General features: G+C 40.9%; 45 protein-coding genes and 1 pseudogene (1 of these 46 running past the window's edge). 21 read left to right on the top strand and 25 right to left on the bottom strand.

Annotation, left to right across the window (positions count from 1 at the left end):
* Together M23134_RS31895 and M23134_RS31890 are read right to left on the bottom strand one after the other, a co-directional pair.
* Positions 1–353: part of a hypothetical protein coding region (locus M23134_RS31895; protein ID WP_002703774.1), annotated on the bottom strand (this coding region is incomplete at its 3' end). The annotated region extends 121 nt beyond the left edge of the window; the window shows 353 of its 474 annotated nt.
* Between the two features lie 237 nt (positions 354–590).
* Positions 591–3,071, bottom strand: a complete 2,481-nt coding sequence (locus M23134_RS31890; RefSeq protein ID WP_002703772.1) for a penicillin acylase family protein — start codon at positions 3,069–3,071, stop codon at positions 591–593.
* 350 nt (positions 3,072–3,421) lie between these two features.
* On the opposite strand from M23134_RS31890, the gene M23134_RS31885 reads away from it, so the two are divergent.
* The gene (locus M23134_RS31885) at positions 3,422–3,661 is read left to right on the top strand and encodes a CDGSH iron-sulfur domain-containing protein (RefSeq protein WP_002703770.1); all 240 of its coding nucleotides are present in this window, start codon (positions 3,422–3,424) and stop codon (positions 3,659–3,661) included.
* Between the two features lie 76 nt (positions 3,662–3,737).
* Here M23134_RS31885 and M23134_RS31880 read toward each other — a convergent pair whose 3' ends face one another.
* The 3 genes from M23134_RS31880 to M23134_RS39245 form a co-directional block, all read right to left on the bottom strand.
* Positions 3,738–4,166, bottom strand: coding sequence for a hypothetical protein (locus M23134_RS31880; protein WP_045114755.1), 429 nt, complete (start codon positions 4,164–4,166; stop codon positions 3,738–3,740).
* A 121-nt stretch (positions 4,167–4,287) separates the two neighbouring features.
* The gene (locus M23134_RS31875; RefSeq protein ID WP_002703768.1) at positions 4,288–4,761 is read right to left on the bottom strand and encodes an ankyrin repeat domain-containing protein; all 474 of its coding nucleotides are present in this window, start codon (positions 4,759–4,761) and stop codon (positions 4,288–4,290) included.
* Positions 4,762–5,728: 967 nt separating this feature from the next.
* Positions 5,729–6,607: a class I SAM-dependent methyltransferase gene (locus M23134_RS39245; protein WP_053337431.1), complete on the bottom strand. Its 879-nt coding sequence runs from the start codon at positions 6,605–6,607 to the stop codon at positions 5,729–5,731.
* Between the two features lie 389 nt (positions 6,608–6,996).
* On the opposite strand from M23134_RS39245, the gene M23134_RS31865 reads away from it, so the two are divergent.
* Both M23134_RS31865 and M23134_RS31860 read left to right on the top strand, forming a co-directional pair.
* The gene (locus M23134_RS31865) at positions 6,997–7,323 is read left to right on the top strand and encodes a DUF721 domain-containing protein (RefSeq protein WP_002703765.1); all 327 of its coding nucleotides are present in this window, start codon (positions 6,997–6,999) and stop codon (positions 7,321–7,323) included.
* A 117-nt stretch (positions 7,324–7,440) separates the two neighbouring features.
* Positions 7,441–7,695 (top strand): 4a-hydroxytetrahydrobiopterin dehydratase, encoded by a 255-nt coding sequence (locus M23134_RS31860; RefSeq protein ID WP_262492928.1) that lies wholly within the window; start codon positions 7,441–7,443, stop codon positions 7,693–7,695.
* Between the two features lie 87 nt (positions 7,696–7,782).
* On the opposite strand, the gene M23134_RS31855 is transcribed toward M23134_RS31860, so the two are convergent.
* Together M23134_RS31855 and M23134_RS31850 are read right to left on the bottom strand one after the other, a co-directional pair.
* The gene (locus tag M23134_RS31855) at positions 7,783–9,774 is read right to left on the bottom strand and encodes a DNA gyrase/topoisomerase IV subunit A (protein ID WP_002703762.1); all 1,992 of its coding nucleotides are present in this window, start codon (positions 9,772–9,774) and stop codon (positions 7,783–7,785) included.
* A gap of 338 nt (positions 9,775–10,112) precedes the next feature.
* On the bottom strand, positions 10,113–12,800 hold the full coding sequence (locus tag M23134_RS31850; protein ID WP_045114754.1) for a triple tyrosine motif-containing protein: 2,688 nt from the start codon (positions 12,798–12,800) through the stop codon (positions 10,113–10,115).
* A 1,355-nt stretch (positions 12,801–14,155) separates the two neighbouring features.
* Here M23134_RS31850 and M23134_RS31845 point away from each other — a divergent pair.
* Both M23134_RS31845 and M23134_RS31840 read left to right on the top strand, forming a co-directional pair.
* A complete protein-coding gene (locus tag M23134_RS31845; protein ID WP_002703758.1) occupies positions 14,156–14,830 on the top strand; it encodes a nitroreductase family protein in 675 nt (224 codons plus the stop codon).
* Positions 14,831–15,277: 447 nt separating this feature from the next.
* Positions 15,278–18,931 carry a lamin tail domain-containing protein gene (locus M23134_RS31840; protein ID WP_198145123.1) on the top strand — a complete coding sequence of 1,218 codons (3,654 nt, stop codon included), beginning with the start codon at positions 15,278–15,280 and terminating at the stop codon, positions 18,929–18,931.
* 106 nt (positions 18,932–19,037) lie between these two features.
* Here M23134_RS31840 and M23134_RS31835 read toward each other — a convergent pair whose 3' ends face one another.
* From M23134_RS31835 to M23134_RS31790, 10 genes are all read right to left on the bottom strand, one after another.
* A complete protein-coding gene (locus M23134_RS31835) occupies positions 19,038–19,544 on the bottom strand; it encodes an ImmA/IrrE family metallo-endopeptidase (RefSeq protein WP_002703754.1) in 507 nt (168 codons plus the stop codon).
* A gap of 130 nt (positions 19,545–19,674) precedes the next feature.
* On the bottom strand, positions 19,675–20,388 hold the full coding sequence (locus M23134_RS31830) for a LytR/AlgR family response regulator transcription factor (protein WP_045114752.1): 714 nt from the start codon (positions 20,386–20,388) through the stop codon (positions 19,675–19,677).
* A gap of 1 nt (position 20,389) precedes the next feature.
* The gene (locus M23134_RS31825; protein ID WP_002703750.1) at positions 20,390–21,457 is read right to left on the bottom strand and encodes a sensor histidine kinase; all 1,068 of its coding nucleotides are present in this window, start codon (positions 21,455–21,457) and stop codon (positions 20,390–20,392) included.
* A 637-nt stretch (positions 21,458–22,094) separates the two neighbouring features.
* Positions 22,095–22,877: a DUF4097 family beta strand repeat-containing protein gene (locus M23134_RS31820; RefSeq protein ID WP_002703748.1), complete on the bottom strand. Its 783-nt coding sequence runs from the start codon at positions 22,875–22,877 to the stop codon at positions 22,095–22,097.
* A 120-nt stretch (positions 22,878–22,997) separates the two neighbouring features.
* The gene (locus M23134_RS31815) at positions 22,998–23,498 is read right to left on the bottom strand and encodes a hypothetical protein (protein ID WP_002703746.1); all 501 of its coding nucleotides are present in this window, start codon (positions 23,496–23,498) and stop codon (positions 22,998–23,000) included.
* Positions 23,499–23,588: 90 nt separating this feature from the next.
* Positions 23,589–24,023, bottom strand: a complete 435-nt coding sequence (locus tag M23134_RS31810) for a hypothetical protein (RefSeq protein ID WP_002703744.1) — start codon at positions 24,021–24,023, stop codon at positions 23,589–23,591.
* A 624-nt stretch (positions 24,024–24,647) separates the two neighbouring features.
* On the bottom strand, positions 24,648–25,997 hold the full coding sequence (argH, locus tag M23134_RS31805; RefSeq protein WP_002703742.1) for an argininosuccinate lyase: 1,350 nt from the start codon (positions 25,995–25,997) through the stop codon (positions 24,648–24,650).
* Positions 25,998–26,540: 543 nt separating this feature from the next.
* Positions 26,541–27,602, bottom strand: a complete 1,062-nt coding sequence (locus M23134_RS31800; protein WP_002703741.1) for a M20 family metallo-hydrolase — start codon at positions 27,600–27,602, stop codon at positions 26,541–26,543.
* 183 nt (positions 27,603–27,785) lie between these two features.
* Positions 27,786–28,562, bottom strand: coding sequence for an acetylglutamate kinase (gene argB, locus M23134_RS31795; protein WP_002703740.1), 777 nt, complete (start codon positions 28,560–28,562; stop codon positions 27,786–27,788).
* A gap of 8 nt (positions 28,563–28,570) precedes the next feature.
* Positions 28,571–29,572 (bottom strand): N-acetylornithine carbamoyltransferase, encoded by a 1,002-nt coding sequence (locus M23134_RS31790; protein WP_002703738.1) that lies wholly within the window; start codon positions 29,570–29,572, stop codon positions 28,571–28,573.
* A gap of 302 nt (positions 29,573–29,874) precedes the next feature.
* Between M23134_RS31790 and M23134_RS39240 the strand changes: the two genes are divergently transcribed.
* The 3 genes from M23134_RS39240 to M23134_RS31770 all read left to right on the top strand — a co-directional run bounded on the left by M23134_RS39240 (position 29,875) and on the right by M23134_RS31770 (position 32,066).
* Positions 29,875–30,747 carry a helix-turn-helix domain-containing protein gene (locus tag M23134_RS39240; protein WP_002703737.1) on the top strand — a complete coding sequence of 291 codons (873 nt, stop codon included), beginning with the start codon at positions 29,875–29,877 and terminating at the stop codon, positions 30,745–30,747.
* A gap of 104 nt (positions 30,748–30,851) precedes the next feature.
* Positions 30,852–31,403 (top strand): YbhB/YbcL family Raf kinase inhibitor-like protein, encoded by a 552-nt coding sequence (locus M23134_RS31775; RefSeq protein WP_002703736.1) that lies wholly within the window; start codon positions 30,852–30,854, stop codon positions 31,401–31,403.
* A 78-nt stretch (positions 31,404–31,481) separates the two neighbouring features.
* Positions 31,482–32,066 carry a DUF1572 family protein gene (locus M23134_RS31770; protein ID WP_002703734.1) on the top strand — a complete coding sequence of 195 codons (585 nt, stop codon included), beginning with the start codon at positions 31,482–31,484 and terminating at the stop codon, positions 32,064–32,066.
* 31 nt (positions 32,067–32,097) lie between these two features.
* Here M23134_RS31770 and M23134_RS31765 read toward each other — a convergent pair whose 3' ends face one another.
* The 3 genes from M23134_RS31765 to M23134_RS31755 are packed head-to-tail and all read right to left on the bottom strand — an operon-like array spanning position 32,098 to position 38,781.
* Positions 32,098–34,308, bottom strand: a complete 2,211-nt coding sequence (locus M23134_RS31765; protein WP_002703730.1) for a tetratricopeptide repeat protein — start codon at positions 34,306–34,308, stop codon at positions 32,098–32,100.
* A gap of 30 nt (positions 34,309–34,338) precedes the next feature.
* The gene (locus M23134_RS31760; RefSeq protein WP_002703728.1) at positions 34,339–36,549 is read right to left on the bottom strand and encodes a tetratricopeptide repeat protein; all 2,211 of its coding nucleotides are present in this window, start codon (positions 36,547–36,549) and stop codon (positions 34,339–34,341) included.
* A gap of 30 nt (positions 36,550–36,579) precedes the next feature.
* On the bottom strand, positions 36,580–38,781 hold the full coding sequence (locus M23134_RS31755) for a tetratricopeptide repeat protein (protein WP_045114750.1): 2,202 nt from the start codon (positions 38,779–38,781) through the stop codon (positions 36,580–36,582).
* Between the two features lie 155 nt (positions 38,782–38,936).
* Here M23134_RS31755 and M23134_RS31750 point away from each other — a divergent pair, with 155 nt between their 5' ends.
* Together M23134_RS31750 and M23134_RS31745 are read left to right on the top strand one after the other, a co-directional pair.
* On the top strand, positions 38,937–39,338 hold the full coding sequence (locus M23134_RS31750) for a hypothetical protein (protein WP_045114749.1): 402 nt from the start codon (positions 38,937–38,939) through the stop codon (positions 39,336–39,338).
* Positions 39,339–39,355: 17 nt separating this feature from the next.
* Positions 39,356–40,177, top strand: a complete 822-nt coding sequence (locus tag M23134_RS31745; RefSeq protein WP_157558751.1) for a helix-turn-helix domain-containing protein — start codon at positions 39,356–39,358, stop codon at positions 40,175–40,177.
* Positions 40,178–40,244: 67 nt separating this feature from the next.
* Here M23134_RS31745 and recF read toward each other — a convergent pair whose 3' ends face one another.
* Positions 40,245–41,363: a DNA replication/repair protein RecF gene (recF, locus tag M23134_RS31740; RefSeq protein WP_002703713.1), complete on the bottom strand. Its 1,119-nt coding sequence runs from the start codon at positions 41,361–41,363 to the stop codon at positions 40,245–40,247.
* A gap of 280 nt (positions 41,364–41,643) precedes the next feature.
* Between recF and pdhA the strand changes: the two genes are divergently transcribed.
* On the top strand, positions 41,644–42,690 hold the full coding sequence (gene pdhA, locus M23134_RS31730; RefSeq protein ID WP_045114747.1) for a pyruvate dehydrogenase (acetyl-transferring) E1 component subunit alpha: 1,047 nt from the start codon (positions 41,644–41,646) through the stop codon (positions 42,688–42,690).
* A 411-nt stretch (positions 42,691–43,101) separates the two neighbouring features.
* Here pdhA and M23134_RS31720 read toward each other — a convergent pair whose 3' ends face one another.
* Together M23134_RS31720 and M23134_RS31715 are read right to left on the bottom strand one after the other, a co-directional pair.
* Positions 43,102–46,512: a two-component regulator propeller domain-containing protein gene (locus M23134_RS31720; RefSeq protein WP_045114745.1), complete on the bottom strand. Its 3,411-nt coding sequence runs from the start codon at positions 46,510–46,512 to the stop codon at positions 43,102–43,104.
* A 637-nt stretch (positions 46,513–47,149) separates the two neighbouring features.
* Positions 47,150–47,812 (bottom strand): tetratricopeptide repeat protein, encoded by a 663-nt coding sequence (locus M23134_RS31715; RefSeq protein ID WP_002703703.1) that lies wholly within the window; start codon positions 47,810–47,812, stop codon positions 47,150–47,152.
* 155 nt (positions 47,813–47,967) lie between these two features.
* On the opposite strand from M23134_RS31715, the gene M23134_RS31710 reads away from it, so the two are divergent.
* The 10 genes and pseudogenes from M23134_RS31710 (at position 47,968) to M23134_RS31670 (ending at position 55,610) form a co-directional block, all read left to right on the top strand.
* Positions 47,968–48,243: a DUF493 domain-containing protein gene (locus M23134_RS31710; RefSeq protein ID WP_002703701.1), complete on the top strand. Its 276-nt coding sequence runs from the start codon at positions 47,968–47,970 to the stop codon at positions 48,241–48,243.
* 402 nt (positions 48,244–48,645) lie between these two features.
* Positions 48,646–49,011, top strand: a complete 366-nt coding sequence (locus tag M23134_RS31705; RefSeq protein WP_002703698.1) for a hypothetical protein — start codon at positions 48,646–48,648, stop codon at positions 49,009–49,011.
* A gap of 510 nt (positions 49,012–49,521) precedes the next feature.
* Positions 49,522–50,475, top strand: a complete 954-nt coding sequence (locus tag M23134_RS31700; RefSeq protein ID WP_045114744.1) for a hypothetical protein — start codon at positions 49,522–49,524, stop codon at positions 50,473–50,475.
* A gap of 99 nt (positions 50,476–50,574) precedes the next feature.
* Positions 50,575–51,429, top strand: coding sequence for a hypothetical protein (locus tag M23134_RS31695; RefSeq protein WP_002703695.1), 855 nt, complete (start codon positions 50,575–50,577; stop codon positions 51,427–51,429).
* 284 nt (positions 51,430–51,713) lie between these two features.
* A pseudogene (infC, locus tag M23134_RS31690) lies at positions 51,714–52,265 on the top strand (translation initiation factor IF-3); the annotation flags it as partial.
* A 386-nt stretch (positions 52,266–52,651) separates the two neighbouring features.
* Complete coding sequence (gene rpmI, locus M23134_RS31685; RefSeq protein ID WP_045114742.1) at positions 52,652–52,846, top strand: 50S ribosomal protein L35; 195 nt, start codon at positions 52,652–52,654, stop codon at positions 52,844–52,846.
* 98 nt (positions 52,847–52,944) lie between these two features.
* Entirely contained in the window at positions 52,945–53,289 is a 345-nt protein-coding gene (rplT, locus tag M23134_RS31680; protein WP_002703689.1) for a 50S ribosomal protein L20, read from the top strand.
* A gap of 212 nt (positions 53,290–53,501) precedes the next feature.
* Entirely contained in the window at positions 53,502–53,624 is a 123-nt protein-coding gene (locus M23134_RS42595; RefSeq protein ID WP_262492927.1) for a hypothetical protein, read from the top strand.
* Between the two features lie 98 nt (positions 53,625–53,722).
* The gene (locus M23134_RS31675) at positions 53,723–54,568 is read left to right on the top strand and encodes an AraC family transcriptional regulator (RefSeq protein WP_002703687.1); all 846 of its coding nucleotides are present in this window, start codon (positions 53,723–53,725) and stop codon (positions 54,566–54,568) included.
* Between the two features lie 163 nt (positions 54,569–54,731).
* Positions 54,732–55,610, top strand: a complete 879-nt coding sequence (locus M23134_RS31670) for a pirin family protein (protein ID WP_002703685.1) — start codon at positions 54,732–54,734, stop codon at positions 55,608–55,610.
* A 125-nt stretch (positions 55,611–55,735) separates the two neighbouring features.
* Here M23134_RS31670 and M23134_RS31665 read toward each other — a convergent pair whose 3' ends face one another.
* On the bottom strand, positions 55,736–56,758 hold the full coding sequence (locus tag M23134_RS31665; protein ID WP_002703678.1) for a lipoate--protein ligase: 1,023 nt from the start codon (positions 56,756–56,758) through the stop codon (positions 55,736–55,738).
* A gap of 85 nt (positions 56,759–56,843) precedes the next feature.
* A partial coding sequence (locus tag M23134_RS31660) for a DNA/RNA non-specific endonuclease (protein WP_002703672.1) occupies positions 56,844–57,671 on the bottom strand: 828 nt, incomplete at its 5' end.

Here is a 57,671-nt window from a genome sequence, read left to right as displayed (position 1 = left end):
TTCTTTATTATGACCAGTTTTTTTCCGGTAATATCTACCAACCCTTTGTTGGTAATTTGCAGGGTCAATTCTTTGCCCGAATACTTAAATGTGTAGGGAGGTTTATCGTCTTGTTTTACCTGAAAAGGTAACTCAAAGACAAGTTCGTTGGCGTATAAAAACTGAAAATACCCCTTAAAATCGGTAAACGTAATGTGATTTCCATTAAAGTCTCTAATGTCTATATTCTGAAGTGCCTTGCCTTTTTTATCTACAATAAAACCTTTTACTGCGACCTGTTTCTGGGCGTGTAACTCAAAACAACTGCAGGATATGAGTATGCTGATGTAAAAAAAAACAAGATACTTTTTCATCTCTTCAAATTTTTTGCTTTGTGAATGCAGGTCTTATATACCACTGTACCAAGGTACAAGCAAACTATATGTTTCTTCAACGCTATTCTTTCGCTTAATATTACTTCAAGACCAAACACCTTATGCCTTCATCTTGCAATTCACTTTTTGGGTCAATCAAATACCCAATTGTTTGCCAGATAAGCCTACCTAAAGATAACTTTATTTTATAGAACTCTCAAGTACTATCGCTCAAAACTATTTATTTAGGGTCATTCTTACTTTCAGTCGTTTGCCACTTTCTTTGTAGCTTTGCATATATATTAAGCGCTTCAGTTTGCCTTTTTGCCAATCTTTGATAAAATTATCATAATAAAAACTTCCGGGGTTACCAGATTGCCCTCCAGGATAAATACCATAAGCTTTAGGTCTTTTGCCTAGAGCTACTACCATGCGCCATGAAGGACCAGTTCTTTCGGTGGTAGCGTTTACAATGCGGGCACCTCCATTGGTGGGCAGGTTCAATACACTAAAAGGTTTCAAACGAGCAAGGTGCAAAAGTGTCGTTGTTTTTTCTTTAGCCCAAGTCCAGTCCGTTACTTTGTTTCCATAGTATTTTTTCAAAGAGTCAACGGCTTGCTTAAAGCTACTGTTTACCAAATCGCCCAGCGTTTCTTTTATCTGAGTAGTTCTTACATTGTCAAACCACCGGGAAGGAATAGAGTCATTGAGCAAAATTAAATCTCCAGTCTTGTCTGCCTTTGGGTAAATCATCATGCTATCAGCAGGAAAATTGTCTTCCCAAATAGCCTGGTACAAATACCTCCACCAATACCTAAACACCGTAGGACCTACCGCCTTGCTTACCTGCTGATAATCCCAAGCCTTGATTTTATCAAAAACATCTTTATACAAGCCTTTTTGTTGGGCTACATCTATATGCTTGAGCATTTCAGGTAATAAGTCTCTTGCTCTCAGGTTCAAATTGTCGTTTTGCAAGGCAATCAGACTATCGGGGGTAGCTTTTTTCATTTGTGCCAATTGCTCATTAATTCGCATGCCTCGCTCATAAGTGGCATAGCTCCAATGCAGGTAATAAGGGTAAAGCGTATCTACCGGAAACTGATTGGCAGAGCTTACAAAACCTCTTTCAGGGTTCTTGATGGTAGGGTTGTACTTATTAGGAATCCAGCCTTGCCATTCGTGGTCGGGGTTTGACCCATCTAAAATAAACTTGCCTTGTTCTTTCCATCTAATCGGAAACTTTCCCTTGGGAGTAATGGCAATATTTTTTTGGTTGTTGGCAAATACAAAGTTTTGGGCAGGGCAAGCATAACCAGCCAATGCTTTGGTGTAATCGCGGTAACTTTTTGCCCGGTTGAGCTGATAAAAAGCCAGCAACTCGTTGGAAGGGTCGTGAGCAAGCCAACGCATGGCCAAGCCAGGGTGGGTAAGCCCTCTGGTACCATAAAAATGTTTTTCACCTGGCTTAAGCACTACTGGTCCATAATGTGTAAAATAGATAGAATCGTAAACTGTTGATTTGTTTTTCACCTTAATTGTATCTATCCTCAGGGTAGTAGTCTTCCATTTATCGTCGTAATAATATTCACGTAAAGTGCTATCCTTAAAATTGATCTGATAAAAATCAATCACATCAGCCGCAGTATTGGTTACTCCCCAGCTTGCCTGCTCGTTAAACCCAATCGCAACACAAGGTGTACCTGGCAAGCTCACCCCATACACATTTACATTGGGGTTTACCAATTGTACCTCAAACCAAATAGAAGGCAAATTGAGTTTTAGGTGAGGGTCGTTGGCAAGTATAGGATAACCAGTGGCCGATCTATCACCACTAATGGCCCAATTGTTACTACCAACTCCTGCCGCTTGTTTTTCAGTCAATCGTTTCTCCATCAATTGTTTATGCAAATCTTCGGGTACATATTTGGTGGGTTGTTTGGGTATTTTCAATTCTTTGAAGTTCCATTTGGTACCTGCCGGAATGATGGGATCATGACGAAGTGGGTAATTGGGAAACAACTCATCTATCACTGCTTTGCCATGTTTTTGCAATGCATTGGTCATTTCCAGTTCATGGCTACGCATGGTCAGTGTTTTAGCCATATATTTTAGCAGCAAAGCAGTTTTAAGTGGGCTCCAGGGTTGGGGTGTATAGCTCAGCAACTTATACTCAAGGGGGAGGTCTTTGGGTTCTAACTGTTGAATGTAGGCATTTACTCCTTTGCTGTAGGCAGTTACTACCACGCGAGAAGTTTCGTTTTCCATCATTTCTTTGACCGCTACTTCGGCGGCATACAACATCCCAATACGACGTTGGTACCGATCGTAGTTGATGTATTTTGCTCCCAGTATTTCAGACAATTTGCCTGCAGCAGCATAAGTTTGAAACTCCATCTGCCATAAACGAAACCGTGCTGTAATGTAGCCTTGCGCCATGTATAAGTCGTGGTTGTTTTGGGCAAAAATATGCGGTACCATCCGATCATCTATCACAACCTCTACCTTGTCGTGCAAACCAGGTATTTGCAAGTCAACTTTCTCGCTTACTTTTTTAGACTCGGCATTTTGCCAAAAACCTTCAAAAGGATTGAAAAATTTCCCCAAGGCAGGCATTTGATTCACTTTTTGCCAAGGAGTATTCTCAAATTTACTATTGAGCACATAAGTAAGTGCCAACGTAAAAGAAAAAAGAATTACAAAGCGAAATATCTTCATTCGTATAGTTTTCAAAAAAGTTGAAAAGTCCTGCTGCAGCAAATCATTCGCTGCACAGGTCATTTGATTTTGCACAGCAAATGCCCAGATAAACCAGGGTAGATGAAGAATAAAAGTGGACTTTTCGTTTCAAATTGGTGTCAAACATCAAAATAACATCTTTATACTATGGTTTGCAAAAATGCACCTGAAAAACAACCCATTAGCAGTATAAAATGGTGGCATTTACCGGTATTGTCTTATTTAGATTTTTTCTAATTCTAAATATCTTTATTCAGTAACTATTTAGCTGGCTTAGGGGTTATCGCTGTAACCAATGTTCAATTAAATTTAAAACAATATCTATTATTATGGCTAATCCAAAAATTGCTCAAAAAACCCCTTATGCTGTAGATGTAGTGGCTGGCAAGAATTACTTCTGGTGTAGTTGTGGAGAGAGCGCCAATCAACCCTTTTGTGACGGAAAACACAAAGGTTCTGAGTTTACCCCACACAAACAATCATTTGACGAAGACAAAACGGTCTATTTTTGTGGTTGCAAACACACCAATGGGCAGCCTTTGTGTGACGGATCTCACTCCAAACTATAAGTAACCCTATTTATTTCTGAGTCTGCTCCAGGAGCTTGTTTTTTTCGTTTCGCCTAAACGCAGACTCAAACTTTTTTTAGCGGTCTTTTACCCGGTACATCAACTTAATTGCCGACCATACCTCGTTTACAGCTGCCACCTTTACGTCTACCAACCCACACTCAAGCCCGTATGTACGCACCAAGTGGCTATCGAGATCAGTCACTACCTTAGAGGCTTTCTTAGGCCACGATACCCATACCATGCCATTCTTTTTTATTTTGGTTTTCACCAAAGGCAGTATTTCTTCGAGTGTTTTTTTTTCTGTGACGAACGCATGCACGAAATCCAGCGATTCAGCCAGTATATCTTCAAATGGTTCTTCGGGCAAAAGGTGGAGGTCTTCGGGCAGGCTGTCAAACCAATGAAAATAATCTTGTGGCAACTGATAGCCATACATTCGAAACCCAGACTTAATGCCGAGCTTTTTTACCAATGGAGTTCCCGAATATCCTTGATTTGTCATAGTCATCATGTAGTCTCATGAAAGATACAAAGGATTTGGCACATTTACAGGCATTCTATTACAAAAAAACCGCTTTATAAATAAAGCGGCTTCTCTTACTTGTCGACAAATCATTCGCTATTCAGACCTGTAGTAGTTCTTCTCCCCACTTTAGCCCTTTGGCTTTGGCATGGTCAAGGGCAGTTTTGCCTTGGGTATCTTTGATAGAAGCATCTGCTCCTTGTTCCAGCAGTAACTGGGCAATGGCTTGCTTATCAAACATACACGCATATATCAAAGCAGTTGCTCCTTGTACATTGCGCACGTTTACATCAGCTCCCAAGGCAATAAGCTGGCTCACCAGTTGCTCATAGCCTTTAAAACAAGCCCCCATCAATGCGGTATTGCCAGAGGCATCTACATCCGAAATGTCAGCGCCTTGCTCAATCAAATAAGCTACTACAGGCAATTGATCATAATAAGCCGCCAAAATCAAAGGAGTAAAACCTTGAGCGTTTTTTTGATTGACAGCATTGGGGTACTTACTCAGGTGTTGCTTAACTGTGCTCAGGTTACCACTGCGTACTGCTTCTATAAATAAGTGATTGTTGTCCATCGTGATATTTGGTGTATATTTAATGATGACTCAGTAATTGCAATAGTCCATAGCACCGACAGGAGCAAGCTTTAAGCAACAAGCTTCAAGTTGCCTCCTGTTCCAGAGACAGCTAACAAAATCATAGTATACTTATTTTCAGTGGTTTATGAATTTGTTAGTTAAAAGCCCCGACAGGGGGCAAGCTAGACCCTGTTCCACAAGTAACTACACTTTTATATCACGTTGATTTTCAGTGACTTATGAAAAGCGTAGTTAAAAGCCCCGACAGGGGGCAAGCTTCAAGCGACAAGTCGCAAGCTAGACCCTGTTCCACAGGTAACTACACTTTTGTATCACGTTGATTTTCAGCAGCTTACAAAAAGCGTAGTTAAAAGCCCCGACAGGGGGCAAGCTTCAAGCGACAAGTCGCAAGCTAGACCCTGTTCCACAGGTAACTACACTTTTGTATCACATTGATTTTCAATAACTTACAAAAAGCGTAGTTAAAAGCCCCGACAGGGGGCAAGCTAGACCCTGTTCCACAAGTAACTACACTTTTATATCACGTTGATTTTCAGTGATTTATGAAAAGCGTAGTTAAAAGTATTTAGTCGATAGTCCATAGCTGATTCGAGTAAATGTTCACCTTATTAAATGCTGTAAACCGAACTTGTGAGCTCAATGAAGTCAATCAGTGTTTTATATTAAGATTGCGTACTCACTTTATTTTCAAAAGTGTTTCGGTTTTATGCCTAAACACCCAGTTAAATAGTTTTTAAATTCATAAATAACTGATAACCGAGCCTCTGGCGAACTCAACAAAGTTAATCAGCAACCAACTTTGACTAAAATCACTGCGGAGTATTGTAATTGAGTAAAACTATAAAAATAACCTTGCCTATTCAGATTTGTTTACCAATGTTGGACTTAGGCAGACAAAATTCAAATAAAAAAAGCAAGTCTGTTAAAAACCTGCCCTCCATAACTATTTCTTTTGGCACAAATAGTATCTTCGCCCTTTGTTGTAGGCGCCTCTTTTCAAGTCATCTTGCCCGTCGTATACTTTAATTACAGTAAAACCTACTTTTTCAAGCGCATCTATAATCTTAAGGTGCGAGTAACAGTATTGGGTTACCCTCCACGACACGCGCCCCCATACCTGCGCCGCTTTTTCTTCTGGAGTTTTAGCAGGTTGTTTTGCCAAAAACATCACAAAATCTATAGCCCCCAAACGCTCTTGAGGATTGTAATTAAAGTTATACAAACAAGAAAAATTGTCGCGCTCTACCCAATTGCGTTGCTTAGAGAATGAATTTTTGTAGTGCTCCTCCAGGCTCATATCAAACACAAAGTAACCTCCTTTTTTGAGCGATGCATACACCTTGCTATACGCCATTACCAACTCTTTCCATTGCAAGATATGGTTCAACCCGTTATTCATACAGATGACAGCGTCAAACTCATCTTTTATATCAAAAAGACGGGCATCGTCTAACATAAAAGGTACTCCGGGAGCGTTTACTCTGGCAAAATTGAGCATGCCTTCTGAAGCATCTAACCCTGTCATTTTGTAACCTCGTTTTTTCAAGGCGTTGGTCACACGTCCACTGCCACACATTAAGTCAAGTATTTTGGCATTGGAATTAATCCGTGGAAAAAGCACCGTATGAAGGCTTTGTATTGCAGTAGTAGCAAATGGCTGTGCCCAATATTCGTTATAAAACCACGAAATGGGTGTATACCTCTGGTAAAGTTCTATTTTGTCTTTATCCTTCTCTTTTTTGTCTTGTGCCTGCACGTTTGTCACAGTAAAAAAAACACCGCTCAACACCAGCAATAATGAGAAAATATATTTCCTATCCATTAGCATCCTATTTGTTTAAGTTTTGGGGTTTGTAAGTAAATATTGAATAACTACCTCAGGGTGCTGCCTAATCAAATACCTTACAAGCGAGGGGTAAATTTACAAAGGTTTTTGAATAGTCGTCAGAAAGTGTTTAGTTTTTTGGCTTGTGCCATACTTCTTAATCCCTTAGCTTTGCGCACTTTTTGGCGCTTGTTCAAAACCTCCTGTAAACGAACGCTTTAAACAAGCGCTGATTCATCTCTAAAAGAGGTGATTTTTAGCGTTGAAATACTGCTCATTTAATTAGCAATATGAGCGTTGTTTTTGTATTTTTGTTATCTATTTTAGCAAAAAGGTCAAATTATTGAGTGTAACCCTATTTCCTCGAAAATTTTTAATTTAAATATATGTCAGATTACTTATTTCGCAATCATAAAAACCAACCCCGAAAAGCCTCTACCACTACCATGAAAGATGCAGTATATGAGCTGTTAAATAATTATAAGATCAAAAACAAGTATGATGAAGCCCACATTATACAAGTATGGGGCGACCTAATGGGCGAAGAGGTAGCCTGCCGAACTGAGTGGGTTTATATAAAAAACCATACAATTTTTATCAAGATTTCTTCTCCACCGCTTCGTACCGAGCTATTGATGCGCAAAACCAATATTTTAGACCGTATTAACCACAACCTAGGCGAAGAAAAACTCCAGGAAATTGTTTTTAGGTAAGCCTTCTTGCCACAAGGCTATTTTAACTTGGTACACTGTACAATTTCCCCCTACAAAATAACCAATAGAGTAAAGCTTTATTTTTAATGATTCCTTACATTTGAACTTTCTCAAATTATTCACTCAATCACCCAAATTATTATGTGGAAGGAAGAAAACAATAAACTGAAAAGAACTTTTGAATTTAAAAACTTTGTAGAAGCTTTTGGCTTTATGTCGAGTGTTGCCTTGATTGCCGAAAAAATGGATCATCACCCTAACTGGTCTAATGTGTATAATAAAGTGGAAATTGAACTTACTACACACGACGCGGGTAATACTGTCACCGATAAAGATAAAAAACTGGCGGCTTTGATTGATGAGTTGGTGTAAAGCCGCACAAACAACATAAAAAAACGGGAGCAGGTCTTTAGACTTACTCCCGTTTTTTTTATGCTTTTAATTTTAGCAAGCTCCTCATTAATCAAACAAATCGGGGCTTTTGGGCTTTTCTACCCGCACCGTGTTACTTTTCGATTTGTTCACCTTTTGTACTGGATGTTTGGTAACAATATTGCCTTGAGCACTTTTGCCCTTTACATCAATCTCGGCAAAGTCGTAGGTAATGAGCTTGTTTTTGGCTTTCGATGCCCTGGTCAATCGCACCGACACCTCCTCGGTTTCGCCTTTGGGGTTTATGCTAAAGTACAACAACTTCGAGCGTGGGGTCCCCTTGGTCACATCATACTCTCGGTCTCTGATAACTGCTTTTACCTGAAAACGTTTTGCCATAGCCCTGCCCGACACCCCATCGCGGTAAATGGCATTGTATACCAGGTTTTTGTCCGACTTGTCGAACACTGCCACGTGGATAATATTTTTGCCAATAAACACCTTGGGAGCAATTTTTACTATTTTGTACTTGCCATCTTCACAAAAAGTAATCACTTCGTCGATGTCTGAACAGTCAACTACATACTCATCTTTTTTGAGTCCATAACCAATAAAACCGTCTTCACGGTTGACATATAGTTTTTGATTATTGATTACCACATCTTTGGCATTGATGTCTTCAAACTCTTGGATAATGGTACGACGCTCACGGTCTTTGCCATACTTTTTCTTCAGCTCTCTGAAATAACGAATGGCATACTTGGTCAGGCTTTTCAAGTTACGCTCTACTTCTGCCAACTCATCGCCCAGGCGCTTCATCAACTCGTCTGCTTTGAAAGAGTCAAATTTAGAAATACGTTTAATTTTTATTTCGGTTAACCTGATCAGGTCTTCTTCTCCTATTTCGCGGTAAAAGTCTTGCTTGAAGGGGTTCAGCCCTTTATCTATGGTTTCGAGCACTGCCTCCCAGGTTTCGCACTCTTCAATATCGCGGTAAATACGATTTTCGATAAATATCTTTTCAAGCGAGCTATACAACATTTTCTCTTGTAGCTCGCTTTTTCTAATGAGCAGCTCCTGCTCTAACAGGTCTTTGGTTTTTTGAGTGTTGATCTTGAGCAACTCTTCTACCTTGATAAAACAAGGCTTGTCGTCGAGAATCACACAGGCATTGGGCGAAATACTCACCTCACAATTGGTAAAGGCATACAAGGCATCTATAGTTTGCTCAGGCTCTACCCCGGTTGACAAGTGCACTTGTATTTCTACATCTTTGGCAGTGTTGTCAATAATTTTTTTCACCTTTATTTTATTGGCATCGTTGGCTTTCTTGATGGACTCTATCAAGTTTTCGGTAGTTACTCCATAAGGCACATTTTTAATAGCCAAAATCTTCCGGCTTACTTGCTCTATGTCTACCCTTACCCTTAGTCTGCCCCCTTTTACCCCATGCCTATAGTTGGTGACGTCCATCGTACCCCCCGTAGCAAAATCAGGATAAATTGTGACCTCATTGCCCCGCAACAATTCTATCGAGGCATCAATCAACTCATTGAAGTTATGCGGCATTACTTTGGTGGCAAGCCCTACTGCAATGCCTTCGGTACCTTGCGCCAACAGCAAAGGAAACTTTACCGGAAGGTTTACAGGTTCTTTTTTTCTACCGTCATAAGAGAGTTGCCATTCGGTGGTTTGGGGGTTAAAGATTACGTCCAGGGCAAACTTAGACAAACGCCCTTCTATATAACGAGGTGCGGCTGCACTATCTCCCGTGTTGATGTCTCCCCAGTTTCCTTGTGTATCTACCAGCAAGTCTTTTTGCCCCATATTTACCAATGCATCCCCAATAGACGCGTCTCCGTGGGGGTGGTACTGCATTGCCTGCCCTATTACATTGGCTACTTTGTTATAGCGCCCATCATCCATCTCTTTCATTGCGTGCAAAATCCGGCGTTGTACCGGTTTCAGTCCATCATATCCCGATGGTACAGCACGCTCAAGAATCACATACGAAGCATAATCCAAAAACCAGTCTTTGTAGACTTCCGAAATTGTAACTTTATTCTCCTGACTAGCCATTTGTTTGATTTTGTTTTTATAGTAACAAGGCAACCATTCCTCTACTCACCACATTGGGTGCCAGTGTATATCAGTCTTTGTATAGTATATATCTCACTGATAGTGTATGGGGTTAGCCCCAAGATTAGTAAAATGTTGTGCCTTGGTTTTAGACTTTAATACAATGCAACTTTGCCAAATAATTGCTATTATTTTTAACAATTGCTTATTTTAATAGCAAAATTTGCTTCAAAAATGGAATAAATTCTATGAAAATGCAAATTAGCGTCTGATGTTTTTTTTACTTTGCCTTGGCCAATTGTGCGACCATGCACCAGTTTGTTTATCCTCAAAAACGGCTAATTATACTTCCTGTGCTTACTTTTGCTCAGCCACATGGCAAGCTTTCGCTCGATAGGGTTGAGCGATATAGCCAATATAATATTCATAAACAACTTAAACACGGGCACTCCTCCCGAAAACTCGTCTACTGACGGCTCCAGTGACAATACAATGAACTCAAACACTGTGATAATGGTCACAAAAGTAAGTATGTAAGAGTAGCGTTCAAATTTTTGGAATCGACTGGAAGCTGCCGATGCAAACACCAGGCTCAACAACACCAATACCTCTATCAGGTAAAACCACCAGGTTTTCCAGAAGGGTGGAATAATTTTCACCTTCACTTCTTTAATGCGGCTTTCTTCGCCCAGCCCATTGCGTGCCCTTACCTCTATAGTATGCTTGCCTCTTGGCAACATATTAAAAGTTAACAAGGGCGAACTTTGCCATTTACTCCAGCCTTTTTTACCGCCTTTCATTCTATATTGATACTCTACCGAGGTTTCGTTGAGATAATAAGGCACTTTTAAACGTATGTTTACTCCATAGGCTTTGGTTCCCTGGTGTACCCGTATTTTGTCAAAGGGCAAATCCTTGTTCTGATGGTCAAACACCCGGTTTACCAACACATTGAGCCGCTTGCCTCTAAGGGTATACGAGAGCCCTAGTTTATGCAAACCGTTGTCGTGAATCACCCAAAGAAAACCTTGCTTGTCTTGGTAAATGTCTGATATTTTGGTGAATAATGACAAATATTGAGTGGTTTTTAAACTTTGCATGTCTACCCAACGCCCCCTAAAGTTAGTCCAGATGTGCTTGTCTTGGTGCTGAATGGTTTGATAAGGTAAATTGAGCATTTTGAGCAGCCGATCACGTTCAAACTGTTTTTTGGTTACATTAAAACGATATACTCCATCAGACAAAAACAACACAGGTTTGTTTTGCAAGTTTGCCACCTGTACATTTTCAAGGTAATATTGAGGCAGCTCAAACACTTGATGACGCTGGTAGTGGTTGTCTGCACTTAGTTGTACTTTGGCAGCTTTGTTTTCGCTGCCCAACCACAAGTTATTCTTAATTTTGGCTACCGAATATACAGGTAACTTTAGTTGGGAAAAACGATCGTGTACCACCCAGGCGCTGGCCTTGTTTTGCAAGCTTATCAGCCCCTTACTGGTGGCCACCAACAGTAGCTCGTCTTGATACAAAAGATGGTGTACATACACCTTGGGCAACACTAACTTTACCCGTTTGTTTTGGTAGCTATACAAACCATTATTACTGGCAATAAGCAATTGGTTGGGCAGGGCAAGCAGTTGGGTGACTTTGCCATCAAACCCGGCAACTTTTTGATAAAAATAAGGGAAAGACCGCAAGTTGTAAAGGCGCTTTTGCAACAGCTCTTTGGTTACCTGCGAGGTGGCTGTTTTTACCTGTCGCTGGGGCACCTTTCGGTAAATCACTCTTTTCTTTTTCTTTCTGCCAAACGCCTTATTGATTAAGTTGCCCACTACTGTACCTCCGCCTACCTCGGTCACTATTTTGGTCACTACCGGTTTTTTTTTCTCTACTTTCTCGTGGGTAATATGTTTGATAAGCTCCGCATAAGTTTCGGTTTTGTGCAAGTAAAAGACCCCCTCGTTGGTAGCTACGTATACTTTGTCTTGCCAATGAGTTACGGCAGTCATACTACCCAGCAAACCGGGGTAATGCCCAAAACCCTTGACTGGCACATTAAGCGCTGCTCTCGAAATACCCAGCGAATGGGCTATCCACAGTCCCAGTTGCTGATCTACTCCTATGGCTAGTATTTCGTCGTCAGGCAGCCCTGTCTGGTCGTTAATCACAAACAAAGTTTTGCCTGTATTGGCTTCTACTACCAGCACGCCCGCATCAAGGGTACCCAGTGCCAGGTATTTTTCCCCAATGGCGTTGCCTGTGGTGAGGGTGTGTTCGTGAAGGTATTTTTGGTCTTGCAAGACCAGCTTTTGCCACAGCGTACCGTCATAACGATACACGAAGTTGTCGCTTGCCGTAAAAAAAGGCAGGTATTTAGAGGCAAAAGCAGACGTAATTTGTATGTCTTTAAACTTGGCACCTTTAGATCCTTTCAAGGTAGGGGTCAGTTTTTTGCCCCCAAGCTGATGGAGTCCTTCGCCTGCAATGTTTACAAAAACTTTGTTTTGAAACGTGACCAATCCCTGGTAAGGCTTTTGGGGCTGGCTTTGCCAAAACCGAGTAACCTTTAACTTCTTCTTGTCTACTTCTACCAGTAATTTTTTGCTCAAAAAGTATATATGTTGGTTGGTTTTGCCTATCGAATAAAAATTGCCTGGACGCTTGGGCAGTTTCTTGTGGGTAGTAGTGAGCGAGGCATATACAAGCTGTCCGGTAGGGTTGCGCTTTAGGTAGCCAAAGCTCATCCGCCCAGCGGTAAATACAGTAGCCGAATCGGTCAGTAAATCATATACGGTGGCTTTCACATCTATGCGTTGCCATTGGTGCCCGTTATAGTGTACTACTCCTTGAGCATTGGCTATGAGCATATCGCCTTGCAAGGTTTGCACAATGGCTTTGTTTTGGGTAGTAAGGTTAGCTATAGGGTTGCCATAATGCTCAACAAATACGGCTCCTTTTTGGGCGTGTGCCTGTGGCAATAAGACTATAAGTAATGCTACTACTATCCATAAAGTCTTTAGTTTCATATTTTTTTGTTGATTGTGTCAGCAAATCTGGTACTCTTAGAAACCTCAACAGGGGCAAGTCCTTAGGTGCCGATGTGTATCGGTGCTTTAAGCGACAAGTCGCAAGTCCTGTTTAACTACGTTGAACTCATCATAGTAAGCTATAGATTCGATTCACAAGTAACTACATTTTTTCTATCACGTTGACTTTTAGCAATTTATACAAACCGTAGTTAAAAGCAGCGTCAAGGGTTGGGCATACACATCAATTATTGATACATAAAATCACCATTGGGCTTTATATAGCGTAGGTTTTCAGGTATTGGTTTTGGTGCAATATTTACACCAGAACAAAAACCATCCGCATTGGCTACATTTCTTCGTTTTTTTCTATACATTGCCAGTAGCCAAACCCCTACAGCACCTGCATTTGGTCATATTTTCTGCCAATGGTTGCCTTTTATAAACTCAACCTTGCATTTGGTGCATCAAAATACAGGCTTTATAAATTTTTATAACCTTTTGGGGTAGCTTTTCCGTTCTTTATAATCAGTACCCAAAATAAGGAAAAGTTTTTAATTATATCAACACCTATTACCAACCTACAATTATCTACTGTACAGGAACTTATACCCTACACACAGGTAAAACATTCGGAGTTTGATAATTATTTGTTAATGTCATTGTTAACCTTTCTACTATTAAAAGTACTAATTTACACAACCTAATATTAGAGTCTATAAAACCTACTATTTAAAAACTCACAAATACCTAATAATGTAATCTTAACAATTACTAAACTATGTAAACAAAATTACAACCTAATGTGTGTTGGCAACTCCAACACAACAAACCCCACAAGCACTGTTTGTGGGGTTTGTTTTTTTGTGCCATTATGTATGATGAGTAACCATTTTCACTTTTGTTATGGTACTTCATCCAATAATCCGCAAGGATATTCAAGTACCTATGCGGCAATTTGACCTTCTTTATGTTTAGTAAAACTACAAAAAGAACCTAACTGTAGACCTGCATACCGCACCCTAGAAAAATAAACCTGGTACAACATGGGCAAGCTATTGCGGCAAAAATTGTATGAACATGGTAAGCTGACTTCAGATAAAAAATACTAAAGCAAACTCCCTTTCATTGGGGAGTTTTGGCTTGAGGTGAGGCTGTGTTTCTGCTAACACCAAACAAAGGATTTTCCCACCCAACTACTATCAGATACACAAGGCAAACAAAGTGGTTGAGCGTGTAATGGCTTTTATATATCGATTTCTTTTTCTGCTGTTTGTTGGGCATTTCGTTGCTTTTCCCATTGAGAAACCTTTTTCTTTTTTATTTTTGTGAAAAATCATCTTAAAAAATTAACAATGTCAGAACAAACAGAAAACTTTATTCCTTATGTGCGCGACACTTACAGCGAGGAAGAAATGAAAGTACGTAGTCAGTCGTTTTATGAATTTATGGACAAACGACGCACCGTTCGGGAGTTTTCAGACAAGCCTGTACCGCGTGAAGTAATCGATCACATTATTATGACCGCTTCTACGGCTCCTTCGGGTGCCCACAAACAACCCTGGACTTTTTGTGTGGTGTCGAACCCTGAAGTAAAAAAGAAAATACGGGAAGCCGCCGAAGCAGAGGAAGAGGTAAACTACAATGGGCGTATGTCGGACGAATGGCTCAAAGACCTGGAGCCTTTTGCTACCAACGAGCACAAACCTTTTTTAGAAATTGCTCCCTACCTGATTGTAGTGTTTAAGCGGGTGTTTGAAACCGAAGAAGAGCACAAGAAAAAAAACAACTACTATGTAAATGAGTCGGTAGGCCTGGCGGGTGGTTTTTTGCTGGCGGCCATTCATCATGCGGGATTGGTTGCCTTGACCCATACTCCCAGTCCGATGAACTTTTTATCTAACTTACTCGACCGCCCGGCAAACGAACGTGCTTTTTTGTTGATTCCGGTGGGCTACCCAGCAGACAATCCTACTGTGCCCGACCTTACCCGCAAGGGCAAGGAAGATGTCATTGTATATTATGATTGAAAACGAAATCATTTGAAGAATTGACAAGCCATATTTCTATCGAGAAATATGGCTTGTTGGTTTATATGCTTGCTAACAATATCAATACTCTGCAGTGATTTTAGTCAAAGTTGGTTGCTGGTCATCAGTTATTTATGAATTTAAAAACTATTTAATTGGGTGTTTAGGCATAAAACCGACACACTTTTGAAAATAAAGCGAGTACGCAATCTTAATATAAAATACTGGTTTACAGCATTTAATAAGGTGAACATTTACTCGAATCAGCTATCAACTATAAACCGTGGGCTGTTGCCCAAAGGCGCATCAAGGAATGAACAGGAGGATTTTATAACATCAATTACCGCTGTTTTTCACCAAATGTTAACCTGTGAGGTTTTGAGTTATAAAAAAATCCCGCCTATTTTGGGAGTTGTATTTAGTGTATATTACAAATTGCCCCAAATCATGAGACATCAACAACTCTTTACCCTCCTTTTTTTTGTTTTGCTTCCCTGGGCGGGCATTGCTCAGTTTACCGACGATTTTACAGATGGAAACTTCACTGCTGACCCCGTGTGGTCGGGCAATACCTCTATTTTTACTGTAGTAGGTGGTGAGCTCAGAAACAACGATGCAGGGGCGGGCACCAGTTATTTGTCTACTCCTTCTACAGCTACCAACGAGTGGGTTTTTCGGGTAAGAATGACCTATAACCCCAGTGGCTCTAACTACAGCAGGGTATACTTGATGAGCGACAACGCAGACCTAAGCGCTGCTGTACTTAAGGGCTATTATGTAGAATTTGGGCGTAGTGGTGACGACATAGACTTGGTGAAACAAAACGATGCTACCCGTACTGTAATCATTGCTGGATCGGGTGGGGTAATGAATGCTTCATCTAACAATATAGGGGTAAGGGTTACCAGATCGGCATCAGGCAACTGGACGTTGAAGGCTGACTTAACAGGAGACACCGACTTTTCAACCAATATAGGTTCTGTTACTGACAACGATTTTACTGCCTCTACTCACTTTGGGGTATATTGTGTATATACCAGTACTCGAAAAGATAAAATATTTTTTGATAATATTGCCGTATCGCAACCACCCCAAATAAACACCACAAGTGCTACTTCGGTTACCCAGCTAGACGTTACTTTTAACGAAGAGGTAGACCAAACCACTGCCGAAACAGCCAGCAACTATAGTGTAAACAACGGGGTAGGCAATGCAACTACGGCTATCCTGGATGGTACCAATAAGGCATTGGTACACCTTACTTTTAGCAACAGTTTTGCGACAAGCAATACCTTGACAGTAAATAATGTAGCTGACCTTTTTGGTAATGCCATTACTACTGCCCAAACCAGTAACTTTACCATAGACATTGCCCCACCTACTATAGCCAGTGTACAGGTGCTTTCGGCCACTACCGTAGAGGTTACTTTTAACGAAAATGTAGACCAAACTACCGCCGAAACCCTGACCAACTATAGCATAGACAATGGCATAGGCAACCCCGCTACAGCTACGCTGGACGGTACCAACAAAGCATTGGCACACCTCACTTTGGGCAGCCCTTTGATCGACTTAACCAATTATACCCTCACTATTGAAAATGTAAAAGACCTGGCAAACAATGCCATCACCAGCGCCAGTCAGGGTTTTCAATACCTGGCGCCCTATACCCCCAGCCAGAGAGACATCGTAATCAATGAGATTTTTGCCGACCCCAGCCCACAGGTAGGCTTGCCAGAGGTAGAGTTTGTAGAACTGTTTAATGCTACCAATCGGCCTATAGACATTAGCGGGTGGAAACTGGACGGGGTAAATACCAGTGGTTTTCCGACATTTGTACTTAAGTCAGGCGAGTTTGTAGTCTTGACCAGTCCGGGCAACGAGGGTTTGTTTTCGGGCAATGTATTGTCGTGGGGAGGGTCGGGCACACTTACCAACGGTGGCGAGGTGCTTACGTTGACCAATGCCAGCGACCAGGTGGTAGACCGGGTAAACTACAGCGATGAGTGGTACAACGACAACAACAAAAGCAACGGAGGCTATAGCCTGGAACAAATGAATCCTACTACCCGGTGTACAGGCACCAACAACTGGACGGCTTCGAGCAGTGCTTCGGGGGGTACTCCAGGGGCGCAAAACTCAGTTTTCGACACTACACCAGACCAAAAAGCACCTACGATTAACCTTACTTCTTTGAAAAATGATTCCACGCTGGCCATTCAATTTAGCGAGCCTATGGACAGTGTAAAACTAAAAACTGCGCTTCACTATAGTTTCGACAATGGCTTAACGGTCAAGTCTGTAACAGCAATAGCTCCAGCTTATACAGTAGTAGAGGTACAGTTTAGCGGAAGCTTGCAAACAGGGGTGGCTTATACTATTACTACTGCCAACCTGACCGATTGCATTGGCAATGCCCTGAGTGGAACAACGGCAAGGTTTGGCAAAGGTTCAACGCCTACTTACCACGAGCTTGTCATCACGGAACTCATGGCTGACCCCTCTCCTACCATTGGCTTGCCCGAAAGAGAGTTTGTTGAAATACTCAACCGATCGGGCAAGGTAATCGAACTTAAGGGGGTATTATTGACAGATGGCTCTGACACAGCCATTGTTGCCAATCAAACCCCTGTATTTCCAGGCGAATATTTGATATTGACTACCAGTTCGGCGGTAGATGATTTGAGTTTTTTTGGCAGGGTTTTGGGCATCAGCAATTTTCCTTCACTGGCCAACAGCGGCGAGTTGCTGGTTTTGCGCAATGCGGCTGGTCAGCTATTACACAGTGTGCATTACCGGGATAGTTGGTACCAGGACGACACGAAAGAAGATGGAGGCTATACCCTGGAAATGATAGATACAGGCAACCCTTGCGGTGAGCTCGACAACTGGAAGGCTGCCACAGCAACTGTTGGTGGAACCCCTGGCAAAGTTAACTCGGTAAAAGCTGCCAATCCCGACCAAAACGCTCCCCAAATACTGAAGGCAGAGGCTTTTATAAAAGATACCATCACGGTGACATTTAACGAAAAAATGGACAGCACGAGCCTTGCCAGTGCTACTTATGCCTTGAACAATGGGGCAAGTGTAGCAGGGGTAGAAATAATAAGCCCGGAGTTTAAACAAGTAAAACTCAAGGTAGCCACTGACCTACAGCTAAAAACGGTGTATACCCTGATAATAAACAATGCACTGGACTGCAGTGGCAATACTATAGCCAGTAAAAACAGTACTACTTTTGCCGTTACCGAACAAGGCGATGCGACCGACATTGTGCTCAATGAGGTATTGTTTAACCCACGAACCGGAGGAGTAGATTTTGTGGAGATTTATAATGTCTCTGATAAGTTTATCAACCTTAAGGATTGGAAACTTGCCAATGTTGACAGTGATGGTAATGTTGCCAACCAAAAGGCAATGACCACCGAAAACAATGTATTGCCCCCTCAACATTACCGCATATTGACTACCGACAAAGCCAATATTCAGAGCAATTACCCTAAAGCGCCTGATTCTACTTTTTTGGTGATGCCTACGCTACCCGGCTATAACGACGATGAGGGTTCGGTAATTTTGATCAACAATGAAGATAAACTCATGCAACGGTTTGATTATAAAGACGATTTTCACTTCTCTTTGATAGACGATAAAAATGGGGTTTCGCTCGAACGAATACGCTTTACTGCCTTGACCAATACACCCAATAGTTGGCACTCGGCGGCAAGTAGCGAAGGTTTTGCTACGCCTGGCTATCGAAATTCACAAACTCGTACAGATGGAGTGGGAGACCCTGTTTCGTTAGATTTTTCGGCCATTACCCCCAATGGCGATGGTGACCGCGATTTTACCACGATTAACTATAAGTTTGCCCAAAGTGGCATTACAATTAGCTTGACTGTGTTTGACAAGTACGGGCGCAAAATAAAAACGCTGGCGCAAAACGACTTGGCAGCTACTGAAGGGTTTTATACCTGGGATGGCACCAACGATGCCGGGCAAAAGGCGGGCATGGGGTATTATATTATTTATATAGAAACTTTTTCGCTTAATGGAGAGAAAAATCGATACAAAAAACCGATCGTGGTAGGCGCGAGGTTTTAGAACCTGAAGTCAAGATGACTTACTGGTTGGTCAAAACCTTTGCACATAGTTGAACCAAGAAAAACCTGCCCATGCTCCAGCAAATAAGCAAGGGCAGGTAAAACAACTATCGGTTTTTCAGATACAATAAATAGAGTTTTTTCTCCAGACGAAAGGCTTCTTTCTCCCAGGCTCTTGTGTGGTAAGCCTTTTTGGCAATTGCTCGATACGAGTGATTTTTCCATCGATACCCGGTTTTTCCTGCCAACTGCAATTCACCACGCCTAAACTGTTTTACGTGAATCATTTCGTGGGCAATGGTCAAACCTTGTTCTTTTGGCGAAAGCCTTGCATTAATTCTGATAATAGCTTGTTTTACCCCCCATTTTTTATGTTCAACATATTGAGTATACCCCTTGAGCGGTCGGGGCAAGCTGTTAGAGTACTCTACCAACAAGTGTAAACTGTCTAACTGCCAATAGTCTAAATAATAGTCTACCATCGCCTTTATTTTCTGGGGCTGGCTGGTTCCTCTGATGGTTACTTGGTTGGTGTGATGAGTAGTAGAAGTGGTAAATGGTATTTGCCCCCAGGCAAGCCCTCCGAGCAAGCCAATAATTTTTAAAATAATCATGGTTATATGGTTTCATAAGGTATATGTTAGGGTACACGCATATAAAACCAGTGATTTTCAAAGAGAGGACAAAGGGAGAGTAACGGCAGCTGTTGGGTAGTTTTTAGCCGTTGTTTGTTACTTATAGATTTCACGAAAAAAAGTCATTCAGTTTTTGAAACACCTCTTCTTTGTAGGTGCGTCCAATATGCATTTCGGTGTTTGCCAACACTATACTAGTGGTGTTAAACGCCTTGATGTGGTGCAGGTTAACAATAAATGAACGATGTACCCGTAGAAAATAAGTTGGCGGCAAAGCAGCTTCTACCTGAGTAAGGCTTTGGTAAGATACCAGGTTTTGTCCAGGGGTATGTACAATTACATAATCTTTCACGCTTTCGATATAATGGATATCTTCCAACCTGACTACGTGCTGTTTTTTGTCTGACTTAATCAACAAAGTGTCATCAGTAACATTAGGAGAGGTTACTGCTACTCCGGGGGAGTCACTTAAGGCAAGGTTGAGTTTTTGAATTGCCAAAAAAAAACGCTCAAACGAAATGGGCTTCACCAAATAATCTACTGCGTTTACCTCATAGCTCTCTACGGCAAAATCGCGGTAAGCAGTGGTAAAAATAATTTTTGGGGGGCGTTGCAAACTTTTGGCAAAAGCCATTCCCGTAAGACGAGGCATTTGTATGTCTAAAAATATCACCTCTATAGGCTGAGTAGCTACATAGGTAAGGGCTTTGGTAGCCGAACGACAAGACGCTACCAGCTCCAGCGAGTCTATGTCTTGGATATATTTCTCTAATACTCTGATAGCCAGTGGTTCATCGTCTACAATCAGGCATTTTGTTTTCATATCAGGCATTAGTTTTATGACTCAAATCTATTTCCATACGTACCCAATAGCTGGTGGGCGAAGGCTTGGTTGTCAATGTATGCCGGTTTGGGTATAATAGTTCCAGACGACGCCGTACATTGTGCAAGCCTATACCTGAGTTATGGACTGTTTCGGTATGAGTGGCTTCGCTTGGAGGAGCGACAATACTGTTTTCTACTTCAAAAATAAGCTGAGTATTTGCATACCTCAACTGCATACTAATGTTTACTGGGTCGTCGCCATTGCCTACACTATGTTTAAAGGCGTTTTCTACCAGTGGAAGAAGCAACATTGGCGGAATATGCACTTCATCAAATGTACCATGAGTAGTAAAAACAGCCGTGAGTTCATCACCAAAACGCAGTTTTTCAAGCTCGATAAATCCCTTCAGGTATTTGATATCTTTTTCTAAAGGCACCATTTCCTGGTTGGTTTCATACAGCATATAACTGAGTAAATCGGAGATTTTAAGCACCACATCTTTGGCTTTGTCTGACTGCCACAAAATAAGGGAGTATAGGTTGTTGAGCGAATTGAACAGAAAATGAGGGTTGATTTGGCTTTTCAAAAACTTAAGCTCGTTTTCGAGGCGTTCTTGCTTGAGTTGTTGGTTGATTTGTTGATTCTGATAGCTACTTTTCAAGATTTTAATTAAACTGGTGTACCCTACTACTACTGCTATGTTGGTGACCATGCTAAAAATTTTATGTACAGAATATAACGATAACTCAAACTTTGTATAAATACCAGCCCGCATCATTTGTCTTACTACTTCGGTTTGTATCACCCCTGCCACCAACAAAGTACCCAGCAAGCTTACCCCATAAGCAAAGTTACGTTTTTTTTTGAGCAAGTAGGGCATCCACACATATAGGTTCAGGTATACGGCAAAGGCTTTGGCGAATAACTCAAAAAACTGCACAAAATGCGTATAATCATACACATCAATGTATAAACCTACCCTGTATATATAATATACCAGCCAAAACAAAAGGTGGGTATACAAACGGTTGTTTACATTGAGGACAAAAGACAAGGGTTTATTCATATAAATAGTTACAAATATACTTCAATCATTGGTAGTAAAATACAGTGATTAAAGATAATCAAGTATTAATCAAAGGGTGCTTCAGTCAATCAATATACTCATAAAAACGGTGGTAGTTTGGATTTACTCGCTGAAGGGTGGGTTTTTACCTGAGAAGGGGAGTGTTTGGGGAGTGTTTGGAAAGTTTGTTTCAACACTACTTAGCCCGCTGTTTGAACTATAGTTTATATTATTATCTGGTATCTCGCCTAATTATTAGTTGTTTTCCTTATTTTTGACTTAAGTATGGGGGAAGTTAAAGTACATTAGCTAACACATGCCTTTAATAAATAATAATAACCAACGCATAAACAGCGTTTGATAAGTAAGATTGCTCAAGTTTTTCAACTTTTTTTTAACACAACCTATCTGGTTTTTTGTAGTTCAGAGGACAAATAATCAGCATAATAAAAATTGCTTGTAATAGGCTTGATCTACGTTTTATTTGTTTTATGTTTTAGACAACAACGGGACTAATCATTGATTAGTCCCGTTTTTTTTGCTAAGTAATTAGGTAAACCTAAACTTTCAAAGTACCCTCCTTTTTAAATGCTTGGGCTTTATAAGGAAGTCCTCTTTCTTAGTCTTACTGGCACTTTTATTTACCTTTACGCAAATAAATACGACCATTGACTGTAGAGAGCACGGTAGACGCAGCACCGTCGCCTAATGTAAGTTTTACACGTTGGTTATACCTATTTCCTCCTATTCTACGCATGCCATTTTTAGTTTTTTGAGGCACCTCAAAATGGCTATAAATTCGTCCGTTGACTGTAGACATTTTCACTTGTGTGTTGGCACTGGCAGGTACTGTTAAATCAATTTTCCCGTTTACGGTGTTAAACTTCAGCGCTTGGCTAGGTTGTATGCTTTGCGCTGTCATATTGATACTGCCATTTACAGTATTTATTTTAAGATTGCCCGTCAAACTTTCAAGATTTATTTTATTATTAATAGTTTTGACCCTCAACGCGGCATTTCGGGGCATCATTATCTCATGGGTGATTTTGTAGCAAGTATAAAAACGTTCCCCGTTTACACTTGAGCTATAGTTGTGGTAGTTGTCGCTGCAGTCTTCTTTTTTACCTTTTTTCAAAAGGTCGTAATCTAACTTCGACTTTATAACAATTTCATCTCCTAGTTTCTCATAAGACATACTTAAGGCTTTATTGAGTTTGCCTCCGTTGATCTCTACCGAAGTTTTTACATATACCTCGTTTTTGTTCCACCCTTTTACCGTAATGCTGTTGCCCAGCGATAAGTGAAGATATACCGAGCGGGCGCCATCAAAGGCCATCTTTTTTTCTTTTACTTCTTGTGCTTGTGCCTGACACACCAAGGCTAAAATTCCTAAAATAATAACTGTTTTTACTTTATACATGGGTGTATATGGTTTTGATAAATCAATGATTGTATAAAGAGAGACGAATCAAACCTCCATACATTACAGCCAAGAACATTTTTTTAAAAGAAGTGTGGATTATCAAGCGTTTTTGCCCCATTATAGCATGCGCTCAAGTTGAATAAGCGCAGTACCCCACGAGTCGTCCAACACTGATTGAACTTCAGCATCAAACAGTTCGCACATAAATTCGTCAAAATGCTTGCGGGTACGTACCCACTCCAGCTTGTTCATATCAAACAAGTCTAGCTGATTGGTGCTTTTGTCCCAAATCAGGGGGAACTCTTGGGTGTTTTCAGCCACTACCAAGTGTATTTCAGCAAAAATTGGAGGGAGGTTGTTGGGGTAAATGTCTTTGAGTGACATTTGCCAAAAAGAGTTTTTTTGAGGAAGTTCATACAATTGAAACCAGATAAGATCGCCCAGCATACCTCCATCACACAACTCGTAAAAGGTAATAATATCATCAGAATGGGGCAGTTCAGCAGGAAAAGAGGGGTTAGTAGAGGGGGTGTACACCTCATACCCCATCAAAGGAAAGTCTTCTTTGGGTCTTTTTTTATCTGCCATTACCTGTAGAGCTTTTTTCCAGTCAGCCATAATGCATACTAATTAGGTTATGAAGGTATTCCTTGGTTTGTGACCACACAAATAAGTTACTTTTTCAGGAATAAACCAACGAACACGATTTTATTTGTCAACATTGAATAACCAAGCTTTTGCATCTTCTGCTTTGTCAAAATACTTGGTAATATTTTCGCTTTCCTTGTCTTCCTCTAATGCCTGCTCAAGCGAAAACTGAGTAGAAAAATCCCGACTATTTACAACGGCAACTTTGAGTATATTGTATTTTTCAAAAATATATACTGATACATTTTTACTTGACCACTCCTGCAATTCGGGCGACATGGTGTCTAACCTTTCGGTAAGATTGATCAAAATAAAGTTTAACTGCTCATAGTTTTTCAACACCTTATCACGATCTGCCTGCATGAGCGCTTTGTACTCGTGCTCTTCCATATATTCGCTTGCTTTGTGCCAAACAAGTTCATACAACTTCAGTTCTTCGTCATAAAACGAAGAAAAATACTTATTGCTTTCATCCGATAGTTGAACAGTAGACATGAGTTATCATATTAAGTGTTTGCTATATAACTTAAATAATATAAAGCACTGGTTGGTAAATGATGTTGTCGCCTGATAAGCTTTTAGCAAGTACACATTGGCAGGGGTGTAGTTTGTTTTGTCAAACGTGTGATTGAAAAATAAAACTTTCACCTCTATAAGTTAATAGCAGAAATGGATAAAAGCAACATGAGCTTGATGAAATTTAACAAAAACTGTAGTGGAGGAATGGACAAAAATTATTTTTCCCTGATAAGTCAGAGCTGTAAGTAGTTTACAGATGATCTTTCCTCCCTATGCATCATTATTTTTCTAAGGAATAGTACCAAAATAAATTTACATTTTTAACGTCATCTTTCGCTGACAGAATTCGTTAAAAAAACTTGCCGTAGCGCTGCTATGACGCCGTCCCGCAGGGCTGGCTCAACATCCACTGGATATTGCCCTGCCTCTCCTGCCAACAAAATATTTTGGCGTTACTATAGAACTTTATTTTTACACCATTCCTAAGGCTGTCTCACAATTCAAACATTGCCGAACTTTGAGAAAATTTATACCTGCCAGTATTTTAAAACCAGACAGGTATGCCCTTACCCTACCTCAGATCACTTACGTTCTTGCCCACTACAGCTCCCAAAGCCTGTCTAAAGCCTGAGTAACGCTGGCAAAATCAAAGCTTTGAACGATATGCTGCATTTTTTGCTGTACCTGTTGGTTGCCAGGGTTGCCAATGCTGCCTATATGGGTATGGGCAATGCTTTGGTCAGGGTCAAAGTTACCTGCGTCTATTGCCAACCCTACGTTTTTATAGGCCTCACGAAAAGGGGTACCTGCTAACACTTGTTTGTTTACTTCTTCTACGCTGAACAAATACTTGTACTTTTCACTTTTGAGAATATCCTCTTTGATTTGAATATGTTGAAACATATAGGTAGCGATTTGCAAACAAGCCTTAAGGTCAGCAAAAGCAGGCAAGAAGTTTTCTTTGATCAACTGCAAGTCGCGGTGATAGCCTGAAGGCAAGTTGGCGGTAATCATCAATATCTCATTGGAGAGTGCCTGTAGCTTATTGCCTTTGGCACGAATGAGTTCAAACACGTCTGGGTTTTTTTTGTGAGGCATAATGCTCGACCCGGTGGTGAGGTGATCGGGAAAAGTAATAAAACCAAAATTTTGGTTCATGTATAGGCATACATCCATTGCCATTTTTGCCAACGAACCCCCAATGGCTCCCAAAGCAAACGCCACATTTTTTTCTACCTTGCCCCTGCCCATTTGCGCATATACCACGTTGTAGTTGAGCCGCTCAAAACCCAACAAGTCAGTCGTCATTTGGCGGTCAAGCGGAAACGAAGAACCATAACCCGCCGCCGAGCCCAAAGGGTTTTGGTTGGCAATGCGGTAAACTGCCTGTAGCAACAACAAGTCGTCGGTCAGGCTTTCGGCGTAAGCCCCAAACCACAACCCAAACGATGAGGGCATGGCTACTTGCAAGTGGGTGTAGCCAGGCAACAAGGTATTTTTATGTTGGTCGCTTAGCTGCATCAATTGTTCAAACAAAGCAGTAGTAAGTTGCACAACTTCTTTGATCTCGTGCCGCATATACAGCTTCAGGTCAAGCAATACCTGGTCGTTGCGTGAGCGTCCACTGTGAATTTTCTTACCTACATCGCCCAGTTTTTGGGTAAGCATCATCTCTACCTGTGAGTGTACATCTTCAATGCCTGCCTCAATAATAAAGTTACCCGATTGTGCTGCCTGATAAATATCTGCCAAAGCCACCACAAGTTGGGTAAGCTCTGTTGTATCGAGCAAACCTATGCTTTCGAGCATTCGAATGTGTGCCACTGAGCCCAGCACATCAAAAGGTGCCAGCCACACATCCAGTTCACGGTCTTTGCCTACCGTAAAGTTTTCTATCAATTGGGTTGCCTCAGTGTGGCTATTGGTACCTTTATCCCAGAGTTTTGCCATAGTTTTATTTTAGTTAATAGTTTTTAGCTGCGCTTTGCATCTGTTTGAGAATTACGAATTTGAGAATTACGAATTACGAATTGGGCGAAGCCATTCGTAATTTAGCCCAGAGTCAATTTGAGAATTACGAATTACGAACCGACCGTAGGGAGCTCTGCGTAAGCTAATTACGAATTGGGCGAAGCCACTCATAATTTAGTCCGGAGTCAGTTTAAGAATTACGAATTACGAATTGGGCGAAGCCACTCATAATTTAGTCCGGAGTCAGTTTAAGAATTACGAATTTGAGAATTACGAATTACGAATTACGAATTGGGCGAAGCCACTCATAATTTAGTCCGGAGTCAGTTTAATAATTACGAATTTGAGAATTACGAATTACGAATTACGAATTGGGCGAAGCCACTCATAATTTAGTCCGGAGTCAGTAGACACTAGTTTTTAGCGTCCATTCGTAATTGAAGCATTCGTAATTCGTAATTAAAAAGCTTTGCGTCCATTCGTAATTCGTAATTGATCCATTCGTAATTGTTCAACTCGTAATTAATTAAAAATTTCCAGCCCTTCCAACAACTGGCAATACGTGTCAATGCCTTGTTCTATTTCTTTGCGTAAAATGTATTCGTTGGCAGTATGCGAGCGAGCCGAATCGCCTACCCCTATTTTGATGGTAGTAAAAGGCAACAATGCCTGATCGGACAAGGTAGGCGAACCATAACAAGACAACCCCAGGGCTTTGCCTTTTTGCACAATAGGATGGTCTACCGAAATACCTGACGAATTGAGCCGCAACGAACGTGGGGTGAGGGTGCTTTGGGTATGTTGTTGCAATACATCTACTACCTCTTGGTTACTGTAGCATTCCTGAGTACGTACATCAATTACAAACTTGCAGCTATCAGGCACTACATTGTGCTGATAACCCGCTTCTATTTGGGTAACAGTCGCTTTTACTGCCCCCAACCACTCCGATTTTTTAGGGAAGGCATAGTTTTGTATCCATTGAATGTCTTGCAAGGCTTTATAGATGGCATTTTCGCCCTCGTTTCTGGCGGCGTGTCCGGCTTTGCCTTTGGCTTCGCCGTCTATCACTACCAAACCTTTTTCGGCTATAGCCATTTGCATTTGGGTAGGTTCGCCCACCACGCCTAGGTTTATAGTACCCAATTGCTCCAAAATGCTGGCAATGCCATTTTTACCCGAAATTTCTTCTTCGGCAGTAGCCGCATAAATCAAATTATAGCTTCGATGAGGCAAGGCATTGAGGTATACAAATGTTGCCAACAATGACACCAACGAAGCCCCGGCATCGTTGCTGCCCAAGCCAAAAATAGTTCCGTTTTCCTCATTGGGTTCGTGCGGATTGCGTTGCCAGCCTTGCACGGGTTTTACCGTATCGTGATGCGAATTGAGCAATACTACAGGCTTGCCTGCCTCAAACTGGCTCGACTTTACCCATACATTGTTGCCTGCCCGCTGGGGTGGCAATCCCCGTTGCCGGATAAAGTGCTCTATGACAGTCGCGGTTTTGTCTTCTTCACGACTAAACGAAGGGGTGGCAATGAGCGCTTTTAATAAGTTGATGTAGGGTTCTTTGTTGAACATTGTTTGTAGTGAGTCAATTATGAATGGTTTAATTACGAATTTGAGAATTACGAATTACGAATGATTGAGCTGACCAGAGGGAGCTCTGCGTAAGCTAATTACGAGTGTACAAAATCTTACGTATAGCTGATAGTCAGAAGTTTACAAGGCTTCGTACAGTCCTAATTACGAATAAAAAAGCCATTACAATACTAACCTGGTACCCGCAAAAGCATCTGCCCCTAGCGCGGTAGTAGTACCAATAATTACTTCTTGTGCTCCCTGACGCAAGGCTGCAAAGCCATTGTCTAATTTAGGGAGCATGCCATCGGTAATCACCCCTGACTGTTGATAGGTTTGGTAAAGCTGCGTCGAGAGGTGCTCAATCACTGAATTGTCATCCTGCGCATTGGCAAGCACCCCAGGCTTTTCGAAACAATACCACAAACGTACTTGATACAAACTGCTCAGTGCTGTTGCCAATACTGAGGCCATCGTGTCGGCGTTGGTATTATACAAATTTCCTTGCTTGTCGTGGGTCAATGGGGCTATTACCGGAACAATGCCTTGGGACAACAAACCTTTGAGCACTTCGGTATTTACTTCTTTTACATCCCCCACCCAACCATAATCAATGGTTTTGATGGGGCGTTTTTCGGCAAGAATGATGTTAGCATCGGCACCCGTAAACCCCGCAGCATTGCATTGTTTAGCCTGAAGTTTAGCTACCACCCTTTTGTTTACCAAACCACCGTATACCATCACCACTACCTCTAGCATTTCGGTAGAGGTCAGCCGTCTGCCATCTACCATTTGAGTTTCTACGCCTAGCCTTTTGGCAGTTTGAGTAGCTACTTTGCCCCCGCCATGCACCAATATTTTATGGCCGTTTATTTGGGCAAAATGAAGAATTAAGGCATCAAGTTGAGTAGGCTCATCTAATATACCTCCACCTACTTTTACTATAGTGAGTTTTTCCATGAGTCTATTTACAAAATCAATGATTGGGCAAGGTCGCTGGGTTCGTCTTGGGTTTGCAAGTATTTGAGCAACTCTATCAATACAGTTTGCGCAGCAGTTTCGCGGTTGCCTGCTTGCTCTATCACAATTGATTGGGCACTGTCCAGCACCGCATCATCTATGACCAGGTTGCGACGTACTGGCAAACAATGCATCAATTTGGCACGGTTGGTCAAAGCCATCTTTTCTTGAGTTATTTTCCAGTCGGGCGCTTGTATTACTTGTCCATAGTTACTAAAAGACGACCAATTTTTTATGTACACAAAATCTGCCCCTTTCAATGCTTTTTTCTGGTCGTACTCTATGGTTACACCTTGGGTAAACTCAGGCGAAAGCTCAGCTCCTGTGGGGTGGGTCAGCATTACCTCATAGTCCATTAGTGCCGTCCACTCTAAAAACGAGTTGGCTACAGCCTGAGGCAATGCCTTGATGTGGGGCGCCCAGCTTAATACTACTTTGGGTCTTCCACTAAGCTTGGCTTTTGCCCGGTGGTACTCTATAGTCAACAAGTCGGTCAATGACTGCAGGGGGTGCCTTATTTCAGACTCCAGGCTCACTACTGGAACGCCCGCATACTGCCTGAACTGATGAATAACTTTTTCTTCGTAATCGGCTTGAGCATCTTGCAAACGGGCAAAAGTACGCAACCCCACAATGTCGCAATACTGTCCTATCACAGCGGCAGCCTCTTTTACGTGCTCAGCGTTACCACCGTTCATTACTATTCCTTCTTCGGTTTCAAGCTGCCAGCCATCTTTATCAAAATTCATCACCATTACCGACATTCCTAAGTTTTGGGCAGCTTTTTGGGTACTTAAGCGAGTGCGTAGGCTTGGGTTGAAAAATAACAAACCTAAAGTTTTATAACGCCCCAATTGATCGTAGCGGCGTGGATTTCGTTTTACATCCAAGGCTTTTTGCACCAATTGAGGGACACTGTCTGTGTCAGCAGAGGTAATGAAATGTTTCATGTGTTTTGTTGAACTTTTGTATTTTTGCGGCGTACTGCTATACGCTAAAATTTGTTGGTATATTAAAAAAATACCCCCTGGATTTGACCTGGATAGTCAAATAAGGGGGAAGCTTATCAATACAGGAATGAAGCTAGGAGAAAAACCTGAAAAAACAAAAGTTTGGAGCAATAAGTAACGGCAGGCTGGGAGTACTGGTATATATCAGTGTAATGAGCGATCAGCTACCATATTTTGTGAATGATTCTTAATGTTCTAATCGTTTTTAGCCTTTTTTAAGTAAAACCAAACTTTAGATTGTCATGCAAATCTGGAACTTACCTCATATTTTCGAGAAATACGATCAAAAAATATACTCACAAATAGGCATACACCTGATTTTGTATAAAAGCCCACAAGAAGCAGACAAAGCCAATGTTCAGCTCAACAGCAACTTGTTGGTATTGCTACTACAGGGACATAAAGAAGTGTATGCACCCCAGCAAAAAATACAGTTAAAGGCTGGTGAAGGTTTCTTTATTCGCAAGGGACAATACCTTATGTCTGAGAAGTTTGCCCAAACGGCTCAGTATTACTCTAGTCTGATGGTGTTTTTTAACGATGACATTGCCCAACAGTTATCTGCTCCTTTACTGGGTCACTCCTCCCCTACTGCTTCGGCTTCTCTTTCGCTGTTTAAGTTGGCCACTTCAGATCACACCCAAGTGTTTAGCCACTCGCTTACCAACTATTTTGGGGCTGACTTACCCCCCAACTTTGACGATATGCTTAAAATTAAGCTACAGGAGTTGTTTTGGATATTGAGCCAGGGAGCGAAAGGAAGCTCCTTTAAAGCTTTCTTGAAAAGCCTGCAAAACGATCAGGCTATATCGCTTACTCAGTTGATGGAGCAACACTACCGCGAACCTATGCCGCTGGAACAATTGGCGTTTTTGGGTGGGTATAGTTTGTCTACTTTCAAACGCAAATTCAAGGAAGTATTTCAACAGTCGCCTTCGCGTTGGATACAAAGCCGACGTTTGCAAGAGGCTCGTTTCTTGTTGACCAGTACTCAAAAAAACATTACTGAGGTAGGATATGAGGTAGGGTTCGAAAACATTTCGCACTTTATTCAAGTCTTCAAAACAGCTTTTGGGGCTACCCCAGGCGATTTTAGGGGGACAAGCCAACATTGAGCTAAATTTGATATTCTTTGAACTTTTGAGCATACTCTCCTTGGTTTATATTATTGACCTTTGCAATACAATATATTTTTCTACACACAATAATATTTATATTTATGAAAAAGCACCTGGTGTTTACTTGTATTGCACTTTTACTCATTGGTCATTTGGCTCATGCTCAAGGTACTTTCACTTTGCAAAGTACCAACACAGGCGGACAAGCCACCAACACCCATGTATTTGACGGCTTTGGTTGCAAGGGTAAAAACGAATCGCCTCAATTAAATTGGACAAACGCTCCAACAGGTACTCAAAGTTTTGCCATTACTATGTACGACCCTGATGCCCCTACAGGCAGCGGTTGGTGGCATTGGGTCATATTTGACTTACCTGCCAACACCCACACTCTGCCTGCCAACGCAGGAAACCTTGCCCTAAAACTTGCTCCTGCCGAATCTGTACAAAGCATTACTGATTTTGGTAAAACGGGGTATGGCGGCCCTTGTCCTCCTAAGGGTCATGGGGTACACCAATATATAATTACAGTATATGCACTTAAGACCAAAAAATTAGGGCTTGATAAACACGCCAGCCCCGCTATGGTAGGGTATTATCTCAATGCCAATTTATTACAAAAGGCATCTTTGGTAATGTATTATCAGCGGTAAATAAGTAGTCTTCGGAACTCATAGCTTATTCACTGAAAATATTTTTATCAGTAAACCAAACAACAATACTTAAAAATTATGAACACTGAACAAATCATTAATTACCTGGAAAGTGCCCAAAAACAGTTTGAATACTACAAGTTATTGGGTGAAAAAACAATGGCACAACTTTCTGACGAGGAGCTATTTTGGCAAGCCAACGAGTCAAGCAATTCGGTGGCAATCATTGGAAAACATTTGTGGGGCAATATGCGTTCTCGCTGGTCTGATTTTCTGACATCGGATGGAGAAAAAGAGTGGCGTAACCGAGATGCGGAGTTTGAGGCTGATATTAAAAACCGAGAAGAATTGATGCAAAAATGGGAAGAAGGTTGGCAAACGGTTTTTGAGGCACTTGCCAGCATTACTGTCGATAACTTTGACACTACAGTATATATCCGCAATATGGGGCATACCATTACTGAGGCTGTCAATCGCCAAATGGCACACTATGCTTACCACATAGGGCAGCTTGTATTTTTAGGCAAATTGCTCAAAGGCAAGCAGTGGCAAAGTTTGTCTATTGCCAAGGGTAAATCTCAAGTGTATAATCAAGAAAAGTTTGCGAAACCCAAACACCGCGAACACTTCACCCAAGCGTTTCTGAAGGAGAAGGGCAAATAAACTCCAGGTAATAGATTAGAAATATGACCACCTACAGCCTGATGCCTACCCATAAAATATCGTCGCGTTGGACAGTATACTGCATATGGAGATCGAGCGTGGTTTCTATGCGTTGTTTTTGGGTAGCCAAAGGTTGGCTTACAATGGCATGTAGCAAATCGTGCAGGCGGCGACTACCAAACTTTTTTCGGGCAGCATCGTTTTGATCTTGCAAACCGTCAGAGCCTGCATACAACACACTGCCACTGGGCAAAACCACCTCTTGCAAGGTAAACTGCTCTATGTCGTTTCGTATGCCTCCCACAGACTTACGGTTACCCTTCAACAGTTGGATACCAGGTTGGTTGGCATCTTTGTAATAAAGTGGATTTCTCGCCCCCGAAAACATTACTTTAGTATGATGATTTGTCTGAGGTGTAAGGCTAAAAACCACGGCATCCATTCCACCACTGCGCTGTTCTGCTCCTTGTTGGCGTAGGGCTATATTCATCAAAAAATGGAGTTGGTTTAATATTTCGGCGGGCTGGGTAATGTTTTCCTGAAATATAATTTTGTCTAGTAAGTTAACACCAATCAGACTCATAAAAGCCCCTGGCACTCCGTGTCCGGTACAGTCTGCCACTACCACTATAGTTTGTCCTGGCAATTGTTTTACCCAGTAAAAGTCACCCGATACTACATCTTTGGGGCGATAAATCACAAAGTAATCTGAAAAAATCTGTCGCAACTCTCTGGCAACGGGCAATACAGCGTGTTGAATAGTTTGGGCAGCTCGTATACTGTTGTCTATACGTTCTTTGTTTTGTCTCAGGTCTTTGTGCTGGGTTTCTATGTAGTCGCGTTGCGCAATAATTTCGTCGCGGCTTTGGTGCAGTTCTTCATTCAGCATCACCAACTCATTTTTCTTTTGCTGCAAGTCATTTTTTTGGGTAGTGAGTTGGCTGTTGAGCTTTTTTTGTACCTGACGACTACGAAATATAAAGACACTCACCACTAATACCGTAAACAAAACCCCCAAAACACTGAACAAATACAGCCTTTGGTGTGCCAGCCTTCTTTCATTTTCTATCTTAAGGCGCGCATCTTTGGCTTGCTGTTTTACCTGAATCAATTCCTGTTTTTTCTGAAAGTCATAATTCATTTCCAGTCGGGTTACTTCTTTAGTACGCGACTCGTTAAACAAAGAATCGCTGACCCTTAAGTAAATACTTTGATAATGAAAAGCCTCTTTATATTGCTGTAGTGCACTATAGCTCTTATACAGAGTTTCACTGGCATCTTTTACCACAATCAACTCCTTACTTTGGCGCCCGGCAACAAAAACTTCCTTGCCTATCTGGACAGCAGCTAGGTAGTTTTTTTTGGTGTAGTATGCCAAAGCCAAACTATTGAGCGCCATATTTTGGGTATGCCGATGCTTCATTTGTTTGCTCAACCCTGATGCTTGTTTTTGGTAATAAATGGCAGAATCTACTTTATTTCGTGTATACATCAAGTTGCCCACATGATGGTAAGTGAGGGCGATGAGTTGGTAGAATTGATATTCTTTGCCCATTGCCAACGCTTTTCTGTAATAAGCCATCGCCTGCTTATAGTCTTTGAGGTGGGTGTACACCTTGCCCATGTTGGTGTAAGTACTAACCAAAGCCCCATGGTCTTTCATTCTTTTTTTTATTTTCGCCGATTTTTTGAGGTATTCAAGCGCCTTGGGATAGTTTTTAAGCTCCAGATAAATGTTACCCATGTTATTACTAGACGAAGATACCAGCTTACTATTACCTACCTTATCTTGTATGGCCATACTTTTTTGGTAGTATTCCAATGCCACCAAAAAGTCTCCCCTTACCTTATTGATTACCCCCAGGTTGTTATAAATTTTCGACATACCCAAACTATCGCCCATTGCCCGAAACATAGCCAGCGCCTTATGATAATGTAAGGTAGCCTTCTTATGATCTCCTCCAAAATGATAAGCAGCTCCTACCCTATTTTCAGCGTTTGCTATGTCACTTTTCAACCCTAGTTTGATAGCAATTCTGAGGGCTTGGTGCCCTAATTCTTGGGCAGTATCAGGTGCTATTCGCCAAAAAGACCGACAAAGTTCATTTAAAACCTGTATTCGTTGGGTATCGCTTTTGGCTTGTTGCAACAACTTCTTGAGGCTATCTATTTTTGCGTTTTGCGCATACACTGCCTGGCAAGTAATAAGGATTAAAAAAAATGTAACACAGCGTTTATACATATTTATTTGAAAGCTATTTTATAGCATTTATTACACTTTTACCCCCACCCACAAAATATCATCGCGCTGGACAGTATATTGCATATGGAGATCAAGCGTGGTTTCTATGCGTTGTTTTTGGGTAGCCAAAGGTTGGCTTACAATGGCCTGTAGCAAATCGTGCAGGCGGCGACTACCAAACTTTTTTCGGGCGGCATCGTTTTGGTCTTGCAAACCGTCAGAGCCTGCATACAACACACTGCCACGAGGCAAAACTACCTCTTGTAAGATAAACTGCTCTATGTCGTTTCGTATGCCTCCTACAGACTTACGGTTACCCTTCAACAGTTGGATATCAGGTTGGTTGGCATCTTTGTAATAAAGTGGATTTCTCGCCCCCGAAAACATTACTTTAGTATGATGATTTGTCTGAGGTGTAAGGCTAAAAACCACGGCATCCATTCCACCACTGCGCTGTTCTGCTCCTTGTTGGCGTAGGGCTATATTCATCAAAAAATGGAGTTGGTTTAATATTTCGGCAGGCTGGATAATGTTTTCCTGAAATATAATTTTGTCTAGTAAGTTAACACCAATCAAACTCATAAAAGCCCCAGGCACTCCGTGTCCGGTACAGTCTGCCACTACCACTATAGTTTGTCCTGACAATTGTTTTACCCAGTAAAAGTCACCTGACACCACGTCTTTGGGGCGATCAATCACAAAGTAATCTGCAAAAATCTGTCGCAACTCTCTGGCAACGGGTAATACAGCGTGTTGAATAGTTTGGGCAGCTCGTATACTGCTGTCTATACGTTCTTTGTTTTGTCTCAGGTCTTTGTGTTGGGTTTCTATGTAGTCGCGTTGCGCAATAATTTCGTCGCGGCTTTGGTGCAGTTCTTCATTCAACATCACCAATTCGTTTTTCTTTTGCTGCAAGTCATTTTTTTGGGTGGTGAGTTGGCTGTTGAGCTTTTTTTGTACCTGACGGCTTCGAAATATAAAGACACTCACCACTAATACCGTAAACAAAACCCCCAAAACACTGAATAAATACAACCTTTGTTGTGCCAGCCTTCTCTCATTTTCTACCTTAAGGCGCGCATCTTTGGCTTGCTGTTTTACCTGAATCAACTCCTGTTTTTTCTGAAAATCATAATTCATTTCCAGCCGGGTTACTTCTTTAGTACGCGACTCATTAAACAAAGAATCGCTGACCCTTACAAAAATGTTTTGATAATGAAAAGCTTCTTTATATTGCTGTAGTGCACTATAGCTCTTATACAAAGTTTCACTAGCATCTTTTACCACAATCAACTCCTTGCTTTGGCGCCCGGCAACAAAAGCTTCCTTGCCTACCTGAATAGCAGTCAAGTAGTTTTTTTTGGTGTAGTATGCCAAAGCCAAACTATTGAGTACCATATTTTGGGCATACTGATACTTCGCTTGCGTACTCAACTCTAACGCTCGTTTTTGGTAATAAATGGCAGAATCTACTTTATGTCGCATATACATCAAATCGCCCATGTGATGGTAAGTAAGAGCAATGAGTTGATAGTGCTGGTGCTCTTTGCCTATCACCAACGCTTTTCTATAATAAACCATCGCCTGTTTGTAGTCTTTGAGGCGGGTGTACGCCTTACCCATATTGGTATAAGTACTAACTAACCCCGCATAATTTTTTATGCTTCTTTTTATTTCTGCCGATTTTTTCAGGTACTCAAGCGCCTTGGGATAGTTCTTAAGCTCCAGATAAATGTTACCCATATTGTTACTAGATGAAGATACCAACTTGCGATTGCCCATCTTCTCTTGTATCACCATACTTTTTTGGTGATACCCTAACGCCGCTAGAAAGTCTCCCCTTACCTTATTGATTATCCCCAGGTTATTATAAATTTTCGACATACCCAGGCTATCGTTCATTGCCCGAAATATAGCCAGTGCTTTCTGGTAGTGTAAAATAGCGTGTTTATGGTTTCCTCCAAAATGATAGGCCGTCCCTACCCTGTTTTCAGCGTTTGCTATGCCACTTTTCAACCCTATTTTGGTGGCAATCCTGAGCGCCTGATACCCTAATTTTTGGGCAGTATCAGGTGCTATTCGCCAAAAAGACCGACAAAGTTCATTTAAAACCTGTATTCGTTGGGTATCGCTTTTGGCTTGTTGCAACAACTTCTTGAGGCTATCTATTTTTGCGTTTTGCGCATACACTGCCTGGCAAGTAATAAGGATTAAAAAAAATGTAACACAGCGTTTATACATATTTATTTGAAAGCTATTTTATAGCATTTATTACACTTTTACCCCCACCCACAAAATATCATCGCGTTGTACTGTCCCTTGCATATGGTCTTGTAGTTCACTCTCCAGTAGTTCTCTTTGCTCGTTCATTGGCTTGGTTACTATTATATTGAGTAACTTAAGTAAACGTTTACTACCAAATTTTTTACGCACAACATTGTTCTGGTCTTGCAAACCGTCTGAGCCCGCATACAATACACTGCCTTGGGGCAAAGTCAGCTCTTGTGCCGTAAACTGCTCAGCGTCGTTGCGCATGCCTCCTATAGACTTTCGGTCACCCTTGAGCAACTGAACACCAGGTTGGTAGGCTACTTTATAATAAAGTGGATTTCTCGCCCCCGAAAATATTACTTTGGTATGATGATCGGTTTGTGGAGCAAGGCTAAAAATTACCGCATCCATCCCTCCTTGACGCCTTTCTGAGTCTTGTTGACGTAAGGCTACGTTCATCAAAAAGTGGAGACGGTCTAATATTTTGGCTGGCTGGCTAATGTTTTCCTGAAATATGATTTTATCTAGCAAATTGACCCCAATCAAGCTCATAAAAGCCCCTGGTACTCCGTGTCCGGTGCAGTCTGCCACTACTACTATAGTTTGCTCTGACAATTGTTTTACCCAGTAAAAGTCACCACTTACCACATCTTTAGGCCGATAAAGCACAAAGTAATCGGTAAACAACTCTTGTAACTCTTTGGCAAAAGGCAACACCGCTTGTTGAATAGTTTGCGCAGCCCGTATGCTGCTATCTATCCGTTCTTTATTCATAGTAAGGTCTTTATGTTGGGTTTCTATATAGTCGCGTTGTGCTATAATTTCATCACGACTTTGATGCAGTTCTTCATTCAGCGTTACCAGCTCGTTTCTCTTTTGTTGCAAGTCATTTTTTTGGATGGTGAGTTGGCTATTGAGCTTTTTTTGTACCTGACGACTCCGAAACACAAAGAAACTGAACAATACCACTGTAAACAAAATGCCTAAAACACTAAACAAATATAACCTTTGTTGCGCCAGCCTTTTTTCATTTTCTATTTTTAACCGTTCTTCTTTAGCTTTCTGCTTTGCTTTAATCAAGGCTTGTTTTTTGTCAAAGGTATAGTTCAACTCCAAACGGGTGATATCTTTAGTCCGCGACTCGTTAAATAGCGTATCTTTTGCCATTACATACTCTCGGTGGTATTTAAAAGCCCGTTCATAGTTTTTAAGTTTTTCATGACTTTGATACAATACCTGGTTGGCGTCTCGGACAAAGTCCGTTACCTTCATCTTTTTGGCTATACCTACCGCTTTTTTCCCTGCTTCTATTGCTTGGTTGTACTCCCCTTTTCGGTAATATACATTTGCCAGACCAATCAATGCCATTGTTTGATAACGGGTAGCCTTTGCCTCGATGGCCTTGTCTAATCCTCTTTGATGGTATATCAACGCTGAGTCTAATCGGTTCAAGTGCATCAGTGCATTGCCTACATTGCTGTAATAAGGGGCAATACGTAAGTTGGAGGTATTGTAAAGGTGTAGTGCTTTTTTGTAATAGCTTAGGGCTAGTTCGTATTCTTTTTTTAGCTCATATACCCGCCCCATATTATTATAGGCTGTAGCAACACCTTTGGCACTACCTAATACCTTCTTAAGCTCTAATGACTTTTGGTAGTTTTCAAGGGCTTTGTCGTATTCTTTCTGGTGAAGAGCTATGGTGCCTATGTTATTGTAAGAAAAAGACATCAAACGGGTGTCTTTGAGCTTTTCTTGAATAGACAAAGCTTTTTGGTAATACTCCAGGGCTTTGATGTTGTTACCTTGTCGTCGCTGTATTATACCCAGGTTGTTGTAAATAGAAGAAATACCTCGCAGGCTCTGGACAGATTGAAATATTTTCAAGGCTTTTTGGTAATGCTCAATTGCTTTAGGGTAATTGCCTTTGAAGTAGTAAGAAATGCCAATGTTGTTGGTTGCTTCTCCAATGCCTCGCTTAAAATTTATTTTTTGCGCCAGTTGACGGGCAGCTTCTCCGAGATTCTTTAGGGTATCAGACGATATTCGAATATGCGCTTTCCCTAAAGCAATCAACAGGTTTACCCGCTGGGTATCGGGTTTGCTGGCAGCCAACAAACTTCTCAAACTGTCGATTTTAGCATTTTGCGCCTGTAATGTCAGACAAACTCCCAAACAACAAATAATCAATAAACTCTTATTCATTTAAGTTTTATTTATGGCATATATAGTTCGCGTTTACATAGCAAGCATTTTTCATCTTATAATACAACTTTCTCCATCAATATAAAAGCCAAATCTTTGTATATTGTATTATAATTTAAAGAGTAATCAACCTTACTGCTCAAAAACACTACTTTATGTGCAATATCAATGATGGTTTTAGGCTGTGTACGTGCCAAACTGACAAAAATCAACCGCTCTCTCCCTCAGCAATAAGCTGGATACTTCAACGTTGCAATTCGGTGTTGCCCCTACTTCACCGCAGAGGCAGGGCGGTAATGCCGCGTTACAACACTCAAGAACAACAACTGCAAACCCTGATACTTAACCACCTCAATGCAGGCAGTTGCTTTGACTTTGACTATGCGCCGCAAGTAGATGATTACTTACGGATAAAGGGAAAAGTGTCTGACAATACGCCTGAAAAATGGTTTGGCTACCGCTACAGCAGCAAAAACCAATGGCACATAGACTCAAGTGATTCGTTGGCTGGCTGGAAAACTCAGCTGGAAGAATTAGAAAAGGGCAAGATTATTTAAAAACAGTAGATAGGAGTATGATTTTAGAAACGGCACCATTACCCCCCATGTTTAGCCCCTATGTAGAAACGATATTTCACTTCAGGGAGTTCACCCCTGACCACTCTATTGAACGGGTAATACCCACTGGGCATGTGTTTATTATTTTTGAATTAGACGGTTTCGAGCGACACACTTTTGACAACGAAACTTTACAGGTCAACGCTTGTTTTAGTCAAGCCTGGCTGTCAGGTATGCACCGCCATTATATATCTATTTCGGCACACCAACGCTCTGCCATGCTCGTTGTTCAGTTTAAACCTGCCGGAGCTTACCCTTTTTTGCATTTTCCTCTTCACAAAGTCACCGGGAGGATAGTTGACGCCACCGAACTATGGGGCAATGAACTTACCCAGTTGCGGCAGCAGTTACTTGACCAATCGACTTCTTCTGCCTTGTTTGAGCCTATATATGACTGGCTCAGGCAAAAGTTTGACCCACGAAAACTGGCACCACTCGAACTATACAATGTATTGCATGCTTTAGACAAAGCTCCCATGGCCAATCACCGGCAAGCAGTAGAAACATATCCTAACACCCAAAAACATTTGATCGACCAGTTTAAAAAATATGTAGGGCTTACCCCCAAATATTATCATAGGATTCTTAGGTTTCAGGAAATTTTGAAGCGTATTCAACACCAGGAAAAAATCACCTGGACTGACATCACTTATCACTGTGGCTATGCCGATCAATCGCACTTTATCAAAGAATTCAAACATTTTTCGGGCTTTAACCCCAGCGAGTTTATCCTCAAAGACCATAACCAACAAGGAGGTAATTTTTTTCCGTTGGATTAGTCAAGGTTTTTTAGGCTCTTTGGCGTGTGTTGCTGGGTAGGCAACTATTGCCTATTTTAAACACTTCTTAATTTAAATCTTCCATCACATCTACCACCTCTCCCTTGTCAATGGTAAAAATACGTTTCTCTACATCTATATGCTCAAAAACCGCTTGAGTACGTTCAGGACGAGCATCGGTGATAAAAATTTGTCCAAAAGCATGGGCTGCTACCTTGCGCATGAGCTTGTCCATCCGCTTATCGTCTAATTTGTCAAAAATATCGTCCAGCAAAAGAATGGGCTTCATAAACGTGTAGTTTTTTATAATATCAAAATGGGCGAGTTTAAGCGCAATTACATAAGACTTTTGCTGCCCTTGCGAACCAAATTTGCGCAACAGGTGATCATCTATCAAAAAGTCATAATCATCTTTATGTATGCCACGTGTAGTGCGCTGCAAACGCAAGTCATCGGGCAACGCCTGGCGAAAGTCGTCAGCATAGTGCTCTTCTAAAAACTGTGATTGATATACCAACTCCGTTATTTCCTTGTTTTCGGTCAGTTCTTGGTAGTGTTCACGAAATATAGGCGCAAACTCTGTGATAAACTCCTGCCGTTTATCACATACAGCTTTGCCTAGGGCAATCAACTTGTGGTTATAAGTATCAATCAGGCTACGGTCTACAAAATTGCGCTCAGCAAATTGCTTCAGCAAACTATTGCGTTGCTTAAGGTGGTGAGTATATTGAATCAGGTTGATCAGGTAATTTTTGTCGAGCTGTGAAATAATGCTGTCAAAAAACTTGCGCCTTAGTTCGCTTCCTTCTGTAATGGTGTCAGTGTCGTTGGGAGCAATCAACACCACCGGAAACCGTCCAATGTGATCGCTTATTTTATCATACTGCTTTTGGTTTACCTTAAACACCTTTGCTTGCCCCTTTTTATACCCACAAGTTACCTCATAGTCCAGGTCTTTAGCCTGAAAAACCCCCTTGACCATAAAAAAGTCCTCTTTGTGCAACACATGTTGGGTATTGCCGCCACCAAAAGCTCCTTTACTCATTGATAAATAGTGAATAGCGTCCAACAAGTTGGTTTTGCCGCTGCCATTGTCACCTACAATGCAATTGACCGATGAAGAAAAGTCAAGGTCAAGCATTTCGTAATTCTTAAAATTGAGCAAATTGATTTTTTCTAAAAACATGGTGTAAACTAATGGGTTTAATTTGGGTAAGAGCAGCATCAAAGGTATATGACCAATACACAACACAAAACCAGCAGTTGATCGCTACTGCCCAGATTCAAAGTTACAATATTGTAGTTATTTACAGTAAGTTAGGTCAAAATCCTTCCCTTTGGTATTTTTTCATAGATCAACAATGCAAAACATTTTACAAATTTTATTACTTTCGCAAGCAATCAACAAACATTTGGATAAACAAAAACACCTCAATCATCCAAGCATTCTAAAAATTGATAAATTTATGGCAACTACCAAAGATAAAAAAACCGCATCGGCACGAAAGGGCAAGAAAAGCGCAAAAGACAAATTTGACAAGGAAACCTACATGTACTGGTACCGTAGTATGCAGTTGATCCGTAAGTTTGAAGCCAAGTGTGGTCAAGTATATGGTCGCCAAAAAATCAAGGGCTTTTTACACTTATATATTGGTCAGGAAGCTTGTGCTTCGGGTGCTGTAAGTGCTTTACAAAAAGGAGATAAATACATTACGGCTTACCGCGATCACGGGCATCCGCTGGCTTTGGGTACCGATCCCAAGGCAGTAATGGCAGAATTGTATGGCAAGGCTACGGGTATCTCTAAAGGTAAAGGAGGTTCTATGCACTTGTTCGACAAAGAACATGGCTTTATGGGAGGACACGGTATAGTAGGTGGACAAATACCTTTGGGGGCAGGCATTGCCTTTGCCGAGAAGTATAACAAAACTGGCAAAGTATGCATGTGTTATATGGGCGATGGTGCCGTACGCCAAGGCGCTTTTCATGAAGCATTGAATATGGCCATGACCTGGAAGTTACCCGTGATATTTGTCATAGAAAACAACGGGTATGCCATGGGTACCTCGGTGCAACGTACCTCTAATGTAACCGAGCTATACCAATTGGGCGAAAGCTATGACATACCTTCTGAGCCAGTAGACGCTATGCAAGTAGAAGAAGTACACCTTTCGGTAGAAAAAGCTGCCGAGCGTGCCCGCGCTGGCGAAGGTCCTACCTTGCTTGAGTTCCGTACTTACCGCTTTAAAGGACACTCTATGTCTGATCCGGCAAAATACCGAACTAAAGAAGAAGAAAACGAATATAAAAACCAAGACCCTATCGAGCAAGTACGCGAAAGTATTCTGAAGGGCAAGTTTGCCACCGAAGATGACCTAGCAGAGATAGATAAGGAGATCAAAAAGACAGTAGAAGAGGCAGTTAAGTTTGCCGACGAGTCTCCTTACCCTGATCCTTCTGAGGCATTCAAAGATGTATATGCTCAAGAGGACTATCCTTATATTATGGACTAAAGTTCCAAAGCATTATTATACACCTGGGCAGGTTTCTTTGGTAACATCGAAGCCTACCTTTTTTAGGAACGTGATCGCCCCGTAAACGGGATTTCGGGCATAGCCCTCAACAATAACCCCGATAAGAAATCGGGACTTTGAAGCTGTCCGGTTTAGAACATATTAGCTTCGCAGAGCTTGAACTTCGTTCTGCGGTTCTCTTTCCTGACTTTCGTTACTTTTATTGTCCGTGGTACCGTCCCACGGTCTGGCTCAACATCCCCCGGATGTTGCCTTGCCCGCAAACCGATAGCTGCAGCCCTGCTGCGCTGAGCTCTGCCAAAGGCTAAAAGCGCCTCAGTCAGCCTTGAGTTTATGACCTCAATCTCGACACTTATTTTGAACATGTTCCTTATGAAAAAAGCCCCCCCTCTAAACCCTCACTCCTATCAACAGTATATCGTCTCGTTGCTCAGTCCCTTCCATAAATATTTGCAGTGTTTCCTCTAAATCCTGTTTTTGTTGGGCAAGCGATAAATGGCTTACTTTAAGTAAAGCATTGTGTACATTGGCTGCACCAAACCTCTTACGAACCACGTTGTTTTGGTCGGTAAAACCATCAGTGCTTAGGTAAAACAAGGTATTAGGATCACATATAATCGTATGGGCTTCTATAGTTCTTTTGTTTTGGTAAATCACCCCAATAGATACCGAACTACCTTTGATTGTGTCTAAGGTGGCACTGCCAGGTTTTATATACCATAAAGGACGTTTGGCACCCGCAAAAATCACCTTTGTCTGTTGGTTGTCTAGAGCTTCCAGGGCAATAAAAACAGCATCCATGCCATTTCTGCGTCCAGTTTCATCTTGCTTGAGCGTATATCTTATTTCTATACGCAACTGCTCTAGTATATCGGCAGGGTTGTCTGTTTTTTGGGTATTCACAATTTCGTTGAGCATCGTAAAACCAATCATACTCATAAATGCTCCTGGCACCCCATGCCCGGTACAATCTATCACCCCCAATATTTTTTTATTGCCTACATTGCCCAGCCAATAAAAATCGCCCGATACCACATCTTTGGGTTTATACAAGATAAAGTAATTGTGTTGAAAAGCGTCTTGCATCTTGCTTTCAAAAGGTAATATAGCTTCCTGAATAGTTTTAGCAGCTTTGATGCTTTGATTGATATGGTAATTTTTTTCTGTCAATAGTTTATTTTGTGATTCAATGGCTTGATGTTGGGCCGTAATTTCTTCACGCTGTTGTAAAAGCTCTTCATTTTGGATTTGAATTTCTTCTTTTTGCTCTACTACCTCTTTAGTACGCAGTACCACCGTTTCTTCTAATACTCTTTTTTGTCGTTTAATGGCATTGATCCGGTATAGATAAAAGCCCACCACTAAAAATATGGTAAAAGAAATCCACCCTAATTTGAACCACCAGGTTTGCCACCAGGCAGGTAAAATCACCAGCTCTACGCGCAAGCCTTGGGTGTTCCATACACCATCATAGTTGCTGGCTTGCACCCTAAAGTGATAGGTGCCAGGAGAAATGCCAGTGTAGGTTACAAAGTTACGCTTGCCCAGGTTTCGCCACTTTTTGTCATACCCATGTAGTTTCACCTTGTATTGGTTACGGTCTGAACTGGCATAACTCAATGCGGCAAACTCAAACGAAAATACGGTGGCTTGTTCATAAGTAAGCACTATTTTTTTTGTGTAATTGGCAGTGTTCTTTAGTGGAGCGTCTTTCGACGGAATCACTGATTCATTTGCCAATTGAAAGTCGGTGAGCCTGACCGTTGGAATATAGTCATTGGGTTTAACCTCAGCAGGTATAAAGGCTGCCACACCATTTTGCCCACCAAAAAACATTTCATCTGTGGTTGGGTCATGAAAAAAAGAACCTTCGCCAAAGTCATCGTTAGGCAAACCATCTTTAGGAGTGTAATTGGTGAATTTTTCGGTCACAGGGTCAAACTTAGCAATGCCATTTTCGGTAGAAATCCACAATTTATTTTGTTTATCTTCCAGTATGTTGTACAGCATATTGGTAGGCAAACCGTCTTTTTGGGTATAATAGTGCAGGCGAAACTGCCCGGTTTTGTCATAGACTACTTTGGCAAGCCCATCGCCATAAGTAGTAATCCAGAGTTGCCCAGAGCGTGCTTTAAAAATTTGCAAAGGTCGGTTCTTTTTTAATCCCACTGTATTGACAGAGTCGTATCGGTGGGCTTCTACTACTTGTTGTTTTTTAGGGTCGTACAACACAATGGCAGTACGCCCACTGATCCAAAATATACCTTGCTTATCTTCTACTATAGAGCTCGCCCAGCCATTGCCAAAGTATTTGGAGCGAGCCTGACTAAACTTTTTGGCACGAATATCCAGTTTATAAATCCTCCCCCCTAATGTAGTCATCCATAAGGCGTTTTTTTTATCCGCCATCAAGCAGTATACACTGGTTGCCCGACTGTACTTTTTTTCTATGAAAAAACGTTCAAACGTTTGATTTACCTCATTATATTTATTCAACCCACCCTTAGTAACTACCCATACTGAACCATCTTGTGCCTGCACAATGCGCTTTGTTTGGGAATGGATCAGTGATTGGGGGTTGGCTGGCTCGTGCTTAAAGTTAGTAATTTCCCCTGTGCTTCTATTAAGATGAAAAAGTCCATTTTTTGCCGAATTGAGCCACAAACGATCACCTTTGTCTTGAAAAATACCCCATACCATATTCTCTTTCAAAGGGCTTTGGGTATAGTGAGAAATATTATAGGTGCTAAACTTAGTACTTTTGCTGTCGATATGATACAAACCATAACCCGCCGTACCTACCCACAACACCCCCGATTTGTCTTCATGCATACAGTTTACGGTAATATTGTCCAGGTGAGTAGCAGGGTAAAAAAAACGTTCTATCTTTTTTGTTTTTTCATTGACCCAACACAAGCCATTTTCGGTACCCACCCATATCGTTTGCTTACTGTCTTGATACAGATCATACACCCTCGCCAAGTCCTGGGCAAACAATGTTACTTTACTGCGTGTTTTGTCAAGCAAATACAAATGACCAACTCGTGTACCTATCCATAAGCGCCCTTGTGCATCTTCTAAAATGCTCTTGATTGATTCAGGACTATGGTGGGCACTATCTGGAGCCAGCGGATAGTGAGTAAAAGAAACCTTTCCGCCAGCTTGCCTCTCTATTTTTTTTAGGCCTTTGCTTGTACCCACCCAGGTAATTCCTTGACTATCGTGACATATAGCTCCTATAAAAAAGCGCTCTTTTTTTGTACCTTTAGGAGCGTATAAATAACGTTGAAATTTAAGAAAGTGAGAGTTGGTGGCTGCCTTGTTTACTCCTTTATCAGTACCTACCCATACATTGCCGGCTTTGTCTTGTCCAAGGGCATTTACCCAATTATTACTCAAACTATTGGATACTCCTTTTTGGTGTTGGGCATTATCAAACCTACCTGTTTTTAAATCCAGCCTGCTCAATCCTTTAGATGTTCCTATCCAAATACGGTGATTTTTATCTTCCACTATTTGGTTAATGTAATTATTAACCAACCCTGTAGAATCACCAAAAACAGCCTTATACGCTTTAAACCGTGCCCCGTCGTAGCGGTTGAGCCCACCTGTAGTAGCAAACCACATAAAACCTTGACTATCTTGCAGAATATCTTGTACTATATTTTGGCTTAGCCCCTCTTCACTCGTAAACTTTCGTATTTTCAGTTTATTTTTATAAACCAAAGGAATGTTCATTCTTTGTGCAGCGCTAATCACAGGCATCACTAGATAAAAAAATATCAAGCATATTTTCTTCATAGACAATAGAGTTTACTAAGGAATGGTGAGCAATTAAATTACCATTCTTGAGGTAGAGGTTTTGTTTTGAGACGAGGCTATTTTTTGCGCCCATAGCAGCGCTCCGGGCAATAACCGATGGCTACAGCTACGCTGTGCCGAGCTCTGCCAACGGCTAAAAATAACGAAGTATCAAGGCGAAAAATCACCTCTCAGAGTGTAAATTTATTTTTGAACAATTCCTAAGATGATCTACCTAAACCTTTGATGTGGTGAACCTCTAGTACCTTAATCACTAAATACCTAACCCGTTATTTCGGCGATTTTTGCCCACTGACTTTACTTAAAAAAACTTGCTAAGCTATGCGCGATTTTTGAAGTGCGTCAGAAAACAAAACTCATCCCAAATAAGAGGGCATTTACTTAATGTTTAAGGTACTGGTAATTAGAGGTAAAATTCTTTTATTTTTCAATCATTATTTAGGTATTTACCCACAAGGGCATAGCTCAAGGACGCACTTAAGGGGAGCTGATTAGACTAACTTTGTGGCAGAAGGCAAGAGGTAGGTGAGGGTTAGAATAGGAGAGCGAAACAAGTGCTTTGTAAAATTGCCTACCTTCCAGCTATATTGAAAACACGAATTATTTACCTGATAAGTTATCGGCAAATCTTGTCCAGATTAATGATGGCTTTTTCGTTGCCTAATTCTTTCGCTTGTATCCAATCAGCACAAGCTCTTTTACTTTTATTAAAGTGGTAATAAATATTGCCTCGGTTTAGGTACGCTTTTGCCATTTTTGGGTGAAGCTCAATGGCTTTGTTAAAATCTGTCATGGCTTCTTTGTAGTCTTTGATCTCCAGGTGCGCAAGTCCTTTATTATAGTGAATCAACGGTAAATACTTTTTAGGTGGCTGTAGGTCTAAAGCCCTTGCGTAGTCTTTAATCGCTTTTTTGTGGTTTTTCATAGCCACATAAGTCTGCGCTTTACCTATATAAGCATTTGCCAACTCTGATTTAAGTTGAATTGCCTTTTCATAATCTTTGATCGCTCCTGGGTAGTTTTGAATGCGACGTTTACAGCGGGCGCGCTTTTGGTAGGCTATAGCCGAATAAGCTTGTTTTTCTATCACGGCATTGTAATTCTTAATCGCGCCTAAAATATCTCCTTTTTGATATTTTGCTTCTCCTTCCTTGAGTAATTCAGCCACACTCTTTTCGGGAGGAGGGGTATCATTGTCAGTTTGCCCTGGCACCACCGATACCCGCAAAAAAAGCAGGCAGGCAATACCCAAGAAACAAATCGTTTGGGTAAGTTTCATGAGATGTAAAGGTTTGTCTGTAAGTTTTTGGTTCTTCTTCAATTTAAATACTCAGGGGTGTTTTTGCAATCTTATTGGTAAAAAAACTAATTAATCACTAGATTTGGGTAAAAAAACGTTTACATACCACTTCCTTTGAAATAACTGACAAACCTATGGGAACAGAAGAATTTTATGCATCGCTACGACAAAAGCTTGAAGAAACCAACCAGTACCCAGTTATGTATATGTTCAAGTTTATTGTGCCTACCTTAACCAATAAAGCTGCTGAAGTCACTGCTTTGTTTGGCAAAGACGCTAATATTACCTCCCGCCAATCGAGCAACGGAAAGTTTACCAGTATTACGGTACGACTGGTCATGTTGTCAAGCGACGAAATCATTGAAAAGTACCAACAAGTGGGCAAAATAGAAGGCGTCATTATGCTTTAAGCCATATTGCATTTATTTACGAAAAACAATGTCATTATTTAACATTTTATTAAGCCATTTATCCCCGTTAACTGCACCTAAAGCCACACTTTAGCCAACAGGTGTTTGATAAGCCCAAGGCATACTTGTAGTATGCAAGTGCAAAGCTTTGGAAAATATAAAAATATTCACATTTTCCTGAAACAATAGGATAATTGAAAGTTTTTTACTCTTATTAGGCATATAGAATGTAATAAAATTGCAATTTTGAAAGTTTATTAGTATATTTTGGTCTTAAATCTTGAAAAAATCACAAAATCATAAAAAAACAAGTTTAAGATATAAACTTGTTTTAATCCAACAAATTGAGGGGAGTTAGTCCCACTGTAGTAGTTTACCTAAACCAACAAACGGAAAAATGTCATGAAAAATAAAGAACAAGGATTGGCGTGTTTCCGCAACATTTATAAAATAGCAGTAGCAGATGGCTACCTTGTCCGCGAAGAAAAAGAAATGTTGCTGGAAACCGGGCAACGAATGGGTGTAAGCCGCACCCAAGCCCGTGATATAATGAATAAGATTAACCACTTAGATTTCATTATTCCAGACGAATATAACGAACAAATGGAACACTTAGAATACATCATTCGCATGATGATGGTTGATCATGAAATTCACGATCGCGAATACGAGTTGTGTTATGCTTTTGCTAAAAAGATAGGACGCAATGAAGTGATTTTGCAGAGAATAATTGACAAAGTATCTAAAGAAATGAGCGTGCTTTACTAAACAAGCGCTATCTTTTGATGTTTTTTTGAACCCTGAGCCTTACCCGTTCAGGGTTTTATGTTGGTAATTTACCCACCCATATATTTAAGAGTCTACACTACAAACTCTCTATAAACGTAAAGCATTGTTTATCACTTATTACTTTAGTAGAACAGGCTAAAACTCACCCAACATCACTTGCCTTAACCGCCGTTTGCACTACATCGAGTTACTCTGTTTTACCACATTAAATGCATACTAATCTACGTTTAAACGCTTATAGAGCACAGGCTCTATTGCTATATGGCTTGACACTCTACTGTCAATAAAAGCCCGCCTGATTTATTTTTACCCACTATATCACTTGAGTTGTTATTTGATTAGCCAAGGGTTAAATAAAAAAAAATAATAGCTGATTTTTATTTGATTAATAATTTTCCATATATTTAAAGCTGAAATTAGTTGAATATGAAGGCTTTAACCTTCGAAAAACAATTGTAAACTCGCGAAACCTAAAATCAATATAATATCATGACCGAGGATTCAAATTTGGATTACGATGTGGATGATCAGGACGAACCAAGAGGTGGTTTAAATGGTCAGGCTATTGGACTCGTAGTAGTAAGTATTCTACTTGTAGTAAGTTTGTTTTTAACTTACAAATACTACAAAGACTACAAGAAAGTAAAATCTACTGAAAAGGAAAAAACTGCAGCTGTAGATAGCCTTAAGGGACTAAGCTCAAGTCTGAAAGATTCGGTATCAAGTAAAACTACCGAAAACGAAGAGCTTTTGAAAAGAAAATTTGAGTTGGAAGACAAGCTTAACAAAGTAGAAGACAAGCGCGACTCAGTACAAAAGCTATTGAACAACTCTCGTTACCGTGAGCGTCGTTACAGAGTAGAGGCAGCCCGCTTAAAGAGATTGTTGGAAGATGCACAAGACAAAGTAGACTCTTTGCAAAAAGCCTATGATGAGATTTCAGCAGGTAGTGGTTCTACCCTTGCCGAATACCGTAAGCAAATTGAGCAATTGACTACTGAACGTAACAGTTTGGCAAGTCAAAACCAAACCATGCAAGCTGAGTTGAGCAAGTTGAAAAATGATACTCAAAATGCTTTGTTTGCATTGACTGTGCGTGCCATTCCTGGTGAATTAAAGCGTAACCGCTTTAGTGCTTCTACCAAAGCGCGTAACACTGACCGAATTCAGGTGTCGTTCCAATTGACCCGTGCACCAGCTGCCAACGAAAACATTGTGATTAAGTTGTTTGATGCTACTAATAAAGAAGTACCATTGAAACCTGCTTACCGCAACAACATTGGTAAACCAACACCTACCAATCAACAAGTAATTGTGGAACCAGATAGTGATGCCCGCAGAAAATTCTCTCGTGGCAACTACTCTATCCGCCTATTCTTGACCAATGTAGATCAGGGAATCAACAACCAAAGTATTGGTATTGCTGAGTTCTCTTTGCGTTAAGCCACTTATATAAAGGTTGCTAAAACCTTTTCATGATATTGCCCCCAAAAGTATAAGCTGTACTTTTGGGGGCTTTTTTTATTTAATCGTTATAAACTTATGTGTCACCTATTCATTCGCATTTGTGTATTTGCCTTATTTTGGGCAGGTTCTTTCAACATAAGTAAAGCACAAACTATCGTACAATTACAAGCTCGCTTAGATAGTTTGAAACGAGTATATCGAACCAAAAATATTCAGTTGGATAAACAAAAAGAAATTAATAAAAAGCTCATTACAAATAAAATAAAGTTGGAATATGCCCAAGAGCAAACCCAGCTTGGCAAAGATTCGCTACAATTATTACTCAATGCTGCCCGCTACCGCGAAAGTCGTTATCGAGCAGAGTGTTTAAGGTTAAAAAGATTGTTGGAAGGCGCACAAGACCAAGCAGACTCTTTGCAAAAAATTTATGATGAGGTGATGAAAAAGAGTCAGACACTCCTTACTGAATATCGAAGGCAAATCAAGCAATTGGTGGCAGAGCGTAACACTATTGCACAGGAAAATATAGTTTTGCAGAAAGAAGTTAACAAGTTCAAAAAGACCCTACCTGGTTTGTTCCCTTTTGATATAAGAGCAGTACCTGGAGCATCAAGACGTGAGCGTTTTAGCCAAGTAAACAGGGCAAAAAACATCCAACTTATCCAAGTTACTTATCGTTTTACCCGCCCACCCGAAGTGAATGACACGGTAACGATGAAAGTATTTGATCAATCGGGTAAACATTTTCCTGTAAAGGTACACCTAAGCCTGCCCTGGAACCGCTCCAGTAGGTTTGAAAGGGCAGGCTTAGGTGTAACTGGGATAAAATGGTTGCCCGGAAGATATACCATTAAACTATACCGACACAACCATCAAAAAAATATGGCAAACCAAGAAGTAGGCTTGACAATGTTTGTTGTAAAGCAGTGATGATTACTATTTTTACTGCAAAAGAAAAAACAATCTTGTGATTTGATTGTATACTATATATTTATAGAAGGTAATGGGTTACCACCCTCTATGCTAGAGCATTAATAAAAACAAAAGCAAAGTTTTATATCATTGTTTTGTTATTAGGCTTTGATTTCAACGAAAAAAACTTGTTTTTTGTAGTCAAATCATTATATTGTTTTAGAGTAAGTTTGAGTTTAGACCACCCTTAAACAATCTTTATCTTGATATAATTTTATTCACACTAAACCAAGGAGGTAAATATTAGCAGACAACCCAGAAAAAGGGGACCTCGCGGAAGACGCGAAGAACCTTACAAAGTTAATGAAAGAATTAAGGCTCCAGAGGTAAGACTCGTAGGAGACAATGTAGAGCAAGGGGTATATCCAACCAAAAAAGCACTCGACATTGCAAGGAACCAAGGATTGGATTTGGTAGAAATTTCTCCAAAAGCAGCGCCCCCTGTTTGTAAAGTCATAGACTATTCTAAGTTTCGTTACGACCAAAAGAAAAAGCAAAAGGAACTCAAAGCCAAAGCTCAGAAGGTGGTAATGAAAGAAATTCGCTTTGGTCCTAATACCGATGAACACGATTTTAACTTTAAGCTCAACCACGCCAAAAACTTTCTCGAAAGCGGCGCCAAGCTTAAAGCTTATGTTCACTTTGTAGGGCGTACCATTGTTTTTAAAGAACGTGGTGAACAGTTGTTGTTAAAGTTTGCACTTGAGCTTGAAGATTACGGTAAAGTAGAGCAGCTTCCAAAGCTTGAAGGTAAAAGAATGAGCATATTTCTAGCTCCTAAAGTTACCAAAAAACCTACAAAACCGAAACAAGATGCTCAGGCAACAACGAAAGACAAGAAAAACAAAAGGAATAAAAATAAAGAAGGGCAAGAAGATGCTGACAAAGCCGCAGAAGCGGACAAGGACGCAAAGGCTACTAAGGATGCAGAAACTACTCCAAAAAGTGAGTCTGCAGACAAGCAGCCCAACCCTGAGAAAAGTTAATATCTTAGAAGATATTTTATAAACAACCTGATGAATTTTGAGCCATTTATTGATTCAAATCAAGTCAGGTTGTTGTTTTTTATATACTCACCTGTGTTTGGCTGTAGCATAATTTCTAAAAATCTCTCAGGTTTCCCTGTTTTTTTTGTTAACTTTGCGAGCTCAAATTCAAAGCCATTCGATTAAATTGTTCGATCATGAAGGTTAAGAAAAATTCAAGCGCGAAAAAACGCTTTAAACTTACGGGTACTGGCAAAATCAAAAGAAAAAAAGCCTTTAAAAGACACATTCTTACCAAAAAAGGAACCAAGCAAAAAAGACGTTTGGGACAAACTGGTTTGGTAGACAAAGCTGATGAGAAATTGGTTAAAAGAATGTTGAATCTTTAAGATTCCCGATTTTTAACAACAACTTTTTTATTTCACCTGATGGCTGGCATAAAGCATCGCAGTACGTGATCGCCAGTTGTCGTAATTAGTAATTTAGCATGCCACGTTCAGTAAATGTAGTAGCATCTCGTCGTCGTAGAAAGAAGATGATGAAAGAAGCCAAAGGTTACTTTGGCCGCCGGAGTAATGTTTGGACAGTTGCAAAAAATGCAATAGAAAAGGGACGAGTATATGCTTACCGCGATAGAAAGGTAAAGAAGCGTAACTTCCGTGCTTTGTGGATTCAGCGTATCAATGCTGGAGCTCGCATCCACGGCTTGTCTTACTCTCAGTTTATAGGGAAACTGCACGCAGCCGATATTGAGCTAAACAGAAAAGTGTTGGCTGACTTAGCAATGAATCATCCTGAAGCTTTCAAAGCAGTGGTTGATAAAGTAAAGTAAGCGCATAAGATTACCTTATAAAGACAAAAAGGATGAAAAAAAGAGGTAAGCCTCTGGTTTTCATCCTTTTTTTGTGTCTTTTTGACAAATATCTCCCTAATACCCCACCAACCAAATGCCATTCCTACCCTATTCAAACACGCATTTCTTCTTCTAACTAACAAATTTATAACTGGCTGAAAATAAGCGCACTATAAATTTATTAGTTGCCTATGAACCGAATCTACAAGCTCAACGTAATTAAACAGGGTGCACCTAGTGGAGGTTATGCCGACATCCCGCTTGCGGGGTACCGATATTCATCGGTATATAAGGGCTTGCGAATTGTCGCTTAAAGCACCGGTATGCATCGGCATCTAGCCCTGTTGGGGCGCCACACACCAAACTGTTAAACATGTGCTGAGGTTCTGAGTTATCTGATAAAAAACCCTCCATGCAACAACGTAAACACCACATTAATTTTGACCTTCAACAAATGGAAAACATCTATGAGGCAGCCCAAGGCTCTACAGATGTACCACATCGCCACGACTATTACACAATTATGCTGGTAGAGGTTGCCAAGGGTAGACACGTGATTGACTATCAATCGTATGTTTTTGCTGGGTGTGAAGTGTTCTTTGTAAACCCCGGACAAGTACACCAAGTAGCTTTACAAGCCAAACCCAAAGGTTGGGTGATTACGTTCTCACGAGATTTTCTGGTTGAAAATAGTATCCCCGAAAGCTTTATCTCCAATATCAACCTTTTCAGGCAGTTTGGCGATACTCCTCCGCTTTCGCTGGATGAGGATACCTTTGCCCGGTTAAAAAACCTTATTGCAGAAATGCAGGCTTGTTTGCCCAGCTCATTTCATTACCGAAACCGTGCCTTGGGTGCATTGCTTCAGCTGTTTTTGATCTATTGTAGCAATAGTTGTTTGTTAGACACTACCCAGCTCGACGAAGAAAGCAACGGGGTATGTATTTTTCGTGATTTTAAAAAATTGGTCGAGCAACATTATCAACAATGGCACAAAGTGGGCACTTATGCATCCGAAATTCCTATATCGCCTAAACACTTGAGCCACACGGTAAAAAAACTGACAGGTAAAAGTGCCAAAGAGTTTATTCAGGACAGGCTGATACTTGAAGGCAAGCGCTTATTGATCCATACAAGGCTTAATATCAAGCAAATAGCTTATGAGCTAGGGTTTGAAGAGCCTCTCCACTTTAGCAATTTTTTCAAAAAAAAAGCCCAGGTTTCCCCTTCTGAATTTAGGCAGCAAAAAAACAGATAAACTCATTTTCCGACTTTTTTATATGATGTGGTCATTTTTTTATATCTCTTTAGTCTAGTGCATGTAGCATCTTTGTAATGTAATAAGCTACAAGTAAATATCATGCACTCATAGCATGATGATGGTTGCAGTCACTTATTAAAAACCCAAAACCAACATTGTCATGAATAGAAAGAAGTTTTTAAAGAAATCGTTGCTGGGAGCCGCTGGAATGGTGGCTGGTTATTCATTGTTAGAAGCCAAAAACACCCCGACAGCTCAATCAACTTACCATCAACTCATGGCTCAGGTAGGGTTTAATCATTTACCAAATAAAGAGGAGAAAACTATGAACACAGTATTGCACAAAGCCGACACAAGAGGACACGCTAACCATGGATGGTTGGATAGCCACCATACATTTAGTTTTGCCAATTATTACAATCCCAACAGAATGAATTTTGGGGTACTGCGGGTACTCAACGATGACGTAGTATCAGCGGGGCGGGGTTTTGGTACGCACCCACACGACAATATGGAAATTATTTCTATTCCCCTGGCGGGCAACCTGGAGCACAAAGACAGTATGGGCACTACGTCGGTAATCAAAGAAGGAGACATTCAGGTAATGAGTGCTGGAACAGGGGTTTATCATAGCGAATATAACCAGAACAAAGATGAAGAAGTGAGGTTTTTACAGATTTGGGTTTTTCCAAACACGCAAAATGTAACCCCACGTTACGATCAGATTTCGCTGCAGGCGATAGAAAAACACAATGCATTTTATCAAATACTATCGCCCAATAAAGACGACCAGGGGGTATGGGTACATCAGGATGCCTGGTTTAACATGGGTAAGTTTGACAAAGGGACAAAAGACACTTATCAGCTCAACAAAGCGACCAATGGAGTGTATGCTTTTGTCTTAGAGGGAGAGGTAACCATTAGTGGTCAGCAACTTAGTAAAAGAGATGGTTTTGGGGTATGGAATACCCCCCAGATAGAGGTTGAGGCTAATAAGGCGGCGAAGGTATTATTGATGGAAGTACCAATGAAGGGATAAAGTTTGGTGACAAAATCTATAGCAGTGAAAGGGGCAATGGTTTGTTGGCAATGCCTAACAAAGCCACCTGCCCCTTTTCTTTCTAAATTTCGTAATCCTATTCAATGTACCATATTTCTAACACATTATTGCCACACCAATTGCAAAATTTGGCTTTCTTTGATGTTTAATTTACCCTCCTCAATATTTGCCGTGGCAATGGCTTTTTTGAGGCTGTTTTTATCAAATTTGACCTGAGTAAGTGTGTGTGTCAGTTTGGCGAGCATTGCCTGCAATTCGCCGTGGTGCGCCCCTTCAAAATTTACTCCTTGTATGTGCCCCTTCTTAATATCTACTGTGGCAGCCAAGGTACCCCAATCAAAATCATGCGTTTTATGAATGCTACATTTGGGCGATCGGGCATAGTTCCATTCCCAGGTATTGTATTTCTCTTTTACCAATTTATTTACCACCTCCCAATCGTCTTGGGTAAGGGTATAAGTGGGTATTGTAGAGACTTCGTTGGGCTGGGTTTTGAAAATATACTGAAGCAATACTTTTTTAAACTGTTCCATATCCAACCCGCTTTGTTGTTCGCTATTGAGGTATTCGTACACGTTGGCCACTGGACTACGCACCGATTTTATACTCTTGGATTGAATAGTAGTTGTTTTGGCTTTGAGCGATTGTGAGAGATGAATAATTTCAGAATTGAATAGCAGTGTTCCGTGGCTTACCATACGTTTGGTAGTAGAAAACTGGGCATTGCCCGATATTTTTTTGCCTGCTGCCATCAAGTCATTACGAGGGCTTATCTCGGCAGGTACTCCCAAGCTTTGTAAGGCTTCTACTATAGGGTTTAGAAAATAGTGGTAGTTGTTGAGTTTAGACGAGTCGTGAGGCACCAAAAAACTAAAATTCAGGTTGCCCAAATCGTGGTATACAGTCCCCCCCCCTGACACCCTCCGCACTACTTTGATGTTATTTTGTTGTACAAAGTCTACATTTACTTCCTCATAGATGTTTTGATGCTTACCCATAATCACCGATGGTTCGTTGACATACAACATAAGGTATTTGTGATCGGGAGCAAAATTGCGTAGTACGTGTTCTTCAATTGCCAGATTTATCCTTGGGTCATTAATCCCTTGATTATCAATATAAAACATAAATTATACGTCTAAACTTACAAAAGCCTGATAACCCACATAGGCTATCAGGCTAGTTTATTTTTTATCTTATTTGCCAGCTTAATTAGTCAAAACTCCAGCCTTTGAGTGAGGTAGAAGCTTCTAGTTTTTTCTCTAAATCATCGGGCAGATTCGGAAAGAAGTCAATCCCGGTTATTTCTTCTACTTTATCAATGCTCACCACAAAACTACTCAAAGGTTTGTCAGAACCCTCATTTTTCATCAAAAAAGCGATGGCTTTGATCTCAGGCTCTTCCAGGTCGAGCAAAATTTTATAATAATATTTGGGCACGCTTACTTTGGTTTTGCGCCCAATTTTGCGAAAGCGCCCCCCTTTGAGTACTGGCCCGGTGACTATATAATATGCCTTGTCTTTGCGTACATGCTCTCTTACCTGTTCTTCGAGAGACTTCCAGATGCCTCGATTGAAACGTGGTTTTTGAGGGCTCATGTTGCTCATGTAAAAACTTTCTGCCATTGCTTTTTTTGAAAATTTAAAATCAGCCGCAGGTGCCAGGTGTCCCCTGTCATATCCCGAACCAGAATAGTCTGAATGGCGTGCAGTGCGGGTTGTTACACTTGGGTCAGGTATAAACCTATCTTCGCGCTCTGCCCTGCCTCTGGTTTCGCGCGCTTCGAGCTTATAAGCTACCCAGGCAGCTTGTTCGTGTCTTTCGTCGTACCCTAAGGCAAAATGTGCGTGGCGGGTTACTTTATAGCTACTTGCCGGAATTTCGAGGCTTTCAGTTTTTATATCTTTTACCGAAGTAGTAGTGTTAGAGTCATCAGATTGACTGTTGTTATTACCAGTACCATTATTATTTACTTCTTCTGTATAGCCTTTTTCTTTGTTTTTGGCAGCATCTACCATATCCTTGAATCCACCAAGATA

Source organism: Microscilla marina ATCC 23134 (assembly GCF_000169175.1).
Lineage (GTDB): Bacteria > Bacteroidota > Bacteroidia > Cytophagales > Microscillaceae > Microscilla > Microscilla marina.
This window is presented reverse-complemented; position numbering and strand designations above follow the sequence as displayed.

Coding starts and splice junctions, on each gene's coding strand:
- M23134_RS31890 (WP_002703772.1), bottom strand. CDS start 3,071: ATGAAGATATTTCGCTTTGTAATTCTTTTTTCTTTTACGTTGGCACTT.
- M23134_RS31885 (WP_002703770.1), top strand. CDS start 3,422: ATGGCTAATCCAAAAATTGCTCAAAAAACCCCTTATGCTGTAGATGTA.
- M23134_RS31880 (WP_045114755.1), bottom strand. CDS start 4,166: ATGACAAATCAAGGATATTCGGGAACTCCATTGGTAAAAAAGCTCGGC.
- M23134_RS31875 (WP_002703768.1), bottom strand. CDS start 4,761: ATGGACAACAATCACTTATTTATAGAAGCAGTACGCAGTGGTAACCTG.
- M23134_RS39245 (WP_053337431.1), bottom strand. CDS start 6,607: ATGGATAGGAAATATATTTTCTCATTATTGCTGGTGTTGAGCGGTGTT.
- M23134_RS31865 (WP_002703765.1), top strand. CDS start 6,997: ATGTCAGATTACTTATTTCGCAATCATAAAAACCAACCCCGAAAAGCC.
- M23134_RS31855 (WP_002703762.1), bottom strand. CDS start 9,774: ATGGCTAGTCAGGAGAATAAAGTTACAATTTCGGAAGTCTACAAAGAC.
- M23134_RS31850 (WP_045114754.1), bottom strand. CDS start 12,800: ATGAAACTAAAGACTTTATGGATAGTAGTAGCATTACTTATAGTCTTA.
- M23134_RS31845 (WP_002703758.1), top strand. CDS start 14,156: ATGTCAGAACAAACAGAAAACTTTATTCCTTATGTGCGCGACACTTAC.
- M23134_RS31840 (WP_198145123.1), top strand. CDS start 15,278: ATGAGACATCAACAACTCTTTACCCTCCTTTTTTTTGTTTTGCTTCCC.
- M23134_RS31835 (WP_002703754.1), bottom strand. CDS start 19,544: ATGATTATTTTAAAAATTATTGGCTTGCTCGGAGGGCTTGCCTGGGGG.
- M23134_RS31830 (WP_045114752.1), bottom strand. CDS start 20,388: ATGAAAACAAAATGCCTGATTGTAGACGATGAACCACTGGCTATCAGA.
- M23134_RS31825 (WP_002703750.1), bottom strand. CDS start 21,457: ATGAATAAACCCTTGTCTTTTGTCCTCAATGTAAACAACCGTTTGTAT.
- M23134_RS31820 (WP_002703748.1), bottom strand. CDS start 22,877: ATGTATAAAGTAAAAACAGTTATTATTTTAGGAATTTTAGCCTTGGTG.
- M23134_RS31815 (WP_002703746.1), bottom strand. CDS start 23,498: ATGGCTGACTGGAAAAAAGCTCTACAGGTAATGGCAGATAAAAAAAGA.
- M23134_RS31810 (WP_002703744.1), bottom strand. CDS start 24,023: ATGTCTACTGTTCAACTATCGGATGAAAGCAATAAGTATTTTTCTTCG.
- argH (WP_002703742.1), bottom strand. CDS start 25,997: ATGGCAAAACTCTGGGATAAAGGTACCAATAGCCACACTGAGGCAACC.
- M23134_RS31800 (WP_002703741.1), bottom strand. CDS start 27,602: ATGTTCAACAAAGAACCCTACATCAACTTATTAAAAGCGCTCATTGCC.
- argB (WP_002703740.1), bottom strand. CDS start 28,562: ATGGAAAAACTCACTATAGTAAAAGTAGGTGGAGGTATATTAGATGAG.
- M23134_RS31790 (WP_002703738.1), bottom strand. CDS start 29,572: ATGAAACATTTCATTACCTCTGCTGACACAGACAGTGTCCCTCAATTG.
- M23134_RS39240 (WP_002703737.1), top strand. CDS start 29,875: ATGCAAATCTGGAACTTACCTCATATTTTCGAGAAATACGATCAAAAA.
- M23134_RS31775 (WP_002703736.1), top strand. CDS start 30,852: ATGAAAAAGCACCTGGTGTTTACTTGTATTGCACTTTTACTCATTGGT.
- M23134_RS31770 (WP_002703734.1), top strand. CDS start 31,482: ATGAACACTGAACAAATCATTAATTACCTGGAAAGTGCCCAAAAACAG.
- M23134_RS31765 (WP_002703730.1), bottom strand. CDS start 34,308: ATGTATAAACGCTGTGTTACATTTTTTTTAATCCTTATTACTTGCCAG.
- M23134_RS31760 (WP_002703728.1), bottom strand. CDS start 36,549: ATGTATAAACGCTGTGTTACATTTTTTTTAATCCTTATTACTTGCCAG.
- M23134_RS31755 (WP_045114750.1), bottom strand. CDS start 38,781: ATGAATAAGAGTTTATTGATTATTTGTTGTTTGGGAGTTTGTCTGACA.
- M23134_RS31750 (WP_045114749.1), top strand. CDS start 38,937: ATGTGCAATATCAATGATGGTTTTAGGCTGTGTACGTGCCAAACTGAC.
- M23134_RS31745 (WP_157558751.1), top strand. CDS start 39,356: ATGATTTTAGAAACGGCACCATTACCCCCCATGTTTAGCCCCTATGTA.
- recF (WP_002703713.1), bottom strand. CDS start 41,363: ATGTTTTTAGAAAAAATCAATTTGCTCAATTTTAAGAATTACGAAATG.
- pdhA (WP_045114747.1), top strand. CDS start 41,644: ATGGCAACTACCAAAGATAAAAAAACCGCATCGGCACGAAAGGGCAAG.
- M23134_RS31720 (WP_045114745.1), bottom strand. CDS start 46,512: ATGAAGAAAATATGCTTGATATTTTTTTATCTAGTGATGCCTGTGATT.
- M23134_RS31715 (WP_002703703.1), bottom strand. CDS start 47,812: ATGAAACTTACCCAAACGATTTGTTTCTTGGGTATTGCCTGCCTGCTT.
- M23134_RS31710 (WP_002703701.1), top strand. CDS start 47,968: ATGGGAACAGAAGAATTTTATGCATCGCTACGACAAAAGCTTGAAGAA.
- M23134_RS31705 (WP_002703698.1), top strand. CDS start 48,646: ATGAAAAATAAAGAACAAGGATTGGCGTGTTTCCGCAACATTTATAAA.
- M23134_RS31700 (WP_045114744.1), top strand. CDS start 49,522: ATGACCGAGGATTCAAATTTGGATTACGATGTGGATGATCAGGACGAA.
- M23134_RS31695 (WP_002703695.1), top strand. CDS start 50,575: ATGTGTCACCTATTCATTCGCATTTGTGTATTTGCCTTATTTTGGGCA.
- rplT (WP_002703689.1), top strand. CDS start 52,945: ATGCCACGTTCAGTAAATGTAGTAGCATCTCGTCGTCGTAGAAAGAAG.
- M23134_RS42595 (WP_262492927.1), top strand. CDS start 53,502: ATGAACCGAATCTACAAGCTCAACGTAATTAAACAGGGTGCACCTAGT.
- M23134_RS31675 (WP_002703687.1), top strand. CDS start 53,723: ATGCAACAACGTAAACACCACATTAATTTTGACCTTCAACAAATGGAA.
- M23134_RS31670 (WP_002703685.1), top strand. CDS start 54,732: ATGAATAGAAAGAAGTTTTTAAAGAAATCGTTGCTGGGAGCCGCTGGA.
- M23134_RS31665 (WP_002703678.1), bottom strand. CDS start 56,758: ATGTTTTATATTGATAATCAAGGGATTAATGACCCAAGGATAAATCTG.